The sequence below is a fragment of the Streptomyces sp. RLB3-17 genome (genome assembly GCF_007113425.2).
Lineage (GTDB): Bacteria > Actinomycetota > Actinomycetes > Streptomycetales > Streptomycetaceae > Streptomyces > Streptomyces mirabilis_D.
This window is the reverse complement of sequence record NZ_CP041610.2, coordinates 8924596-8981505: the sequence shown is the minus strand read 5'-3', so window position 1 is coordinate 8981505 and position 56910 is coordinate 8924596. Positions and strand designations below refer to the sequence as shown.

The window sequence follows — 56910 nt, the reverse complement described above, 5'->3', positions numbered from 1 at the left end:
GTCCAGTCCCTTCCGTTACACCACCCCGTCTCCGCCCAAGTCCGCCACCGGCCGTGTCGCGGGCGTCTACGCCCAGCTCGCCGACGACTTCGGCATCGAGCGCGCGGTGACCTTCGTCGTGCTCTCGCCCGCTCCCGGTCTCATGGCCTCGGCCTGGGCGTTGATGCGCGAGTCGCTGATCGCGGGCGAGGGCAGCCGGACGGGGAAGGAACTCGCGGCGCTCGGGGTGTCCGTCGCCAACCGGTGCCCGTTCTGCGTGGACGCGCACACGATGTTGCTGCACGCGACCGGGGACCACCGGCTCGCGGAGACGGTGGCGCGCGGGGACACCCCCGCCGACGAGGAGCACGCGCGTGTGCTGGCATGGGGCGGGGCGACCCGGACCCCGGGGGCGCCCGAGTTGGCGCCGTACCCCTTCCCCGTCGCGCACGCCCCCGCCTACATCGGCACCGCCCTGTCCTTCCACTTCATCAACCGCGTGGTGTCGGCGCTGCTCACCGAGAGTCTGCTGCCCGGCAACGCGCAACGGTTCCGGGCGGTGCGGAGTCTGGCCGGGCGGTCCGTCGCCCGGACGGTGCGCCGGCGAGCCGTGCCGGGTGCGGGCCTGGAACTCCTCGACGACTCCGGGCCCGGTCCGGACTGGGCGCGCGGGACCACGGTCGGGCCGGCCTACGCCGCACTGCGGGCCGCCGCCACCGAGGGGGAGGGTCTTCTCGACGAGGCCGACCGGATCCTCGTACGGGAGACGCTCCGGGACTGGGACGGCTCGCACCCGCCGCTCGCGTGGGACGCGCTGCCCGACCGTTCGCGGCCCGGGGCGCGGCTCGCGCTGCTGGCCGCGCTGGCCCCGTACCGGATCACGGACGAGGACGTGACGGCCTGGCGTAAACCCATCCATACCGACCACTGTCTGGTGCATCTGGTGGCGTACGGCGCGTTCGCCGCCGTCGACCGGATCGAGAGCGCGCTTCCCGTCCGCACGGCCGAGGAGACCTCATGACACAGATCGCCAACTCCGCTCAGGCGCGGGCCTGGAACGGCAGCCTCGGCCATCACTGGGCGGGCCACCACGAGCGCTATGACACGCTCGTGTCGGGCCTGAACACCGCGCTCTTCGACGCGGCGGCGATCGCTTCGGGCGACCGCGTCCTGGACGTCGGGTGCGGGGCCGGTGCGACGACCCGGATCGCGGGCCGGCTGGCGGCGCACGGGCACGCCGTCGGGGTCGACATCTCGGCACCCCTGCTCGACCGGGCCCGGGCGACGACCGCCGCGGAGGGGGTCACCAACGTCGCGTACGAGCTCGCCGACGCCCAGATCCATCCCTTCCCGCCCGCCGGATACGACGTCCTGATCAGCCGGGGCGGGGTGATGTTCTTCGCGGACCACGCGGCGGCGTTCCGGAACCTGGCGCGCTCGCTGCGGCCGGGCGGGCGGCTCGCGTTCGTCTGTCCGCGGCCCGCCGGTCCCGAGGTGGAGGAGTCACGCGCCCTGAGCCTTTTCGGAGAACTCCTGGACGAACCGGACGCCGCGACGGTCGCCGTCCAGGCCGCCATGGCCTCCCTGTCCGACCCGGAGCACATCCGCGAGGTTCTGCGCGGGTGGGACGACGTGACGGTGACTCCGGTCGCGACGGAGACGATCTGGGGGCGCGACGCCGCGGACGCGGTCGGCTTCATCCTCTCCCGCACGCCCGGACGGGCGGTCGACGCCGACACGCGCGAGGCCCTGCGGGACACCTTGCGCCCTTATGAGACGGATCGCGGTGTTCGACTCCGGGCGGCGGTGTGGCTGGTGACGGCGAAGTGGCGGACGGACGATTCCCAGTGAGTCACTGTCACCGCACAGGCACGGAGTGAGTTGGCACTTCCGCCCCACAGGGAGTCATGTGACACTGGCGTTCCGTCCGCAGTGTGGACCACCTCCGCACCGTCCCCCACGAGAAGTGCGCCGTGCATTCTCTTCCTCTGCCACTCGCCCTCACCGCGCGCCTGCTGCCGGTCGCGGTCCTCGCCTGCACGGGCTGGGTCATGTCGTCCGGCACGTCGACGACGACTCCGGCCGCCACCGACCACAAGTCGCCCCAGACGGCGCAGTCCCCCTCGGGCCCCGCGGCGACGGCGGTCGCGAAGACGTACACCGCGGCCCCCGCGCCCTGCACCGGCGTGACGGAGAAGACGATCAAGGTTCTTGTCCCGGGCGCCAAGACGGCCGGCCAGGAGATTCCGTCGACCGACAAGTCGGTGCGCCGCACCTGTTCCTGGAACGCGCTCAAGGGCTTCGACTACCACTGGCTGGACGTCTCGTACGAGATCAAGGATTCGGACGAAGCGGCGCAGAAGTCCTATACGGGGCGCGTATCGGACAAGAGTGGCGGTGGGGCGGTTCCCGGCCTCGGCGACTCGGCCTACTCGGTCGTGAACCTCACCACCACGGACAAGCAGCAGACCCGTGAGGGAGTGGTGATCGTCCGCGCGTCCAACGCGCTGGTGGTCGTCACGTACAACGGCAGCAACTTCGAGACGAAGAAGGCGCCCAGCACGGACGAGATCAACAAGGGGGCCATCAAGGCCGCCAAGGACGTGGTGGCGACGCTGGAGAACGGCCAGAAGGGCTGACCGTTCTCCAACCGCCGCACTGATCCGACAGCTGTTGTCCCTCAGCCGTTCTCCGACGGCTGTTCTCTCTCAGCCGTTCTCCGACGGCTGTTCTCCCTCACGCGTCAGACGGCGGTCTTCTCCTTGCCCCGCAGCAGCATCAGCGCCAGGTACAGCACCATCGACGTACCGAGTCCGACCGCCCAGCCGTAGTCGGCCAGGGACTTCAGCGCCGGGATGGGCCGTCCGTCGATGAGCGGATGGAAGTCGGCGCCGCCGACGGCCAGGACGCCTCCGGTGAGGAAGGCGACGACGGCCCGCCAGTTCCAGCCGCCGTCGTACCAGTAGCGGCCGCCCGTGCGGTACAGGTCGGCGAGATCGAGCTTGGTGCGGCGCAGGATCCAGTAGTCGGCGATGAGGATGCCGGCGACGGTGCCGAGCAGACCGCCGACGAGGCCGAGCCAGGTGAAGATGTAGCCCTGCGGGTCGGAGTACAGCTTCCAGGGGAAGATCAGCACGCCGAGGACACAGGTGGCGAGTGCGCCGGTACGGAAGTTGATCTTCCGCGGTGCGAGGTTGGAGAAGTCGAAGGCCGGCGAGACCAGGTTGGCCGCGATGTTCACGGACAGGGTCGCGACCAGCACGGTGACCAGCGCGTAGAGGAGGCCGAAGACGTTGTCGGTCTTGGCTGCCAGCTGGACCGGGTCCCAGATGGCCTCGCCGTACACGGCCTGCGAGCCCGAGGTGACCATGACGGACAGGAAGGCGAAGAGCGTCATCGTGGTCGGCAGACCGAGCGCCTGACCCCAGGTCTGCGCCTTCTGGCTCTTGCCGTACCGGGTGAAGTCGGGAATGTTCAGCGACAGCGTGGACCAGAAGCCGATCATGCCCATGAGCGAGGGCCAGAAGAGCTTCCAGAAGTCGCCGCCCCAGCCGAGCTTGGAGGGCTGGTCGAGCAGCGGGCCGAAGCCGCCCGCCTTGCTGCTCATCCACCACAGCATCACACCGGCGCCCAGCAGCACGAAGGGCGCCGCCCAGTTCTCGAAGCGGCGGATCGTCTCCATGCCCCGGTAGATGATGGCGACCTGGAGCACCCAGAAGATCGCGAACGACAGCCACATGGTCCACGCGTAGCCGCCGACCTTCGAGGCGTTGGCCCAGCTGTCGCCGAAGAGCTTCCCGGCGAGGAAGTAGATCGCCTCGCCGCCGATCCAGGTCTGGATGCCGAACCAGCCGCAGGCCACCAACGCCCGTACGACAGCCGGCAGGTTGGCGCCGCGGACACCGAAGGAGGCGCGGGCGAAGACGGGGAAGGGTATGCCGTACTTGGGTCCCGCGTGCCCGGTGAGCAGCATCGGAACCAGCACGATCAGGTTGGCCAGCGCGATGGTGAACACGGCCTGCTTCCAGTCCATGCCGACGGCTATCAGGCCGGAAGCAAGGGTCCAGGAAGCGGTGTTGTGGGCCATGCCGACCCACAGTGCCGAGAAGTTGTACGTGGTCCAGGTGCGCTTCTCGACCGGGACCGGCAGCAGGTCCTCGTTGGCGTAGGGGCCGCTGGGCGCGGGCGCGTCGGGCGCGATCTCCACCCGGCCGTCGGGGAGCGTGACTTGAGCGACGGGCGGGCCCTCGCTGGGGACGGTCTCGGTCATGGGCAGGCCAATCAAATGAGGAGTGACGGGAGAGGCCGTGCGGGTGACGCCGTGGGGGGTTGTGCGGGTGTGGTGGTGCGGTGATCCCCTTCCCGGACGGAGGGAAGGGGACGTATGGGGAGGGGGAGCGGTGACCGGAGTACGGCCGGTGGTGCGGTGGGCGGCCGGAGGCCGGCCGCCCGGAGCGGAGTTGTCAGCCGTTGACGGCCGGGATGACCTTCGACCCGTACGCGTCGATCACGGCCTCCTGCGCGTCGTGCATGTCGTACACCGCGAACTGGTCCACGCCCAGCGCGCGCAGCGCCTTCAGCTTCTCGATGTGCTGCTCGGCCGTGCCGATCAGACAGAACCGGTCGACGATCTCGTCCGGCACGAACTTGGTGTCGGGGTTGTCGCTGCGCCCGTGGTGGGAGTAGTCGTAGCCCTCGCGGGCCTTGATGTAGTCGGTGAGTTCCTCGGGTACGGCGGCGGAGTGCTCGCCGTACTTGGAGACCAGGTCGGCCACGTGGTTGCCGACCATGCCGCCGAACCAGCGGCACTGCTCACGCGCGTGGGCGAGGGCCTCCGGCGAGTCGTCCTCGGTGATGTACGCGGGCGCGGCCACGCAGATCTTCACCTCGGAGGGGTCGCGCCCGGCCTCGACGGCCGCGTCCTTCACGGCCTTGACCATGTACTCGGTGAGATAGAGGTCGGCGAGCTGGAGGATGAACCCGTCGGCCTCCTCGCCGGTCATCTTCAGGGCCTTGGGACCGTACGCGGCCATCCAGACCGGGAGTTCGGCACCCGGCTTGACCCAGGGGAACTTGACGACGGTGCCGCCGAGGTCGGCCTCCTCGCCGCGGCCGAGGGCACGGATGACCTTCATCGCGCCGCTGATGCGGGCGAGTGTGTTGGGCTTGCGCCCGGCGACGCGCATCGCCGAGTCACCGCGCCCGATGCCGCACACCGTGCGGTTGCCGTACATGTCGTTGAGCGTCGCGAAGGTGGAGGCGGTGACCTCCCAGGTGCGGGTGCCCGGGTTGGTGACCATCGGGCCGACCGTCAACTTCTCGGTGTTCGCGAGGATCTGACTGTAGATCACGAAGGGTTCCTGCCACAGCACGGCCGAGTCGAAGGTCCAGCCGTACGTGAAGCCGTTGCCCTCGGCGCGCTTCATCAGGTCGATGACGCGGGAGGCCGGGGGGTCGGTCTGCAGGACGAGTCCGAAGTCCATGGCGCCACTCCTAGTCGCTCAGAGAAGGTACTGACAGGTGGAGCGGGGGGTGTAGACGCCGTGACCCGCGCGTCCGGTGAACTCCCGCTCGGTGATGACCGGTTCGCCGCGCGAGAGCACGGTCTCGACCTGCCCGGTGACGCGCTTGCCCTCGTACGCCGAGTAGTCGACGTTCATGTGGTGGGTCTCGACCGACATGACCTGCTCGGCGTGCGGGTCGTAGATGACGATGTCGGCGTCGGCACCCGGTGCGATGGTGCCCTTCTTCGGGTACAGGCCGAACATCCGGGCCGGCGTGGCGCAGGCGATCTCGATCCAGCGGCGGCGCGAGATGTGCCCGTCGACGACGGCCTGGTGGAGCAGGTCCATGCGGTTCTCGACGCCCGGGAGGCCGTTGGGGATCTTCGAGAAGTCGCCCCGGCCCAGCTCCTTCTGGCCCACGAAGCAGAAGGGGCAGTGGTCGGTCGACACGACCTGGAGGTCGTTGGTGCGCAGGCCCCGCCACAGGGCGGCCTGGTGCTCCTTGGGCCGAAGGGGCGTGCTGCACACGTACTTCGAGCCCTCGAAGTCCGGTTCCGCGAGGTTGTCGGTCGACAGGAACAGGTACTGCGGGCAGGTCTCGCCGAAGACGTTCAGCCCCTCGTCGCGCGCCCGCGCGATCTCGGCGACCGCCTCCTGCGCCGAGACGTGCACGACGTACAGCGGAGCGCCCGCGACCTGGGCGAGCTTGATGGCCCGGTGGGTGGCCTCGGCCTCCAGGAGCGCCTTGCGCACCTCGCCGTGGAAGCGCGGGTCGGTCTCGCCGCGCGCCAGCGCCTGTTCCACGAGGACGTCGATCGCGATGCCGTTCTCCGCGTGCATCATGATCAGGCCGCCGTTCTCGGCGGAGCGCTGCATGGCGCGCAGGATCTGACCGTCGTCGCTGTAGAAGACGCCGGGGTAGGCCATGAACTGCTTGAAGGAGGTGACGCCCTCCTGGACCAGCAGGTCCATCTCCTTGAGCGTCTCCTGGTTGACGTCGGAGACGATCATGTGGAAGGCGTAGTCGATGGCGCAGTTGCCGTCGGCCTTGGCGTTCCAGGCGTCGAGGCCCTCGCGCAGTGAGCGGCCGACGCTCTGCACCGCGAAGTCGACGATGGTGGTGGTGCCGCCCCAGGCCGCGGCCCGGGTGCCCGTCTCGAAGGTGTCCGAGGCGAAGGTGCCGCCGAAGGGCAGCTCCATGTGGGTGTGGGCGTCGACGCCGCCCGGGATGACGTACTTGCCGGTGGCGTCGATGGTCTTCTCGGCCGTCCACGACTCGGCCGCCGGGGTGCCGGTCGCGGCGAGGGCGACGACCCGGCCGTCCTCGATCAGGACGTCGGCGTGGATCTCGTCGGACGCGGTGATGACGAGGCCATTACGGATGACGGTACGGCTGCTCATGCTCCCTCTCTCCTGCCGTTCGCTGAATGCGGTGCGCTGAAAACTGCGGGTCACTCGTGGCTGGTCGCGCCCACGCGGCCAAGCCGCGCAATGCCACAGCCCCGCGCCCCGTCGGGGGCGCGGGAAGCCCGGCGGACTCCAGGGCCCCGCCGGGCTACGGCGCGGTCAGCGGCTCGTACGCGTCGGGCCGGCGGTCCCGGTAGAACTGCCAGCGGTCGCGCACCTCGCGCAGCTTGGCCATGTCGAGGTCGCGGACGACGAGTTCGGTCTCCTTGTCGCTGGCCACCTCCCCGACGAACTGGGCCTCCGGGTCGACGAAGTACGACGTTCCGTAGAAGTCGTTGTCGCCCAACTCCTCCACGCCCACGCGGTTGATGGCGCCCACGAAGTACTCGTTGGCGACGGCCGCCGCCGGCTGCTCCAGCTGCCAGATGTAGGAGGACAGTCCGCGCGAGGTGGCCGACGGGTTGAACACGATCTCGGCGCCCGCGAGGCCCAGCGCACGCCAGCCCTCCGGGAAGTGCCGGTCGTAGCAGATGTAGACGCCGATCCTGCCCACCGCGGTGTCGAAGACCGGCCAGCCGGCGTTGCCGGGACGGAAGTAGAACTTCTCCCAGAAGCCCTCGACCTGCGGGATGTGGTGCTTGCGGTACTTGCCGAGGTACGAGCCGTCCGCGTCGATCACGGCGGCCGTGTTGTACAGGACGCCGGGCTGCTCCTCCTCGTACATCGGCAGCACGAGCACGATGCCCAGTTCCTTGGCCAGCGCCTGGAAGCGCCGGACGATCGGGCCTTCGGGGATCTGCTCGGCGTACTCGTAGAACGCCTTGTCCTGGACCTGGCAGAAGTAGGGCCCGTAGAAGAGCTCCTGGAAGCACAGCACCTGTGCGCCCTGTGCGGCGGCGTCGCGGGCCGCCTGCTCGTGGACCTGGATCATCGACTCCTTGTCGCCGGTCCAGGCAGTCTGGAAGACGGCGGCGCGGATCACTCTGCTCATCGGGACCTCCGGTCGCTCGGTGTGCGAGGAGCCTAGGAAGCCCTGAGGGATGGTTTGAGTTGCACCGTGTCACGTCTGAGGCGCTGTGCCGTTCCACGGTGTCACCCCCGCGTTGTCCCATGTTTCACCTGAGCCGTCCGGTGTTTCACCGTTGTTGCGCGTCGTGTGCGAGCAGTGCGATGTGTACGGAGGCGGCCTGCTCGAAGTCGTCGAGGTCGACGCCGAGCCGGGCCTCGATGGCCTCCAGCCGGCGGTAGAGCGCGGGCCTGCTGACGTGGTGGAGCTGTGCGGTCCGGGACTTGTTGCGGCCGGTCGCGAGGTAGGTCCGCAGCACGGGCAGCAGCTCCGACTCGGCATCGGCCCCGCACAGCAGCCCGTCCAACTCCCGTTCGGCGAAGGACTGGACGTTCGGATCGTCGCGCAACAGCCGTATCAGCCCCCGCAGATGGACGTCACGCAGCCGGACGAGCACCGGCTGGTCCTGGTCGGCGGGTGCGTCGGCGGCGGCCTCGGCGACGTGCAGGGCCTCACGCAGGCCGCCGGGGACGTCGTCCCAGGCGGTACGGGGCGAGGCCGCCGCCACGGTCGTACGGGCGCCGGTCTCATGGCGCAGCCGCAGCGCGAAGTGGGCGGCCAGCGCCTCCGCGTCCTGGTCGCGGGCGAGGCTGAGCAGCACGGCGGTGGCCCCGTCGGCGAGCTCGGCGACCAGTCCGGGGAGCCCCAACAGACGCAGCACTCGGTCGATCTGGCCCGGGTCGCCGTCCCGTACCACCAGCGGCACGAAGGCCCGCCGGTTGACGGGCAGCCCGGCCGCCCTGGCCCGCGGGAGCAGCTGCCGCGCCGGTACGACCCCGCTCACCAGGTCGGTCAGCAGGCCCTGCGCGGACTCCTCCTCCCAGGTGTGCACGGAGCCACCCAGCATCCGGTGCAGGACCAGGGCCTCGGCGGCACGGTCGGCGAGCAGCCGCCCGGTGGCGGCGTCGCCCCGGTAGCCGCACAGCACGATGCGGCCCCATCTCTCGCCGCGCCCGCCCAGCTCGGCGCGGATCCAGCCGTCGCCCTCGCTGCCGCCCGCCTGCCGGGCGATGCGCTCCCAGTCGCGCAGCACGTCGTCCACCGCGGACCGCTCCCCCGCCGTGGCGAGGACGCGGTGGGCGAGGTTGGTGACGACGACCGGGCACGCGGCGTGCACGGCGATCTCGTCGAGCATCCGCTGCAGGGGCGCGCCCGTGGTGATGAGCCCGGTGAGCGCGGTCCGTACGGCCTCCGAGAGACTCACCGCCGCGAACTTGCTGCGCACGAGCCGGGACTGGACCTCCTCCGTCAGCTCGGCGAACGGGAAGGGCCGGTGGAGGACCACCATGGGCAGCCCGCAGCGCTCGGCGGCCCGGCGCATCACGTCCGGCGGGGTCGGGAAGGCCCGGCCGAGCCCGAGGACCACGGCCGCGGCCTCCGCACGGTGCAGCGAACGGATGTACTCGGCCTGCGCGTCCGGGTCGCCGGCGAGCAGGACCCCGGTGGTGAGCACCATCTCCCCGCCGCTGAGCATCACACCCACGTCGGCGGCCTCGGCGACGTGCACCCAGCGCACGGACCGGTCGAGGTGGCCCGCACCGGCCACCACCTCGGGCTCTCCGGCGAGCACCCGGTCCAGGGCGAGGACCTGGCGTACCGACAGGGCGGGTTCCAAGGCGGTGGCGGTGGTCATGGCACGTTCCCTTGCTCAGAACTTCTTACTGGATACACCTCAGCGCGTGCTCGAGAATCGCCGCGCCCTCCTCCGCCTCAGCGACGGTGAGGGAGAGCGGCGGTGCGATGCGCAGCACGCTGGTGTTGTGACCGCCGCCCTTGCCGATCAACAGGCCGTCCTGGCGGGCCGCTTCGAGCACGGCCGCGGCACCTTCGGGGTACGCCTCGTCGGTGCCGGGCTTGACCAGCTCGACGCCGATCATCAACCCGCGCCCGCGCACCTCCCGTACGTAGTCGAGCGGCACGGAGATCGCCCGCAGCCGCTCGCCGAGGAGACCGCCGACGCGCCGGGCGTTGCCCTGGAGGTCGTGTTCGAGGAGGTACGTGAGGTTCGCCAGGCCCGCCGCCATCGTGATCGGCGAGCCGCCGAAGGTCGAGATGGAGTTGGAGTCGAGGCAGTTCATGATCTCGGCGCGCGCGACGACGCCGCCGATGGACATGCCGTTGCCGATGCCCTTGGCGAAGGTGAGCATGTCCGGCGGGCCTGCGGCGGCGTGCGCCTGCCAGCCCCAGAAGTGCTCGCCGGTGCGGCCCCAGCCGGTCTGCACCTCGTCGGCGATCCAGAGGATGCCGTGCTGGTCCAGGACCTCGCGGAAGGCCGCGTACAGGCCGTCGGGCGGCGCGGTGAAGCCGCCGACGCCCTGGATGGGTTCGGCGATGAGGGCGGCGGGCGGGCGGACGTGACCGAGCAGGTCCTTCAGGTCGTCGACGCAGGCCGCGATGAACTCCGCGTCGCCGAGATCGGCGTACGGGCCGCGGGTGCGGACGCCGCCGTGGACGTACAGCGTCTGGAGGGGCGAGAGGGAGGTCGGTGACCAGCCCTTGTTGCCGGTGATGCCGACCGCGCTGAAGGAGCGGCCGTGGTAGCTGTTGCGCATCGCCAGGATCTGGTTGCTCTGCCGGTGGGCGGTGGCGAGCAGCAGGGCCGTGTCGTTGGCCTCGGTGCCGGAGGTGGTGAAGAAGACGCGGGCGTCGGGGATGCCGGACAGCTGGGCGATCCGCTCGGCGAGGTCGACCATCGGCCGGTTGAGGTAGAGCGTGGAGGTGTGGATGATCCGTCCGGCCTGCTCGCTGACGGCCTTCGTCACCTCGGGCAGGGCGTGCGCGGTCATCGTCGTCAGGATGCCGCCGAAGAAGTCGAGGTACTTGTTGCCCTGGGCGTCCCAGACGTGGCGGCCCTCGCCGTGGGTGATCTCGATCGGGTCCTCGTAGTAGAGGGCCAGCCAGTCGGGCAGGACGGCCTTGTGGCGCGCGTACAGGTCGCTCACGGCTGCACCAGCCCCTCGTAGGCGTCGGGCCGCCGGTCGCGGTAGAACGCCCACTGCTGCCGGACCTCCTCGATCAGGTCGAAGTCGAGGTCGCGGACGATCAGCTCCTCGGTCTTGTCGCTGGCCGTCTCCCCCACGAACTGTCCACGCGGGTCGACGAAGTACGAGGTCCCGTAGAAGTCGTTGTCGCCGTACTCCTCCTGCCCGACCCGGTTGATCGCGGCGATGAAGTACTCGTTGGCGACGGCCGCGGCGGGCTGCTCCAGCTGCCAGAGGTAGGCGGAGAGGCCGCGGGAGGTGGCGGAGGGGTTGTAGACGAGCTGGGCGCCGTTCAGGCCGAGCTGCCGCCAGCCCTCGGGGAAGTGCCGGTCGTAGCAGATGTAGACGCCGATCCTGCCCACCGCGGTGTCGAAGACCGGCCAGCCCAGGTTGCCCGGTTTGAAGTAGTACTTCTCCCAGAAGCCCTTCACCTGCGGGATGTGGTGCTTGCGGTACTTGCCGAGGTAGGTGCCGTCGGCGTCGATCACGGCCGCGGTGTTGAAGTAGAAGCCCGACTGCTCGACCTCGAACACGGGCACGACGATGACCATGCCGGTCTCGCGTGCGAGCTCCCGCATACGAGTGACGGTGGGCCCGTCGGGCACCGGCTCCGCCCAGCGGTAGTGCTCGGGCTCCTGGACCTGGCAGAAGTAGGGGGCGTTGAAGACTTCCTGGAACCCGATCACCTTCGCGCCCTGCCGGGCCGCCTCGCGGGCGTGCTCCTCGTGCTTGGCGACCATGGATGCGGTGTCGCCGGTCCAGGTGGCCTGGACCAGAGCGGCGCGTACGACGTTGGCCATGAGCTGCTCCTTCGACGAGACGTCAGAGAGCCTCTACGCCCGTAGACAAAGGCGGTGGAGGCTCGAAAGTAAGCCCAGCGGACAGCCTTGCCAAGACCATCGCCGTTAACCCGCTGAGTCGATCACGTTTCGCACCCCTGTGGGTGAGCGGTCGATCCGGTGGGCGACGGCCCGACGGACCCTCGACGGGCTCAGGAATGCCTTCCCTGATGGCTCAGGCGGTGAAACCGGCCACCCGCAGCGCGTGCACCAGGTCCCAGTGGCGCTCCTCCGAGACACCCTTGGCGGCCGCCAGCAGCAGCGGCACGAGGCGTCCCGGGTCCGCCTCCGCGCTGCGGGCCGCCTCCTCCGGGGTGCGGACGCGGACGTACGCGTCGAGCAGCGCCCGGATCTCGCGCTGGCGCCCCTCGTCGGCCAGGCTCAGCACGGCGGTCCCGATCTCGGGAGCGGGGCGGGCGACGCCCTGGCGGAGCATCTGCCGGCCGTCGGCGCTGCGGCCCGCCGCGACGAGCGCGTCCGCGGCACCGACCAGCCGGTCCGCGGGAAGCGAGGCGGCCTCCCACAGCAGGGTGGCCCAGTCCGCGTCGAGGCCCGCCCGGTGCAGTTCGGCGGCGAGCAGCGGGAAGCGGGCGGCGGGCCAGTAGGCGGCCTCCACGAGCACGGCGTGTGCCTCGCCGCTGCGGCCCTCGCGGCGCAGCCGCGTCAGGGTCTGGACGGTCTCGGCGGTGGCGCGCCGCGCGTCCTCGTCCAACGCCTCGGTGCGCGGCTGCGCGGGCGCCTCGGCGGCACCCGCGAAACGGGCTCCACGGGGGCTACGGCCACTCGGCGCGGCCGGGGCGGACCCGGGCGGCGCCGCCGTCTCCGGGACGGCCACAGGGGCCGCCTCGGCCTCCATCATCCCGGCGAAGCGGGCGCTGCCGCGGGGGCGCCGCTTGGAGCGCTGCTTGGGGACGGGGGCGGCGCTCGGAGTGGGGGCGGGACCCGGGCTGGGGGCGGGACCCGGGCTGGGGGCGGGACCCGGGCTGGGGGTGATGCCGGCACTGGCACTGGCACTGGCACTGGCACTGGCACTGGGAGTAATACCGGTACCGGTGCTCCTACCGACCTGGTCGTACGGGCCGATACGGGCGGCCGCCGAGTCGCTTCGGGCGGAACGGGCGGCCGCCGGGTCGTACGGCCCGGAACCGGGGGCCGCCGGGTCGCTCGACGCCATGGGACCGGGGGCGGGGAGGGGGCCGGGCCCGGAGTGGTCGGTCGCCTCCGGGTCCGCGAAGCGCGGGCGCGGGCCGGACCGCTCCGGGATGTCGAAGCGGTGCGGGGCCGCCGTCCCCGGCGCGGTGGGCCGGGTCTCGAGCGCGCGCCGGTCGTCCGGCTCGGCGACCCGGACGACGCCCCCGCCCGCGTCCCCCGAAAAGTCGAACGCGCCCGATACGTGGGTACGCAGGGCGCGGCGGTCCAGGTTCTCCATCCGGTGGCGGAGTTCGACACATCGGGCGGTGGCCCGTTCGTGGTCGTCGTGGGCCCAGGCGAGGTCGAGCCGGACGGTGTCGACCTCCTCCCGGGTGGTGGCCGCGTGCAGCTGCCGGTTCAGTTCGGTCTGGCGCTCCGCGGCGTAGCGCTGTTCGCGGAGCATGACGTCGAGACGGTCGCCGAGGGCGTCCCGGCCGCCGGGCCGGCCGTCGTAGGCGGTGAGCGAGGCGCTGTGCAGGGCACGGGCGCGCTGGGCCTCCTGGGCCGCGATCTGGGGGCCCTGCTCCGCGGCGAGGTCCTGGAGGAGCGCCTCCACGACGTCCCACGGAGGCACTTCCCAGCCGTCCAGGCAGGCCCGCATGCCGTCGGGGTCGCGCTGCCAGAACACTGCGCACCAGCCGCCGTCCTGATCGAGCCGTTTCATCAGCCCGCTCAGGTAACTCGCGAACTCCCGTACTTGCCCCGGGAGTTGTTCCACAGCCATCACACAACTCCCCGCCCGACTGGAGTACTCCGGTCCGGTAGAAAACACCCTTCGTGTTACGGAACGGCTACAGGGAGTTTTCGGACTGGACGCAGAGTCCTGTGATCAATGTCGTCCATGGACAGTCCGAGCACCCGCGCCAGCGCCGCCACGGTGAAGAAGGCGGGGGTGGGGGCCCGTCCCGTCTCGATCTTGCGCAGGGTCTCGGCCGAGATCCCGGCGGTCGCGGCGACCTCCACCATGCTGCGACCACCGCGGGCCTCGCGCAGCAACTGCCCGAGACGCTCACCGCGTTCGCGCTCTTCGGGGGTCAGGGGGGGTACGCACCATGACCCCATTCTAATACCGGTATAGTAATTGGCATGGTGGAACTCAAGACGGACACGTCGATCGACGAGATGTACGAAGCGGGGCAGGTCGTGGGCCGGGCGCTCACGGCGGTGCGCAAGGTGGCGGACGTGGGCGTCTCGTTGCTGGAGCTGGACGAGGTCGCCCACCAGGTGCTGCGCGACGCGGGAGCCGGCTCCCCCTTCCTCGGCTACCGGCCCTCGTTCGCGCCCACCCCCTTCCCCGCGGTCATCTGCGCCTCGGTGAACGACGCGATCGTGCACGGCATCCCGACCGGTTACCGGTTGCGGGACGGCGATCTGGTCTCCATCGACTTCGGGGCCGAACTGGGCGGCTGGGTCGGCGACTCGGCGATCAGCTTCATCGTGGGCGAGCCGCGCGTGGCCGACGTGCGGCTCGTGGAGACCGCCGAGCGGGCCCTCGCGGCGGGCATCGAGGCGGCGGTCGTCGGCAATCGGATCGGGGACATCGCGCACGCCGTGGGCACGGTGTGCCGCGCGGCGGGGTACGGCATCCCGGACGGCTTCGGAGGTCACGGCGTCGGCCGCCGCATGCACGAGGACCCGTCCGTCCCGAACGAGGGCCGCCCCGGCCGCGGCCTCCCCCTCCGCCACGGCATGGTGCTCGCGATCGAGCCCATGCTCATCGGCGGCGGCACCGACGGCTTCCACGCGGCCCCCGACGGCTGGACGCTGCGCACCGACGACGGCTCCCGCGCGGCCCACACGGAACACACGGTGGCCATCACCCGGACGGGCCCACGCATCCTCACTGCACGCTGATCGCCACAGGCGCACCGACGTCGACGAGCGCGAGGCCGCCGCTCGCTACGACGCCGGTCGCACCACCATCGCCGAGCCGCCACCGCGCCGTACCTTCTCGGCGGCCGCCAGCCACCGGCCGTCGGGGAGGCGTTGGACGCCCGTCGCGGCGCCGATCTCGGGGTTGAGCTTGAAGGAGTGGCCGAGGGCTTCGAGCCGGGTCCGCAGGTCACTGTCGTACAGGCCGGGTTCGAGTTCGGTCTGGGCCGCGTTGCGCTGACTGGCGCGCGGGGCGGCGATGGCGTCCACCAGCGGCAGCCCCCGGTCCAGGAACTCCGTCAGGGTCTGCAGGACGGTGGTGATGATGGTCGCGCCGCCGGGCGAACCGAGCGCCACCACGGGCTGGTTGTGCCGGTCCAGGACGATCGTCGGGGAGATCGACGAGCGCGGGCGCTTGCCGGGGCCGGGCAGGTTCGGGTCGTGGACGGCCGGGTTGGCCGGGGTGAAGGAGAAGTCCGTCAGCTCGTTGTTGAGGAGGAATCCGCGCCCCGGGACCGTGATCCCGCTGCCGCCGGTCTGCTCGATGGTGAGGGTGTAGGAGACGACGTTGCCCCACTTGTCGGCCACCGTGAGGTGGGTGGTGTTCTCGCCCTCATACGTCGTCGGGGCGGCCGTGCCGCCGGTGGAGCAGGCCGCCGGACGGCGCGGGTCGCCCGGTGCGAGCGGGCTCGTCAGGACCGCGTCGTCCTTGATCAGGCAGGCGCGCGAGTCGGCGTACTTCTGCGAGAGGAGTTCCTTCGTGGGGACGTCCTCGAAGGCGGGGTCGCCCACCCAGCGCCCCCGGTCCGCGAACGCGATCCGGCTGGCCTCGATGTAGTGGTGCAGGTACTGGACGTCGCTCGCCTTCGAAAGGTCCGTCTTCTCAAGGATGTTGAGGGCCTCGCCGACCGTGGTGCCGCCGGAGGAGGACGGGGCGATCGAGTAGACCTTCCGGCCGCGGTACGACGTCTCCGTCGGCGCCTGCCGCTTCGCCCGGTAGGCCGCCAGGTCCTTCGACGACAGCTTGCCCGGGCGGGCGTCGTAGCCCGAAGCCGGGTCCACCGGGGGCTTGTTCACGGTGGCGACGATGTCCTCGCCGAGGTCGCCGTGGTAGATCGCGCCGACGCCCTTCTTGCCCAACTCCTCATAGGTCTTGGCGAGATCGGGGTTGGTGAAGATCGATCCGACCACGGGGAGCGAGCCGCCGGGCAGGAACAGCTTCGCGGTGTCGGGGAAGTTCTTGAAGCGCGCCTGGTTGGACTCGGTCTGCGAGCGGAAGGTCGCGTCGACCGTGAACCCGTCGCGTGCGATCCGCTCCGCGGGCTTCAGCACGCTCCCGAGCCGCTTGCTGCCCCAGCTGTCCAATGCCGTCTGCCAGGTCGCCGGCGTGCCCGGCGTGCCCACGCTCAGCCCGCTGGTGACGGCGTCCGCGAAGGCGAGCGGCCGGCCGTTCTCCAGGAAGAGCCCCGAGTCGGCGGTCAGCGGCGCGGTCTCACGGCCGTCGATCGTATGCACCGTACGGGACTTGGCGTCGTAGTAGACGAAGTAGCCGCCCCCGCCGACGCCGGAGGAGTACGGCTCGGTGACGCCCAGGGCCGCCGCGGTGGCGACCGCCGCGTCCACCGCGTTGCCGCCCTTCTTCAGGACCTCGATGCCGGCGGCGGAGGCGTCGGCATCGACGCTGGCCACGGCACCGCCGTAGCCGACGGCGACCGGCACCTTCGCCGGGGTGGCACGGGAGGAAGCCGTCCCGGCGCTGGGTGGCGCCGCCGCGCCGACCGACACCACCGCGGCCGAAACCGCCAAGACCGCCAGATTCCGCGCAACAGGGCGACGCATCCGTACCTCCAGTCAACAGCCGTCCGCGCAGCGTAACTTCAGCGCACCCCTCCCGTCAGGACCCCCTCGAACACCGGTCCGCACTGCCGATACCATGCGCGCCCATGAATGACGACGTGCGCAACATCGTTCTCGGCGTGGTCGCCGCCGCCATCAGCGCCGCGCTCGGCTGGCTCGCCCGCACCTACCTCTGGAAGCGCAGACTCCGGCGCAAGCAGGCGTTCTTCGGGCTGCCCGACAACTCCGAGTCGCTCCTGGTGGTGAACCGCGAGGCGGGCGGCCCGGAGCTCACCGTGATGCGCTTCGACGTGTTCGCGCTGCTCGAACTCGCCGCGCTGATCAAGGACTGCGGCGCGCACGCCCAGGTCGTCGCGCACGACGCCGCGCAGCAGGGGTTCGGTGAGCGGACCGAGTTCTGCGTGGGCGGGCCGTCGTCCAACCGGCGGATGGCCGCGCACCTGCACTCCCTGCTGCCGGGCATCGAGGTGAACACCGACGCCGAACCGGGCCCGGACCGCGGCGCCTTCCAGATCGGCAGCGAGCGCTACCGCCTGGAGTCGGGGAAGGGCGAGTACGTGATCCTCGCCCGGCTGATCGCCGGACAGGAGCGCGGGACGCGGCCCGTCTTCCTCTTCTGCGGGCAGCGCGCGATCACCAACCAGGCGGCGACGCGCTATCTCGCCCGCAACCACGAACGGCTGGCACGCAAACACGGCGGCAACTCCTTCGTCCTGCTGCTGAAGGTGGTGAACTCGCACGCGTACGGGCCCGATGTCGTCGAGCTCGTCGCGGATGTGACCCGGGCCGCCCAGACCCCGCTGCCCACACCTGCGCCGGCTCGCAACTCCCACCGCGCCTCGTAGATTTCACCTCGCCTCATAGATTTCACGGCCCTCGAACAATCTTTACCCGTGCGTAACTTACCGACGGGTTACTTCCGGTAAGGCAGCGAGGTTACCGTCGGGTCACATTCTACTGACACGAGTGAGGAGTGGCCCGTGGGACACCATTGTCATGCCCTGCGCACGTCCGCCGTCGGTGCCGTATCCGCAGCCCTGATCGCCGGTACCGCCCTCGGGCTCGCCCCCACCGCCCAGGCGGCCTCAGCCGCCGTCCGCTTCGTCGACATCGCCGGAGACGGCGGCACGGTCCTCAAGGCCAACGTCGTCACCCCCGCGGGCGCCGACGGCAGCCGCAGGTACCCGCTCCTCGTCATGCCGACGAGCTGGGGCCTGCCCCAGGTCGAGTACCTCGCACAGGCCCAGAAGCTCGCCGACTCCGGCTACGTGGTGCTCACGTACAACGTGCGCGGCTTCTGGCAGTCCGGCGGCGAGATAGAAGTGGCGGGACCGCCCGACGTGGCCGACGCCTCCAAGGTGATCGACTGGGCGCTGGCGAACACCCCGGCCGACGCCCAGAAGGTCGGCATGGCGGGCGTCTCCTACGGCGCCGGGATCAGCCTGCTCGCCGCCGCGCACGACAAGAGGATCAAGGCGGTCTCCGCCATGAGCGGCTGGGCCGACCTCATCGACTCGATCTACTCGGGCCGCACCCAGCACTCGCAGGCCACCGCCCTGCTCGGCGTCGCGGGGACCATCACCGGGCGCCCGAGCGCCGAACTCCAGCAGACGCTCAAGGACTTCTTCGCCTCGAACCTGTCGAAGGAGCAGGAGATGATCGCCTGGGGGAAGAAACGTTCCCCCGAGACCTATGTCGACCAGCTCAACAAGAACGGCGCGGCCGTCTTCATGGCCAACGGCTGGGGCGACACGATCTTCCCGCCCAACCAGTACGCCAGGTTCTACGAGGAGTTGACCGGCCCCAAGCGCCTGGAGTTCCGCCCCGGCGACCACGCCACCGCCGAGGTGACCGGTCTGTTCGGGCTCCCCAACGACGTGTGGACGGACACCGGCCGCTGGTTCGACCACTACCTCAGGGGCGTCGACAACGGCATCGACCGTGAGCAGCCCGTCCAGCTCAAGCCCCGCACCACCGGCGCCTACGAGGGCTACCCGGACTGGAAGTCGGTCGGCGCGACCAGCGAGAAGATCGCCCTCGCGGGCACCACCACGATCCACACCAACGTCGACTCGGGCGCGGACGGCGGGATCATCTTCCTCTCCAGCATCCTCGACCAGATCGCCCAGGTGCCCCCTATGGCGTCGATCCCGCTGCTGCCGCGCCGCTGGGCGGCCGTCTGGCAGTCGGAGAGGTACGCGAGCGTCCAGCGCGTGCGCGGGACCACCACGCTGCACACCACGCTCACTCCGACCGACGAGAGCGGCACCCTCGTCGCCTACCTCTACGACGTGGGCCCGCTCGGCCTCGGCAAGCTGGTCAGCAACGCGCCGTACACCTTCCACGGGCAGACGCCCGGAAAGCCGTTCGGCGTCGACCTGGAGCTGTACTCCACGGCCTACGACGTCCCGGCAGGGCATCGGCTCGCCCTGGTCGTCGACACGGTCGACCCGCTCTACATCGAGCACAACCCGTCCGGCGCGCAGCTGACCTTCTCCTCACCGGCGAACGACCCGTCCTACGTGTCCGTTCCCCTGCGCGAGCAGTGATCTCCGGCTGCTGGCGCCGGCCGGGTCTGGCCCTGTCAGCTGCTGCTCCCCCTACAGTCGCGGGGCTGTGGGGGGACCCCCACCCGGCAGCAGCGTCCCTGGTTCGGCCGGTGCCACGTGCACGGCCTCGGTCTTGGGACTGCGCTGCTCCCGCCGGGACACCCACTGGGCGAACCAGGAGAGCAGCATGCACATCCCGATGTAGATCGGCGAGATCACCATCACCACGGGGATGAACGGCAAATCGTAGTCGAGGTTCGAGGCGATCAGTTTCCCGGCGTGCAGAAACTCCTCGTAGGTGATGAGATAGCCGAGCGAGGTGTCCTTCAGGGCCACCACGAGTTGGCTGATGATGGCGGGCAGCATGGCCCGCACGGCCTGCGGGACGAGGACGTACGTCATGACCTGGGTCTTGCGCATGCCGAGCGCGAACGCGGCCTCCCGCTGGCCGCGTTCGACGGAGTTGACGCCGGAGCGGAAGACCTCGGCGAGCACCGAGCCGTTGTAGAGGGTCAGCCCCGCGACCAGCGCGGGCAGCGGCTGCACCTTCAGTGCCACGAAGATGAAGAAGATCATCACCAGTACGGGCATGGCGCGGAAGAACTCGACGACCAGCGTGGAGACCCAGCGCACCGGACGGTGGTCGGACAGGCGCCCCGTCGCGAGCACGGTGCCCAGCGCCAGCGAGAGCACCGCGGCCATCGCGAAGGCCTTCAGCGTGTTGCCCAGTCCCCGCAGCAGCAGTTCCTGGATGCCCTTGTACTCGAACGGCATCCACTTCGTGTAGGTGAACTGGTCGGTGTCGAAGAGGAGATAGAGGATCCAGCCGACCAGGGCGAGGATCAGGGCGGTGGACACGGCCGCGTAGAGCCGGTGTCGTTGGCGGGTCCTGGGTCCGGGAACGTCGTACAGGGCGGTGGATTCGGGGGCGGTGGTGGTCATCGGGCGACTCCCCAGCGCTGTTCGAGGTAGTTGAAGATCGCGCTGATGGTGAGGGTGATGATCAGATAGCCGACGGCGATCCAGACGAAGGTCCAGACGATGTTGTAGCCGAGCTCGCTCAGTGTCTTGTAGGTCCCGAGCAGTTCGTTGACGCTGAACGCCCCGGCGATCGCCGAGTTCTTGGCGAGGGCGATGAGTGTGGAGCCGATGGGCGGGATCACGGACCGGAACGCCTGTGGCAGGACGACCACGGACAGCGTCTGGCTGAAGGTCATGCCGAGGCTGCGGGCCGCCTCTCCCTGTCCCTTGGGCACGGTGTTGATGCCCGAGCGCAGCGCCTCGCAGATGAACGCGGAGGTGTAGCAGCCGAGCGCCAGGACCGCGAACACCTTGAAGGGCAGCACGAGTCCGAACCGGGGCAGCCCGAGCAGCACGGCGAAGAACAGCAGGGTGAGCGGGGTGTTGCGCAGTACGGTCACCCACACCGTGCCGAAGGCCCGCAGGGAGCCGACCGGCGCGACCCGGAACGACGCCATCAGGAAGCCGAGCACGAGGGCCAGCACGCTCGCGTAGACGGTGAGTTCGACCGTGCCGAGGAATCCCTGGGCGAAGGTGTGGAAGTTGTCGATCAGTACGTTCACATCGGCCTCGCTCAGCTCGCCGGGTAGCGGTCGATGGCGGGCGGGGTGGGTGCCGGCACTCCGGAGAGCCCGAGCGTCGCCTCGTACGCCCTCTTCCAGTCGCCGTTCTTCTCACGGGCCTCCAGAGCGTCGTCGAGCGCGAACCGCAGCGCGTTGTCGTCGCGCGGCACGCCGATGCCGTACGGCTCCTTCGAGAACGGCTTGCCGACGACCTTGAGTTCGTCGGGCACTTTCGCCGCGTAGCCGATCAGGATCGCGTCGTCGGTGGTGACGGCGTCGACCTGGTAGGTGAGCAGGTTGTCGACGCAGACCGAGTAGGTGTCGTAGGCGACGAGCGTCGCCCTCGGGTAGTCGGTCTGGATGCGCTGGTACGGCGTCGAGCCGGCCGCCGAGCAGACGCGTTTGCCGGCGAGGTCCTGGGGGCCGTGGATGTCGTTCTCGTTCTTGCGTACGAGCAGCGACTGACCGGCCATGTAGTAGGGGCCCGCGAAGCCGACGAGTTTCTTGCGTTTGTCGTTGATGGTGTAGGTGCCGACGTAGAAGTCGATCTGCCCGTTCTGCAGGGCGGTTTCGCGGTTGGCCGAGGCGATCGTCTTGAAGCGGACGGTGCTCGGGTCGAAGCCGAGCGAGGCCGACATCATCCTGGCGATCTCGATGTCGAAGCCGGAGTAGGTGCCGCTCGCCGGGTCCTTCTCGCCCAGGTACGGCTGGTCCTCCTTGACGCCGATGTTGAGGTACCCGCGCTTTCTGGCCCTCTCCCAGGTGGGCGAGGAAGGGAGCTCGAATCCCTCCGCCACCTGGTAGTGGGGCAGTTTGCCGGCGGCCGGTCCCTTGGTGGGCGGACTGCCCTCCTTGCCGCAGGCGGCGGTCAGCAGCGCGATGCACACGAGGGCGGCCACGGCGAGGCGCGTACGTGTCGTACGGATCATGGTCGTACTCCCCCGCCTAGTGCTTGAGGATCTTGGAGAGGAAGTCCTTGGCGCGGTCGCTGCGCGGGTTGGTGAAGAACTCCTCGGGGGTGCGGTCCTCGACGACGCGGCCGTCGGCCATGAACACGACGCGGTTGGCGGCGGAGCGCGCGAAGCCCATCTCGTGGGTGACGACGACCATGGTCATGCCGTCGCGCGCGAGCTGCCGCATGACTTCGAGGACCTCGTTGATCATCTCGGGGTCGAGTGCCGAGGTCGGCTCGTCGAACAGCAGGGCCTTGGGGTCCATGGCGAGGGCGCGGGCGATGGCCACGCGCTGCTGCTGGCCGCCGGAGAGCTGCGCCGGGTACTTCGGGGCCTGGGAGGCGAGGCCCACGCGGTCCAGGAGCTCGAGGGAGCGCCGGTCGGCCTCCTCCTTCTTGCGGCCACGGACCTTGATCTGGGCCAGGGAGACGTTCTGCAGGATCGTCTTGTGGGCGAAGAGGTTGAAGGACTGGAAGACCATCCCGACCTCGGCGCGGAGCCTGGCGAGCGCCTTGCCCTCGTCCGGCAGCGGCCGGCCTTCGAGCCTGATGGCGCCGGACTCGATGGTCTCCAGCCGGTTGATCGCCCTGCACAGGGTTGACTTGCCCGACCCCGAGGGGCCGATGACCACGACCACCTCCCCCTTGCCGACGGTGAGGTTGATGTCCTGGAGGACATGCAACTCGCCGAAGTGTTTGTTCACGCCCTGCAGTTCGATCAGAGGATCGACAGCCATGCCCGGCCCTACCCACTCTCAGCTGTGTCGCAGAAGCCGCAAACTATCCGGGCAGGGTGACCCCCCATACGCGACACGCACTTTTCGGGCATTAGCCGTATTTATGAAATTTCTGGTTTACGCCGTCACGGCGGGACGGGCTACCCCTCCGCCACCTCGGCGTACAGCTGGGAGAGTTCGGGGGCGCCGCTGGACGCCCAGGTGTGGCCGGAGGCGACGACATCGATCTCCCGGCCGGAGGCCAGCCGCACCGCCGGGTGGCCGTTGGGCCAGACCTCCCAGCGGGCGCCGGGCACCGTGCGCACGATGACCGAGCCGAGATAGAGCCCCGCGTCGTTGCCGAGCCATGGCAGGCTCTCCTCGTCGTCGCGCCAGCGCGGCAGCAGCTGGTCCAGCGCTTCCAACGAGGCGACGGAGTCGTCGAGTTCGACGCCCGCCTGATGGGCCTGCGAACGCAGCAGCTCGCACTCGGAGAGGAGTTCGGCGACGCCCTCGGAGTCGTGATCACCGTCGGAGAACACCGCGACGCCGAAGGCGGGACCGTGCTTCTTGCGCCAGGTGCCCAGGAAAGGGATGTTCATACGCCCAGCGTGACATTCGCACTCCGGGTCGCACCACAGGCGCGCCCCGGGGGCACTCACACGTCGAGGTCCACCACCACGGGCGCGTGGTCCGACGCGCCCTTGCCCTTGCGCTCCTCGCGGTCCACATAGGAGTCGGTGACCGCCTTGGCGAACGGCTCGTTGCCGTAGACCAGGTCGATGCGCATGCCGCGGTTCTTGGGGAAGCCGAGCTGGCGGTAGTCCCAGTACGTGAACGGGTGGTCGTACTTCAGGGGCCGCGGGACCACGTCCGACAGGCCCGACTCGCGCAGCGCGGCGAGGGCGGCCCGCTCGGCCGGGGTGACGTGGGTGGCCCCCTCGAAGAGGGAGATGTCCCAGACGTCGTCGTCCGTCGGCGCCACGTTGTAGTCACCCAGCACGGCGAAGGGGCGGCTGCCCGCCGCGTCGCCCGCGACCGCGGCCTTGAGGGCCTCGAACCACTGGATCTTGTAGGCGTAGTGGGGGTGGTCCACCTCGCGTCCGTTCGGCACATACACCGACCAGACGCGGAGCGGGCCGCAGGTCGCGGAGACGGCCCGGGGCTCCTCCACGCCCTCGTAACCGGGGTCGCCGGGCAGCCCCTTGACCACGTCCTCCAGGCCGACGCGGGAGAGCACCGCCACGCCGTTCCACCGCCCGGTCGCGTGGACCGCCGCCTCGTATCCCAGCTCGCGCAGCTCGTCAACGGGGAACTGCTCGGCGGCAACCTTGGCCTCCTGGAGGCACAGCACGTCCGTGCCGCTGCTCTCCAGCCAGGCCAGCAGCCTCGGGAGGCGAGCGGTGATCGAGTTCACGTTCCAGGTCGCGATGCGCATGCCTCACAACCTACCGGGCGGGTACGACAACGGGTCGCCGTGCCCGCCCGACGCCCCCGCCCTCGGGGGCTCAGACCTCCGCCGACGCCCCCGGCGCGAGCCGCAGGTGCTCGGAGCCGCCCAAGGAGCCGATCTGGTGGTCGTAGATCGGGCGCGCGAGGTCCGTCAGGAGCGCGTCATGGATGTCGTACGCGCGCTGCGGCTTCACCTCGCGGACGTAGTCGATGACCTCGGCGATCTTGTTCCACGGGGCCATGACCGGGAGCATCAGCGTCTCGACCGGCTGCTCGGGCACGGTGAGGGCGTCGCCCGGGTGGAAGACGCGACCACCGTCGATGAGATAGCCGACGTTCGTGATGCGCGGGATGTCCGGGTGGATCACGGCGTGCAGTTCACCGTGCACCTGGACGTCGAAGCCCGCGGCGGTGAACGTGTCGCCGTGACCGACGGTGTGCACACGGCCCGGGAAGGCCGCGGAGATCTTCTCCGCGACCGACTTCAGGGTCCAGATCTCGGCCGCCGGGTTGGACTCCAGGCCGGCCCGCAGCCGGTCCTCGTTGAAGTGGTCGAGGTGCTCGTGCGTGACCAGGATCGCTTCCGCGCCGACGGCCGCGTCCTCCTCGGTGAAGGTCCCCGGGTCGATGACGAGCACACGCCCGTCCTTCTCGAGACGGATGCAGGCATGCGACTTCTTCGTGAGCTTCATGGATCCATCCTCCCCCTCCCGGTGCCAGGGAGGGCTGCCGAGACAGGTGCTCCCACTACCAGGCTCAAGATCACTCCTGGGGGGTGGTCTCCTCCCGGATGACCTGCTGCGCCACCTTGAAGGCGCTGTTGGCGGCCGGGACACCGCAGTAGACGGCCGCCTGGAGGAGCACCTCCTTGATCTCGTCCGGGGTGAGGCCGTTACGGAGGGCGGCGCGGGTGTGGAAGGCCAGCTCGTCGAGGTGACCGCCCGCCACCAGCGCGGTGAGCGTGACACAGCTGCGCGAACGCCGGTCGAGGCCCGGCCGGTCCCAGATCTCGCCCCACGCGTAGCGCGTGATGAACTCCTGGAAGTCCCCGGAGAACTCGTCCGCCGAGGCCAGCGCCCGGTCCACATGCGCGTCGCCCAGCACCTCGCGGCGCACCTTGATCCCGGCGTCGTAAGGGTCAGGCCTGCCCAGGACCGCGGGCTGGACGACGGCCGGGGCGATCTCGGCGACGGGGCCGACCGGCGGGGGTGCCGCGAGCACCGGCTTGACCGGGGCCGCCGGGATGGCCATCTGGCCCGTGGCCGAGTCGTAGGCGGGCTGCCAGGCGGTGGAGAAGTGCCGTACCAACAGGTCGGTGACCGCTGCCGGCTGCTCCACGGGGACCAGGTGCGAGGCACCGGGTACGACGGCGAGGCGGGCGTCCGGTATCCCGGCGACCAGCGTGCGGGCCTCGGCGGGTCCGGTGACCTGGTCGTCGGAGCCGACGAGGACGAGGGTGGGGACGCCGATGCGGCCCAGTTCGGCGCGTACGTCGAACGCGGCGAGCGCCTCGCAGGCGGCGATGTAGCAGCCGGGGTCGGTGGTGCGCACCATCTGCACGGCCCACTCGGTGATCGCGGGCTGCGCGGCGGCGAAGCCGGTCGTGAACCAGCGCTCGGGCGAGGATCGCGCGATCGGGTCGAGCCCGTTGCTGCGCACGATCACCCCGCGCTGCCGGAACTCGTCGGCCGAACCGAAGCGGGGCGAGGCGGCGATCACGGCGAGCGAGGCGATCCGCTCCGGGTGACGCAGGGCCAGCTCGATGCCGATGGCCCCGCCGAACGCGCAGCCCGCGTAACCGAAGCGCTGCACGCCGAGCCCGTCGAGGGTGGCGAGCAGCCGCCCCGCGAGTTCGGTGACGGAACCCGCCGGGTAGGCGGGGGCGCCGCCGTGGCCCGGCAGGTCGAACCGGAAGATCCGCCAGTTCTTGGACAGCTCCGGTATCTGCCGGTCCCACATGTGCCATGTGGTACCCAGTGAGGGACCGAGGATCAGGACAGGGGCGTCTTCTGGCCCGTCAAAGCGGTATTGCAGGGTGTTCATCGGTGTCTCACTCACCCGCCTGACCCTTTCATCTGTCACGAGATGTCACATCGCCGGGGTGGACCTAGCGGGCCTTGCCCCGCCCCGGCAGTGCCGGACCTGCCGACGAGAGCCCAGGTATACGTTCTCCGGCATGTACTCGTGGCCGTGTCGACAGTGGGCCCTCCGGGCGCGTGCCCCCCCTTCAATCGCTACGAACAACGCTTTCCTCTTTGATCACGGCCTCCAAGCGGTTCGGGTTGCAGCATCGAGTGTGGCGGCACCGACGAGGATCGGTATGACGCACCTGGAAACCTTCCCGAATCTCGCCCACCAGCAGCTTGAACGCCACACGGTGAACAAGATCTGTCTTCCCCTGGTAGGAGACTTGGCCGTAGCCGGACGCCCGGTTACAGCTGCCGGTCCACAACCAGCAGCCGGACTCCGCATCCACCTCAATCTTCCTGGCCATACGGCTCGGCAAGTCGCTCGGCCGGTAGACCGCATGGCTCACTCTTGCCCCTCCGCCGCACCCCCGTGCAGGCCATCCCAAGTGGTGGCGGCTCCGCGAAGATCCTCCACGTCCGGCTTCACGTACCACTTCTTGGTGGTCTTCACATTCGTATGTCCGGCCCATCGCGCGAGGATGTGGTCCGGGACACCGTTGTTGGCCAGGAAGGTGAAGCACGACGAGCGTGCGTCGTAGAGCCTGACGCGACGGAGCCCGAGAAGCTCCATAAGCCGGTACGCGCGTCGTCGAAGTTGCTTGATCGTGAAGGCGTCGCCCGCCTCGTGCGCCAGCACGTAGCCCGACACCGTGTACGCCTCCCCCAGAGCGAGCCTCTCCTCGGCTTGGAGAGCCCGGAATGCCTTGAGGGCTCCCAGCACCAGCGCCGGCAGCGGCAGATCCCGCTCACCCGCAAGAGACTTGGTGTCCTTCTCCACCACGTACCGGTTGCCCATCATTGTGCGCGTGTTGGCAATGACGATCGTGGCCTTCTCCAAGTCAACGTCTTCCCACCGGAGGCCGCAGACTTCAGCTGGACGAAGCCCCATCAGCGAAAGAAGAAGCGCACCATAGAGACGGTCACCCCTAATTCCATTTATGAATTTCTGAACCTCCTGGACGTTCCAGGGCGGCACCTCCTCTTTAGTCTTCCGCTCTTCCTTTCGCGCTCTCCGGGGAATGGTCACGTACGCAGCGACGTTGACGTACACCAATCGCCGGGTAACGGCTCTCCCTAGCGCCTCCTTCAGCCGAGCGAGGCTCATATCCACACTCGTGACGCTGAGTGGCGTCCCGGCCCTTTTACCACGCACGCGGCCATGCGCCAGCGCCCAGTCCCTCCACTCTTCCACGTGCTCTTCAGTAAGGTCCTGGAGACGGATACTACCGAGCCTCCCCCGAACTTGGTCCAGGGTAATCCCGTAGTTGTAGATGGTGGTTTCTTCGAGGTCCTCCGCTTTCATGGCCATCCATCGGTCAAGCCACTCATTCACGGTGATCTTGCTGGGCGGAACAAGCGACCCATCATGCCGCCGATTAGTTATGTTCGCGTACTCAGCCCTAGCTTCCTTCAACGAGTCGAAGGTGCGCCTCAACTGCTTACACTTCCCAGTTTCGGGGTCGATTCCTGCGTCGACAACAAACCGGTATCGAACCTTCCCTTTCGAGTTCGGCGGAAGCTTTTTTATTGGTTCGGACAGGAAACTCACTCTCCTTGAGGGTGTGGAAACTGCACAGGAGCAGAGGAGCCGCTGCGCTTCAGCGAAGGGCGTCGTGGGCATCAGGGCTGCAGCAGGTGGTGCCCCTTCTCTTCCTCCCCGGTGGGTTTGGGGAGCGCTGCCCTCTGTGTCCGCTACGGCTCCACCGCCAAGTACAGCCAAATGCGGACCTGCTCAATGGTCGCGACGATCGCCGGTTTGGCCAACCGGCAATCTTGGTCTATGTTGCGTGCGCTCCGAAAAGAGGCTCTCCCCGACTGCCAGCCTCGACGCCGATCGATCCGCCCCCGTATGTGGATTCGGTATGAGCGGTCCACCGGTATATCGCACGAAGAGTAAGCGGACAGGGACGGTCGGCCGGACTGGTCGGAGGGCGCGCATCGGCGGAAAGACTCCTCATCGGATCACCCGGCGGGTCGCTTACCGACCTCGCACTTCCGGGGTGTTGTACGTTGACATACGCCCGGAGAGGGTTCCAGTCTTTCGAGGGCCTTTCTCGTCTGCCATGGGCGAAATGCCGAGTCGGCCTGACGACACCGAAAGAATTCGCCCTATCGGCCAACATCGTCCGGGCCGCCGCTCGCTCTCCGCTAGGCACCCGCCGACGCGCCGTCGCCCCCGGAAGTCAGGGGCTCGCCGGCCTGCCTGGCGGTCAGCACGAAGCCCAATGGACCGCACAACACCCCGGTGAGGTCATGCTCCTATGCGGTCCACGCGTTCAGGCCGCCAAGCGCCAAGGAGAAGACAGCGGATCGGAGAGCGGCATTCGGCAGGTGGGACTCCTTGGGGCGGATCGGCTGGCCTCGATCGTTCGGGCCTCAGCGGGAGGCAGGTTCTCCGCGTGGTCGTCCACGAACACGCACTCCGGGCCCGTCAGCCCCAAGGCATCGAGGGCTCGCTGGTAGATGAGCGGTGAGGGCTTCCGAACGCCTTCCAGCTCGGAGAGGATCACCGCGTCGAAGAAGTCGGTCCACATGCCCTTGGGTCGTTCTGGGCTTCAGTAGCCAGCTCTGGCCGCCAGGTCCGAAGCGATCCGAGCACAACGCCCGGCGTACGCCTGAAGGTGGCGCTCCTGGAACCCGGCCGCGTCCCAGTCCTCCACCTGCACTTCTCCGCCCGGCCAGACGTAGGCCCAAGCGGCAGATCTGCAAGTCAAATCGATGCGCTGCAGGTCGTACCGATCATCTTCGAAGGCATCGAGGACTCGCCACTCCCGTTCGTTCATCCCCGTCAACAACAGGCCGCGCGCTTCGGAGCCGGGAGCGGAGACGAGACCGGGATATACGCGGCCTTCGAGAGCCGCTGCGCGCCAACCCAGCGTAGTGGTGGGCTGGCGCTCGGGGACGCGTCCGATGAGGCCACCTAGCACCGCCTCGAACTGGAGAGTTCCGTATACGAACGGTGCCGTCGGCCGGTCAGCAAGTCGGTTCGGCAGAGGAGCTTGTAAGCCCGTCGAGCGGTCCGCCGGGTTCGGGTCCCGCATGTGCGCCTCCGTTGATTCAGGCCGGGGTTGGGTCGAGCAGCTCAGGCCGGGGTTGGGTCGAGCAGCAGAGACTCCAGGATGGCGGCAGTAGCGACGGGGTCCGTGGTGTGGTGAACCGTTCGGATGCCCAAAGTTTCGGCCGGCGGCAGGTTCTCTGCATGGTCGTCCACGAATGCGCATCCCGGGCCGATCAGCCCCAAGGCATCGAGAGCTCGCTCGTAGATGGCTGGGGACGGCTTCCGCACGCCCTCCAGCTCCGAGAGGATCACCGCGACGAAGAAGTCGGTCCACATGCCCTTGTCGGCGTACGGGTTGTAGGGCTCGATCCCGAAGCTGTTGCTGAGCATGGCGACCTTGATTCCCGCTGCCCGGGCGCGCTTCGCCACGGCGACGATCTGCGGCTCGGGGTGAAGGTTGGCGAGCGCGCGCTGCATCAAGTTGGTGGGGTCGATGCCGAGGATGCCGCCGATGACACGGTTCCAGTCCTCCTGCGTCGCCTTCCCCACCTCCAGCGCTGCGTAGATCGCGACGCCTTCGGGGTTCTCGTTGAGGGCAGCGAAGTATTCTCCGGGCTTCAGGCCCTCTGACCTCTCGAACGCCTGCCCATTCAGCCTCATGCGGGTGGTGAGTACGCCGCCGAAGTCGAGAATCAGGCCACGGCGTCTGGTTGGCAAGACAGCCTCCCCGTATACGTACAAGCGTGAGCATCTGGTAGTTGGCCTGGTCCGTGGGCTACATGATCCCCTTCCAGCGCCACGGTGGCGCCCCGGACCGGTCGCGCAAGCAGTCAATGCGATACTGCGCCTCACGCCGCCACTCCGGACTGGAGGCAGCGTGCTGCGCGGCGTAGGTCGCCATCCGCAACTCACGTGCTCCAGATAGGAGTCCATACCCTTCCCACTCGGTGACGTCAGTGCCGTAGGTCTCGCAGAACTCGGCGTACTCCTGGGCAGACACCGCGCCGGTCGTGGTGAGCTTCACCGCGGTCGACACGAGATCCCACTCCGGCGGGCCGAACGAAGCGCGCTCGAAGTCCATCAACAACGGGCCAGCCGCCGTGCGCGCCACATTGCCGACCCACGCATCCCCGTGGACTACGCACTCCGGCAGGCCCTTCGGTCTCGTAGCCCACTGGTTCTTGAGGTCTTTGAGCCGGCCGTGCAGCCACTGCCGGTCATCGTCGGAGATTGTGCTTGCTGCTTCGATGCGCTCGACCACCCGGACGAAGGGGTCCAGCTCGCCGAGCGGCAGGTCCGGCTTCGGCAGGGCGTGCAGTTGCTTGAGGAGCGTGACGACGTCGGCGACGGTCCCGATTTCGTGAGGTGGCAGTTCTTGCCAGAATGTCACCGGGTGTCCGTTGACAGTTACCGGCTGCCGCAGGTCAAGGGCGCGGACGGCGGGCACGCCCTGGGTCGCCAGCCAGCGGGCGACCTGAACCTCACGCGTTGCAGCGGCAGATTGGCCGGGCTGAGTGATGCGCACCACAATCCCCCCAGGCAGACGCCATATGGCGTTCTCGGCAAGCCGTATCGGTTCGGCGTCCGTCGCGTCGAGGCCGGCGGCGAGGCACGCCGCCTGTAGTACTGCTGGGGTGGGCGTTGGTGAAGTGGTCACGCTCGCACCGTAGCCGCGATGCGCTCACGCAGGTCACTGGCCTCGGAGAGCTTCCGGTACCGGCCAGCGAACCGGGCGAGTTCCCGCAGGTCGTCGGCGGCCCGGCACGAGGTCAGCTTGCCGGCGTCGTCCAGCGCTCGATGGCCCAGCACGACCGCGTGCCGCGGATCGTCGCCCTTGGCCATGACCAGGGAAGCGAGCTTCGTCTCAGAGATGGCACGTGAGCGGGCGAAGGCGCTGCCGTGGCCTTTCACTGCGATCTCGAAGCGGCGGCCCGCTTGCCCCGGGTCCTCGTCCGCGTGGACCGCGAGATCGAACAGCGCGTGTGCGGTGTCGCCGTGGTGCTGGGCATAGTCGTAGTACGCCATCCACGGTGGATCCTGTGCCGGGTCGGACTGTTCGAAGGCGGCGTCGGCTTCTCCGACCGCGCGCAGAGTGTTGCCCACGTCGCGCATCTTGGCGAAGGCGCGGGCACGTGCGGTGTGCAGCATGGCGCGCTCGGTCGCAGTGAGGCGGTCGGAGCGCACCAGGCCCTTCTCCGCGTGGGTGAGGCCGGTGTCCGGGTCTCCGACCCAGATCTCCTGCCGGGCCATGAACGAGTACGTCTTGGCGCGCAGGTGCCACTCCCCGGCTTCTTCCGCGCACTCGGCGGCTAGCCGAAAGCTGACCCGGGCGTCGTCGTGGGCGTATGCGTCGAACTGAGAGGCGCCGACAACGATCCCTAACCGGGCTACAGATGCTAGGAGTTCAGGCCGGAGCGGCTCGGGGCAATGGACCGACAGCAGGGAGGCTCCCCACATGATGGCGCCGCGGGCGAGTTCTCGTACCGCGCCGCCGCCTCCGTGCTCGTTGTCCTGGCGGTGGATGACATCAGCAAGCGACTTCAGCTGCCCGATCTCGCGCGGGCGGATCTGTGTCGGGGTCTCCCGAGGGGCTGCTGGGGCGACGAGGTGGACAAGGTCTATGGGGGCGATGGCGGCAAGGCCACTCGTGGCGAGGAAGGCGCGACGGTCCACAGAGGCAGGGCTCCCGCTTGGAGGTGTTGTACTACCTCTGCCCAGGATGCGGCCTTCATGGACCTGAACCGACGCCTCCGCCCTACCGCGGGGTGCACTTTCCGTTTCGGGGCGGGGTTTTTCCGTTTGGCCAAACACCATTCCCCACGCCCTGGTGAAGACGCCGCCGGTCTGCAAGACCTCGTCCAGGCGCTCGGCCAAGTCCTTCGAGCAGGTAGCAGTCCCCTTCTCGATCTTCTCAATGAGTGAGCCGCTGACCTGCACTCTCGCGGCCAAGTCGGCATGCGTGAGAGGGCCGCGCTTCTTGCGCCAGGTCCGCAGTTCATAGCCAAACCAGTCGCGCGGAGACGCATCCGGAGTCAACTGCTTCTCGGGTCTTGGCATGGGCTGTTCCTCGCTCGCGAAACGGAAGATCGAGGTTTCCGAATCAAGATCTGCACGCGGTCCTATCGGCCTGGCTCAATGGTTGCTCACGGCCGCCACCCCAGTACACACCGCATCCGGCGCCGGTTGGAGAGATTTCGTCGAACGAGGGACTCCCCATGAAGGCAGACTTGATGGAGGCTCAACAGCCCATCACGGAGGGCACAAGCTCAACGGTCCGGACGCGCTCCGGCGCATGCGAAATCGACATCGCTCTGACAGCCGCAGCCGTCTCGGGCGTGCGTGACCTCGTCAGGGCGTGCCTACGTCTGTGGGGCCTGACCGAACTCGACTGGCGGGTCACTCTCACCGTGTCCGAACTACTGACGAACGCCTTCCAGCACGCCCGCAAGGAGCACGAGTCCTCGGTTCCAGTGAAGGTCGTTCTCACCCGAACCCCTGACGGTGTCTTCCTGTGCGTCAGTGACCCGCACCCCCGGCTCCCGGCCCCCGTCTCGGCTGGCGACAACGACGAAGGCGGTCGCGGCCTGGTGCTGATCAAAAAGCTCAGCGACAGATACGGCTGCTCGTCCACTGCGCACGGCAAGGACGTTTGGGCCACGATCCTGCACTCCGCGTAGCCACACCTGCCCGTCTCACACGAGCCGCGAAAGGACCACCACCATGTGCCGGCACTCGCCGCCGTTCTCCAGGGCCGACGCAACCGACCCGAAGGCCGACGGGATTTCATCGACGGCGACGATGCGTTCGGAGAGCCCGGATGAGGCTTCGGTCCGGGGCCCAGCCCCCGTGCGGAACCTCTCCGGGGAGGGGAACGTTAGCGAGGACGCCCGTGACTCCGGATCTACCCTCCTCCGTATCTCCGCGGGCAGGCCGTGATGAATGCCCGCGGGAACGCCACCGTCGAGGAGTTACGACAAGCCTGTCTACGAGCGCTCCGACGCGTCACGCCAGTAGGTCGCAAGCATCTCGCTCGGCCAGGCCGGCTGACGGACGGTGCCTCGGGGCCCCATCTCCTGAAAGTAGGGGGCCAGGTCCACAACCGGTGTCCCGTCGACCGCGTCGAGATCCGTCACCAGGAGGTCGCGGCCTTCCACGCCCAGCAGCCTTGGGTAGCTGATGGCCAGTTGGTTGGGGCGCCGGTGGTTCCGGTGGACGAATGTTCCGGTCGCTGGCCACTGCGGGTTCCCCCGGGGGCGGCGGGCGTGGAGCTGGACATCCTCGGGCTGCGCCAAGTGAAAGCGCCACGTCACCGTCAAGTGGGAGAACTCTTCGATCCCCTGAAGGGTCTCGAGGGGGTACCCCTGGTTGAGTCGGATCACCGACTGGACCCCGCCCTGGTAGTCGTCCTGAACGCGGGTGTGGCCGCCGACGACCGATGCGATCGATTCGACCTCGTACGTCGTCACCGGTACTGGTTCCTCTCCCTTGGAGATGCGGATCCACGAGCTGCTGTGGGGCACCACGAGCCCGTGTCGCGATCAGCCTATGGCCCGCAGCATGCTCCGTGCCCGGTGGTCCAGTTCGGTGACATGGCGGCCCCCACGTTGCCGGACGGGCGAGAGGTCGCTCTGGAGGCGGACGATGACGTCGCGGGCGCGGCCAGACTGGACGCCAGTCATGGCGTCGAGTGCTTGGTTCCAGGTGGCGCATGCCTCGTCGAGGCGGCCTTGCTGGACCTGGACGGCGCCGAGGTAGCCGAGTGTGACGCTGTGGGTTCGGGCGTACTGCTGGCGTCGGCGGGTGGCAACGCTGCGCTTGAAGTGGATCTCCGCGTCGAGCGGCTGGCCCATGTCGCGCAGAGCACAGGCAGTTTCGTGGGCGAGGGACGCTTCCTGGAAGAAGCCGACGCGGGCCGGCGCCTCGACTGTGTCGGCGCGGGCAAGGTCCCGCTCTGCGCGGCTGATGGCCGCGAGAGTGCCGGCCCGGTCGCCGTCGGCCGCGAGTGCGCGTGCATGGACGATCGCCAGCAGTGCCTTCTCACGATTGCTGGCCTGGCCGTAGCGGTCGCGGGACATCGAGGCGTCGGCCAGGGCGAGCGCCCTACGCGGATGCCCGAGGTCCACGGCCTGGTGGGCGAGGGCGCGCAGGACATGGCCGCCGAGCGGTCCGTCTCCGGCTTCCGCCGCGATCCGGGCGGCGATGGTGAGGTAGCGCTGGGCGGTGCGGTGCTCACTGGCATCGAAGGCCATCCAGCCGGCGAGATAGGTCATCTCTGCCACGACCGAGTACGTGTCGCGACGGAGCTGATCCGTGCGGAATCGACCGCCGAGCAGCGGCACCGCTTCGTCGAGCAGGTGGCTGGCAAGGGCCTTGCGGCCGGAGGCGCCGCCTCGCTGCTGGTCACGCGCGGAGTAGTAGACCGTGAGGTCGCGGACGTCGTCGATGTCCACCTGGGTCACCGAGCGCGGGGATACCGGTCGACGGTTCGCCGCTGCGGCAGGGGCGGCTGCCCACCACGAGGCGGTAGGCAGGGCGAGGCCAGCCGCGGAGTAGGCGGCGGTGGCCAGCAGCTTGCGTCGGTGCATGTCGAGATCGTCGCTTCCCAGCTCGGCCAATGCGGTCAGAGGGTCGACGCTCCAGTCGGAACCGCTGTCGGTCGTGCCTGTCGGCTCTTCTTCCAGCCCGAGGTCGGCCAAGGTGAGGCGGCGGCCGAGTCTGCGGGACAGCGTCTCGCGCAGGATATGCGGCGCTCTGCCACTCGGCTTCGTGCCCAGGACCCACATGGAAATGTGCGAGCGGGAGATCGCCTCCAGCTCACGCACGCCGCTCTCCGCGGCCACCCGGGCAACGGCAGCGGCTGCTTGCGGCTGGGACCAGCCTGCTTCGCGCAGGAGTGCGGCGAGGGCGACGTTTCGTTCACGGGCCATGGACTGCCCCTCGGTTCCGAAATGATCTTTGGCGCCTTTGGCGGCCTTCCGGTCCGCACAGGCATACCCCTCAGACGGGATTCACGGTTCGCTCAACGTAGCGGACAGATCACTCACTTCGCACGCCAGCCGTCGGTGCCAACGGGCGATCTCGGCTCACTTTGGCTTGATCCGAACAGGAGTTGTGTCATGCGTCTTTCGCTGGTCCCTCGCGGAGGAGACATCCAGGGCGGGAGCGGAGGGCGAGGGTCCGTCACCGTGGAGCGGGCGCCGCAGCGTGATCACGTGGTGGCCGCGTCGGAGACGGTGACGCTCGTGCTGGGCGATGATTCGCCGCTGCCCGAGAGCGCTTCTGATGTGGAGGACCTCGTTCGCCGTCTGCGCGGTCACGTTGCCAGTTGGGAGCACGGACCGCTTCGGGCACCCCTGTGTTGCTGCGCGCGCAGAGGCTCTGCTCGGACAGCGTCCCGGAGGGCTACATGCCCAGCCGGGTGTACCTGGTCCAGCTCGCCGAAGCGACCCAGGAACTCGTCGCGTATGTGGAGCGCGTCGGCCCCGGGGCGATGCTCCCGAGGCGCAGGCGGCGTTGGCGGAAGCCGAGGATCAACGTGCTGCGTGGGGCAGTCTTCGCTGTTGCCCTCGCCTGCTTGGTCTGGGCCGCTTCGGTGCCGCGGACATGACGGCGACCGGAGCCGTCGTCATCGGGCTGATCCTCGTGCCAATGGCCTGGCTTGTTCTGCGCGGCGAGCGCGCAACCGGCCCTGCTGCGCCCGGCGAGGAGTCCCCGCCGCCTCAGATCGCAGCTTCCCCGCCCCGGTGACACCGGTGCCACTCGTTCCTACTTTCCCGGCCGCTGCGGCGGTCCCGAAGCCATCCCCGGATCCGCGGGGCCTACGGAGATCCACACGATGAAGCGCCTTCCGCGTATCGAGCAGTACGGCCTGATCGGCGACATGCAGACCAGTGCCCACGTCTGCGACGACGGTTCGATCGACTGGCTGTGCCTGCCCCGATTCGACTCGCCGGCCGTCTTCGCCAGCCTGCTCGGCACGCAGAAACACGGCACCTGGCGGATCGCTCCGGCCGCTCCCGCTGGCCGTTCCAGCTCCGAAGCAGTCGCCGAGCGCCGGTACCGCGGTGACTCGCTCGTCCTTGAATCGGTATGGCGCACCCAGGCCGGGTCGGTCCGCGTCCTGGACTTCATGCCACCGCGCGACGGGGCACCTCAGGTGATCCGGATCGTCGAGGGCCTGACCGGTGAGGTCTCCATGGTCTCGGCCATGCGTCCGCGGCCGGGGTACGGCGGCGTCAGCCCGTGGATTCACGAGGTCGGTGGGCGCATGGTCGCGGAGGCCGGCGCGGACGCTCTGTGGCTCGACACCTGCGTCCAGCAGGTGGAGAAGGACGGCGTCATCGTCAGTGCCTTCTCCGTCGCCGCCCGGCAGAGCGTGGCGTTCGTCCTCAGTTGGTGCCCGTCCCACGCGACGGCGCCCGACGTTCCCGACCCGGAGGCCGCGCTCAGCGAGACGCTCACCTTCTGGCAGGACTGGACACGGGAGTGCACCTACGAGGGGCCCTATCGCGAACCCGTGGTCCGTTCATCGATCGCGCTGAAGGCGATGACCTACGGGCCGAGCGGTGGGATCGTCGCGGCGCCGACCACGTCGCTGCCCGAGGAGATCGGCGGAAACCGGAACTGGGACTATCGCTTCACCTGGTTACGGGACGCCTCCACGACGCTGGCCACACTGCTGGGAACCGGATACCGGCAAGAGGCGCAGGCATGGCGGCGATGGCTCCTGCGAGCCGTGGCCGGCGACCCGGAGAACCTGCAGATCATGTACGGGATCACCGGGGAGCGTGACCTGCGGGAGCGGGTGTTGCCCTGGCTGCCCGGGTACGAGGGATCAGCGCCGGTGCGGGTCGGCAATGGGGCAGAGGACCAGCTGCAGCTCGACGTGTACGGCGAGGTGATCGAGACCCTGTACCTCGCGCACGAGAGCGGTGTGGCCCACTGTGCCGACACCGCCGTGCTGCACCAGCGACTCGTCGAGCACCTGGCACAGCGCTGGCAGGATCCCGACGAGGGGATCTGGGAGATTCGCGGGGCACGCCGGCACTTCGTGCACTCGAAGGTGATGGCCTGGGTGGCGATCGACCGCACCATCCGCTTGGTGGAGGCCGGCTCCCTCCACATGGACCTGGACTACTTGGTCGAACTGCGGGCGAAGATCCACCACGAGGTCTGCACCAAGGGCTTTGACCCGGTGCGCAACACCTTCACCCAGTCCTACGGCTCGCAGGAGCTGGATGCCGCCACGCTGCTGATCCCCCGCGTCGGCTTCCTGCCGCCGGACGATCCGAGCGTCGTCGGCACCGTGGACGCGGTACCTCGTGAACTCTCCACCCCGGACGGGCTCGTACGCCGGTACCCGACCATCGGCGACCACGCCGGGGTGGACGGCCTGACCGGAGACGAGGGCACATTCGTCCTCTGCTCCTTCTGGCTCGTCGACGCCCTGGCCCTGACCGGCCGACTGGACGAGGCCCACGCCCTATTCGAACGCCTCCTCGCGCTGCGCAACGACCTCGGGCTCCTGGCCGAGGAGTACGACCCCGTCCAGCAGCGCCAGCTCGGCAACTTCCCGCGGGCGTTCAGCCACATGGGCCTGATCCAGAGCGCCCGGCTCCTTCAGCTCCTGGCGACGCAGTCCTCCCACCACCGCGGCGCAGTCGCGGTTCCGACGCCCCGCTCGACCTCACGCAGCACACGCCAGACCTGCGCAGACCTGACGCCGCAGCACGCTTAGCCACCCCCACCCTGACGAGGATTCCCATGCCTGACAGCGCCTTCCCGGCACGGCCGGCCGCTACCGGCCACCGCAGACGGCGGCCTCCGATCGACGCGTTCACGCTGCACCGTGTCCGCCGCGCCGTGGCACTGCCCCTGGTGCTCCTTGCCGCGCTCCTCGGTGCCGCCTTCCCCCTCTGGTCGGTGTCCGCGGTAGGCCCCGGCTGGCTCCTGGTCGGCCTGGTCTGCGGACTGGCTGGGGTCGCCACGGTGGCGGCTCGCGGAGCGCGAACGGCCGCAGGGGCCATGCAGACAGCCGCGGAGGAGGCCCGGGCAGCGGCACTGACCGCGGTCGCGGGGGCAGCGGCAGCCGTCGAGAAGTCGGTGCAGTGGTCGGCGGACGAGCTGTGCCGCGGGGGACGCCCGCCGCTGCCGGACATGCAGGCGCCACCATCGGCCAGTCCGAACGCCGAGATCAACAAGGCGTTGAGTGCAGTCCAGGCGCAGGCCATCGCGTCGCTGATACGTGTGCACGACGAGTCCCAGTCCGTCGTCCTCCTAGAAGTGCTGCGCCGTCTGGCCATGCGCGAGCACGCCCTGGTCGGCAAGGCGCTTCAGGCACTGAGCCAGCTGGAGATGCTGACCGACGACCCGGAGCTGCTGGCCAAGATCTTCGAGATCGATCACCTCGTGACGCGGATGCGTCGCCAGGTCGAGAGCACGGCGGTGCTGGGCGGGCAGTCCCTGCGCAGCGTGCGCCGGCCTGTTCCCGTCGCGACGGCGCTGCGCGGCGCGGTCTCCGAGGTCGTGCAGTATCCGCGTGTGGCCGTCGCGGCCGGGTCTGTGGGCGCCGAGCTGGGTCTTCCCGGACATGTGGGTCCGGACCTGACGCACCTGCTGGCCGAGCTGATTGAGAACGCCTGCGAGTGCTCCGATCCGGCGACGAAGGTGATGGTGCGTGCGCAGCGGGTGGCGAACGGGCTGGCGGTCGAGGTCGAGGACCGGGCCATCCCCATGCATCCGCAGACGCGGGCACAGATGAACCACCTACTCAAAGCCCCCGACGAGGTCGATGTCAGCGGCCAAGTCCGAGCCGGCCAGCTCGGCTTGCTGGTCGCCGCGAAGATCGCCCAGTCCCACGGGCTGTCCGTTCTCCTACAGGAGAACGTGACAGGAGGCACCACCGCCCTGGTGGTTATTCCGGCACGGCTCCTCGTAGCGATTCCCTCCGTCGACGATGCGAGCGCGCTGCCAAAGGAAGCCCGCCCCTCCGCGCCGCAGCCGCGGCAGGTTGCCGCGACTCCAGCCATCCCGACGGCAGGCCAGGTCACACGCCCCGGCACCGCAGGGGCACCGGGAGCCGCAGAGGCAGGTCACTCTGCTGATGCGCCCGCTCTTCCCACGCGTAGACGTCAGGTCGGCTCGTTCCATCCACCACGCCAGCGGGAGCAAGCCCCCGTGACCGCGGCGACGCCAGGGCTCGCAGCCGCCTTCCGCAACGGCATCCAGGCCGGCGGGGCCGCCGGTTCTCCCACCGCTTCGACAGAGCAGCCCAGGCCCTGAACCTCGCCCGTCCTTCCACGTTCCCGGCGGCCCGTTACATCCGCTGGCCCTTCCCCCTTCTGGAGCGATCCCTATGAGCACCCACCCCGCGATGAACAACGTGACCGGCGACGCGCCCGCATCCGAAACAACGGCAAGCGGACAGCGGGACAACATGGCCTGGCTGCTGCGTCAGTTCGCCTCCGATGTCCCGGGCGTCACCCACGCCGTGCTGCTGTCGCGGGACGGGCTGCGGCTGCTGGACAGCGACGTCGACAAGGACTGGGCGGACGAACTGTCGGCCGCGCTCAGCGGAGTTGCCTCCCTCGCGGCGAACATCACCGGCCCCAGCCACAAGAAGAGGCCGGCCAGGCAGGTCGTCATCGAGCGAGACGACTGCCTGTTCTTCGTCCAGAGCGCCGGTCACAGCACGGCCTTCGAAAACCACCCCGGCAACGAACGCGGTGTGGTGGACACGGTCCTCGCCGTCATCGCCACCACGGACGCCGACGCGGGCACCGTCGGGTACGAGACGGGGCGCCTCGTGCAGAAGTTCGCCCCCTACATGCAGATCCCCGTCCGCGTCGGCACGGGTGCTGAGGTCCGGTGACCACACACGGCCGCGCTGCCGAGGATTCGACGTTCGTGCGGACCTACACCCTGACGCGCGGACGCACCAAGCCGCGGCACCTGCTCGGCCTGGAAACCGTGCTGGACGCCGGGCCTGGGCGCCCCGGCCCGGGCCAGGCCGAGGAATGCGAAGACATCCTCACCCTGTGCCGAGAGCGCCGACGTTCGGTGACCGAGCTGGCGGGCCGACTCGGCCGCCCTGTCACTGCCGTCAAGATCCTCGTCTCGGACCTCCTAGACGCCGACGCCCTGGTCGTCCCCGTCACCTCCCCCTATGCCGCAGCCGACACGGACGCGGATGCAGGTCCCTCCCCACAACTGCTGGCGGCCCTCTCAGCGGGCCTGAAAAGGAAGTGGCCCGATGCCCTCGCCTACCCCCAGGCCGGATGACCCGGCCGTGGTGCTGCGGACTCCAGCGCACCCACATGCCGGTGCACCTACCGTGCTGAAGATCGTGATCGCCGGGGGCTTCGGCGCGGGCAAGACCACCGCCGTGGGCGCCGTCAGCGAGATCACGCCGCTGAGCACGGAGGAGTACCTGACCGAAGCGAGCGCGGACGTGGACAGCCTGGAAGGCGTCGAGGCCAAGCAGACCACCACGGTCGCCTTCGACTTCGGTCGCCTCAGCCTGCCCGACGCGCCCGTACCCCTGGAACTGTTCCTGTTCGGCACGCCCGGCCAGGACCGGTTCGTCGACCTCTGGTACGACCTCTCCCGCGGAGCCGTCGGCGCGGTCGTCCTGGTCGACACCCGCCGCCTGGAAAGCAGCTTCACCCCCGTCAGCTTCTTCGAAGACATCGGCCTGCCCTTCGTCGTCGCCGTGAACCAGTTCGACGGAGCACACCGCTACCACCCCGAACAGATCCGTACCGCCCTCGAACTACCCGCCTCTGTACCGGTGGTCACCTGCGACGCCCGCGACCCGAACCACATCGCCGGCGTCCTGCTGACCCTCGTCGGCCACGCCGTGAGAAACGCAGCGGCAGGCCCCGTCCGCCCCACACCTACTACCACCCTCCAGGACGCCTGATGACATACCAGCCCACCAACCCCTACCTCGGACCGCAGACCCCGCCCACGCAGGCACTACCGCGCCGCAACATGCGGGACCTCGCCCTTGGGCCGTCCGTCCCGGCCGCCGCCGTCACCGGCCCGCAGGCCCAGCAAACGACCGAACTGGCGCGGCGGTACGAGCTGATCGAGCGCCTGGGCATGCCTACCGCTGCCAGCGACGACTTCGACGAGATGGCCCGCGACATGGCCACGCAGGCCGGGTTCCTGTACGGGTTCGTCAATCTGTTCCTGGAGGAGCAGACCTTCGTCGGACTGCACCAGCCGTCGGCGGACAGCGGGTACGTCATCGTCGGCCGCACCATGAGCCGCGACCACGGCTGGTGCCCGGAGGTCATGGCCCGAAAGAAGGCCCTCCCACTGCACGACGTGCACGCCAGCCCTCGCTTCAGCAGCAACCACGTGGTCGACGCGGTCGGGATCCGCTCCTACTTCGGCGCCCCGCTCATCCACGAGAGCGGCACCGTGCTGGGCACGGTGTGCGTCATCGACCCCGAGAAGCGCCCCCTGAGCGAGGCGCGACGCCTCAGAGACATCGTCATCAACGCTGGCACCCAGGTGATGGACCACATCGCCCGCGCCCCCATCCGCTAGGCCGTTCCACACCCCCCACCCGGGAGCCGTAGGCGATCCCCGGCCGCTCCACGTCGCGACCTTCACCCAGGGAGAGGGAGACCATGTCCGCCACACCCACCACACCGCCACCGGCGCTGCGCCCCTACCTCACCGCCCGCCACGAACTGCTGTGGGACGAGGCCGACGCCTTCGCGGCCGAGCACGTCGCGCCGCGCGCCGCGCGTATGGAGGCCGCTCCGGGCAGGGTAGAGCGCAAGGTCGCCGACCTGATGGCCGCACGGGGCTGGTTCGCCGTCACCGTCCCGTCCGCCTTCGGCGGGCTGAGTGCCGGACACGTGGCCAAGACCATCCTGGTCCACCGCATCGCCTGCGTCTCGGCAGCTGCCGCGGCCATCCTGCAGGCCACCTTGATCCCCGTCGGCGCCCTGCTGCACTTCGCCACCTACGAACAGAAGGGCCGCTGGCTGCCCCGAGTCGCGGACGGTTCCCTGCTGTTGTCGATCGCCGTGACCGAACCGCAGGCCGGCGGACACATCGGCGGCATCGAAACCACCGCCGAACGCGCCGGCAGCGAGTGGGTGATCACCGGCAGCAAGATCCATATCGGCAACAGCCACCTCGCGGGAGCCCACCTCGTCGTAGCCCGAACCGCCGAGGCAGGCGTGAGCGCCTCCCAGGCACTGACCGCGTTCATGGTCGAAGCCAACCGCCCCGGGCTCGCCGTCTCCGACCACCGCCCGGGTCTCGGTCTGCACGGCTTCTCCGCCGGCCGCCTCGATCTCGACCACGTCCGCGTCCCCGAAGACCACGTGGTCGGAGAGATCGGCCGAGGGCTGAGCGTGGCCCAGAGCAGCAGCATCCTGTACGGCCGTCCCAATCTGGCCGCCGTCAGCCTCGGCATTCACGAAGCGATCGTGGCCACCACCGCTGCTCGTCTCAAGACCCGTCCCCGCTACCGGGGCACCCTGTCCGACCTGCCCGTACTGCGGGACCGCATCGGCGGCATGGAGGCCCGCCTGTGCGCCAGCCGGATACTCGCCTACCAGTCCGTGCACCTCCTCGACCAGGGCCTGCCCTGCGACGCCGACCTGATCAACGCCAAGTACCTCGGCCACCAGTGGGCCGTGCAGTCCGCCCAGGACGCCATGGAACTGCACGGCGCCCACGCCCTCGACCGCGACTACGTCCTCCAACGCCTGTGGCGCGACATCCAGCACACCTACCCGCCCGCCGGAACCGGCGAGGTCCAGCGCATACGCCTGGCCGACGCCGCCTTCGACGAGGACCACATCCAGTGGTCCGAGCGCCTCGCCGCCGAAGCTGCCTGGGCACGCCCCGGCCCGACCGCCGCATGAGCCCCCGTGCGCGGCACCCCGTGAATCCAGACCGCCGCGCACGGGCCCGTGCCGCCGGGCCCCGTCCCCCGCGGGGACCGGTGGCACCCATCCCGGTGACCGTCCATTCCAGCCGAGAAAGAGACATCGTGACCCCGCCCGTGACGACCAGCGCACCGATCACCCCCCTGACACCGACCCTGCAGCGCGTCGCCCAACACCTCGCGAACGGCCTTACACCCCAAGAGATCGCCACAAAGACAGGACTGTCGGCGGTCACCGTCCGCCAGTACATCCGCGACATCCGCGAGAGCCTCCACTGCCCGCCCCGCTGCAAGCCCCCGGTGATCGTGCACCGACTGTTCACCACCCAGCGGGTGGCCCCTCCCACGACCGACAGGCCGACGCCGGAGATCAGCTCGAAGCAGCTGCTGCTGCTTCGAGCCGTCGCTGAGCACAGCGATACCCGCGACATCGCCGTCGCCGCCAAGATCGCCCCGGCCGACCTGCGCGCCGCGCTCGACCAGCTCCTCGCCGACACGGGCGCACAGGACACCACCGAACTGGTGGTCCTGGCGCACAGCTGGCAGCTACTGCCGGCCGAGCAAGCCGCCCACGCGACGCGAAGCGGGGCAACCCAGTGACCCGCCCCACGACCCCCACGGCCAGCGAGGACCACTCCGCCCCCGTCCCGTTCACGCAGGCGCCGCCGGCCGCCATCTACGAGATGCGCATGCTGAGCACCGCGGCCGAGCGCGAGGAAGCCGCCGCCCTCGTCCAGGACCGCCAGCGCTGGCTCACCCTGCACGGCCTGCCCGTACCCGCCCGAGCCGACATCCCCGCGCAGTTCCGCGAGGCGCAGACCATGCCCGCCGGGCTGTTCGAGGACGGGAGGCTGCTGGCCTGCATGATCCCCGAGCACGACCCCGACCTCGGATGGGCCAGGGTCCGTCCCTCTTCCTCCAAAGCGTCCACACCCTGCCCGGCCAGTCCGACGACATCACCCGCCTGATCACCCTGTGGCGTCCGACTTCGCCGCCCGAGTCGACCTCCACGTCGTACGGGCCGAGACCCTGGCCCGCCACGCCCTCGAAGCCGAACCCCTCGCTGCCCTTCTGCGTCGGCTCACGGACACCGGCTGGGACGTGTGCGGATCCGGCCCCGGACGCGACGGCGATCGAGTCGCCCGCCTCAAACTCCCCGCCGAGCACCGCCCCGGGCTCCGCGCGCTGATCAGCTGCCAGGTCCACGCGCCTCAGCCGGCCCCGGATGATCGGAGCAACGCGTGACAACCGACGAACCGCAGCGGCCCGACCTCGCCCGCGAGCTGATCGCCCGCGCCACGGAATCGGCCGCGCACCGGGCCAAACGCGTGCGCGACCAGCTCGACGCCGTCCAACTCGGACAGGGCCGGCACACCGACCACGCCAACACCAAGGTGCTGCGCCGCATCCTGGCCGACCACGACTGGCCCGGGCACCGCCTCGTCGGCCCCGACGCGGCCCGTGCCGCGTGGAGCATCGCCCTGCACAGCGACGACGAACCCGACTTCCAGCGCGCCGCCACCACCCTGCTGGGACGTGCGGTCCAGGCCGGCGACGCGCTGGTCCAGCACTGGGCGCACCTTCACGACCGCGCCCTCATCACCAGCGGGCGCGACCAGGAGTACGGCACCCAGCTCCTGCTGCGCGCCGACGGCATCGAACTGTGCCCGCTGCGCGCGCCGGAGTCAGTCGACGCACGCAGGGCCACCGTGGGTCTGCCGCCGATCGCTGTCGCTCTGAAGGCGGTGCGCCGCCGGTACACCGCGCATAACTCTGCCGATGAAGCCCCGACCGTCGTCCTCGCGGGGGCCGCGTGAAGCAGCGGAACCCCAGGTTCTCCACCAGTCGGCCTCCCGGCCGCAACTCCGCTCCACGAAAGGATCGTTGACAGATGAAGCTCACCACCGCCGTCCTCGCTGCCGGTGCTGCCGTCTCCCTCACCACCGCAGTGGTCGGAGCCGTCCGGCTCAGGCAGGACGCGCGGCACCAGACCGAGCGCAACGAGGCGGTCGTCGCCCGCAACCAGCTCGACTGGCTGGCGCAGATGTCCACCAACGCCGACCTCGCCAAGCTCTGGGCGCCCGAGGACATGGACGTCGAGGAGTACATGCAGCTGCTCCATGCCAACCAGCAGATCTGCACCCTCAGCCTGCGCGACCGCCTGGGCTTCGTCCGCGACGGACAACTGCCCTTCTACGCCTCGACGCTCATGAACAGCGACGTCTGCCAGCGCTACTGGGCCCGTTTCGGAGACCTCCGCACCCAGGAGGCCGAGGGCGACGAACGCGCCGAGCACTTCACCAAGGTCCTGAACCAGGCCGCGAAGGCCCACCAGGAAGCGCAGCCCGTAGCAGCCTGACGGCACGGGTCCCATCGACTCCCAGACCGCCTGGACCAGGCGACGCCTTCGCCCGCCACCGTCTGGCACCAAGCTCCGGGCCCCGACCGGGTCCCGGGATCCCGCACCACCCATCGCCACAAGGAGGCAAGCATGACCGCCGTGCAGACGGAGAGGCCGACCGCCCCCGTGCAGTCGGACCTGGCAACCACCGACGAGACCGACCCGTTCGGGCTCGACATCACCTTCATCGAGGGCACGCCGGCGACCGAGACGGTCCTGATGTGCAGCACGGGCGACACCTGCGGCAGCTCCTGCCCCAGCGCCTGCACCACCTCGTAAGCCGGACCACCCCGGCAACGCGGGCCGGACGGGGCTCTCCCCGTCCGGCCCGCCCCGCCCGCCACGCAGAAGATGAGGAGAGCCCTGATGACACGGCACCGGCCCAGCCTGTACGAGGCCGCAGGGCAGGCCATGCTGCGCGCCGCGGTACACACGACCGAGCCCGCCATGCCGCCCTGGCCGACGACCACGGCGCCCGTGGAAGAGTGGCGCGCGTGGCTGAGCACAGTGTGGTCCGACACCGGCTTCCGCCGGACCGTGTCGCAGGCGAGCCCTCACCTGGCGGACCAGGTGCAGGCCATCATCGACGGCCGCACACCGAAGGTGCGCCGGATGCGCCGGGCGGCGCTGGCCACCGCCCGCTACGCGATCCGCTACGCCCGCCGCTCCACCCCCTACGGCCTGTTCGCCGGCGTCGCCCCGCTCGGCTTCGCCCAGGTGACGTCCGTCCGCATCGGCGACGAGCACCAGGCCGTGGCCCGCCCCGAGCCGGTCGGACTCGAGGAGATGCTCAGCGCCTGGGAAAGCGACGCTGCGCGCATGGCCGACGCCGAGGTCTGCGTCAACACCCTGATCTGTCAGCGCGACCAGCACATCCACGTGCCCTCCGAGGGCGACGCCGAGTTCCGCCTCGCCCTCAGCCCCGCGCTGCGTCTCGTACTCGACGTGGCCCGATCGCCGATCGGGTACCGCCAGTTGTCCGACAAGCTGGCCGCGGAGTTCCCCGCCGTGAGCGGCACCGCGCGCGACCGGCTGCTCGATGAACTGCTGCGGGTGCGGCTGCTGCGCTCCTCGCTGCGCGCGCCCGCCACCGTCGCCGACCCCACCGACGTCTTACCTCCCGCGGCGCGCGCTCAGGCAGCCGGCCTGCGGACCGCGTGCGACCTGCGGCTGGACGCCGACGTGCGGCTGCCCGAGCAGGTGCTGACCGAAGTGGAGACCGCGGCGACCGTCCTGGCCCGCCTGGTCACCCATCCGACCGGGACACCGACCTGGCGGCGGTGGATCGAGCAGTTCTCCGAGCGCTACGGCGAGAACACCGCGGTGCCGGTGGACGTGGCTACCGATCCCGACCGGGGCGTGGGCTTCCCTGCAGGGTTCGTCACGGCGAGCGAACCGCCCCGGCCGATGTCCCGGCGTGACCGCCTGCTGCTGGAGCTGGCCGGAACCGCCGCCGCCGAAGGCAGCCGCACCGTCGCGGTGACTGGGGCGATGATCGAGGAACTGGAAGCAGCAGCCGGCGACAAGCCCCACGGCCTGGCGCCTCACCTCGAACTGGCAGCACAGGTCCACGCCACCTCTGTTCCGGCCCTGGACCGGGGCGACTTCCGGCTGCGCGTGCTCACTGTCTCCCGCTCGGCCGGCTCGATGACCGGACGGTTCTGGCACCTCTTCCCCGGCACCAAGGAGGCGTACGCGAACCTGCCCACCGTCGATCCGGAGGCGGAACTCGCGCAGCTCTCCTTCCATGCCGGACGCGTGCCGGCCGACCTGCTCACCCGCGCGCCCCAGGCCCTGCCCCGGATCGTCAGCGTCGGCGAATTCCGCCGCCCCGAACCGCACGTCCTCTTCCCCCGCGACCTGTCGGTCACCGTCGCCGACGGCCGCCCCCAGCTGGTGGAGTCCGCGACGGGCAAGCCGCTGGAGCTGCTGGCCCCCACCGCCATCAACTTCCTGTGGAACAACTACACCCCGCCGATGGCCCGCTTCCTCGGCGAGATCAGCCGGGCCGCGTCCCCGCAGGTGACCTGGTTCGACTGGGGCGCCGCCTGGACCCTGCCCTTCACCCCGGCCCTCACCTACCGGCGCACCATCCTCACCGCCGCCCGGTGGAAGATCCGCAGCCGCACGCTGCCCGCCCGCACCGCCCCATTCCAGCAGTGGGCGGACCAACTCCACGCCTGGCGTGCCCGGTTCCGGGTGCCGGAGCGGGTCCTGCTCGCCGAGGACGACCAGCAGCTGCCCCTCGACCTCACCCGCGACGTCGACCTGGACCTCCTGCGAGCGCACCTGGACGCCAGCCCCTTCGGCATCGCCACCCTGCACGACGCGCCCCCGCCGGACGCCGACGGGTGGATCGGCGGCCGGGCCCACAGCATCGTCGTTCCCCTGGCCAGACGCTCATGACCACGACGACCGTGCCCCGTACGCAGGACCTGTCCGAGGGCGCCCTGGGGATGGCCCTGCTCGACATCGAGCGCCGGGACCTGTCCACCGCCCGCCGCCACCTCGCCCAGGCCACCGTCCGAGGGGTGAGCACCGGCAGTAACGCCAGCCTCTTCCACGGCGCACCCGCCCTGGAGTTCGTCCTGGCCCGCGCCCACGGGGCCGGCGACGACGTCCGCGCGGCCGTCGACCGCGTCGTGGACGCCCGGCTCGCCGCCGCCCACCGCCGTCAGGCGGCCGGCGCACTGCCCCACCTCGCCGAATGGGACCTCATCCGCGGCCTGACCGGACTCGCCGCCCTGCTGCTGTCCCGCCGCCCGATCGCGCCCCGGCTGCCCGACGTGCTCGCCTGCCTCGTCGCGCTCGCCCACCCCGCCCGTGGTGAAGGCCGGATGCTGCCCGGGTGGTGGTCGGCGGTTGGCCCGGACGGGAAGGAGATGGCCGGCGGGCACGGCAACAACGGCATGGCCCACGGCATCGCGGGGCCCCTGGCCGTGCTCTCCCTCGCCCTGCGCGCCGGAGTCAGCGTCCCCGGCCAGGAGGAAGCCGTCGGCACATTCGCGACCTGGCTCGACCGGCACGGCGCCCACTACTGGTCCACTGCAGCACACCTGGACGCCGACCAGCCACCCGAGGCGGAACCGGCCCGCCAGTCCTGGTGCTACGGCCAGCCCGGCATCGCCCGCGCCCAGCAGCTCGCCGCGCTAGCCCTCGGCGACCCCGCACGGCGCCGAGCGGCCGAGGACACCGTCGAGACCATCCTGACCGACCCGCTGCGGCTCGCCCGCATCACCGACTCGACTCTCTGCCACGGCTGGGCCGGGCTGTTGACCCTCACCCGCGCGGTCGCCGCCGACAGTCCCGCACCCGCACGCTTCACCCCGATCATCCAGGACCTGTACCGACGGCTGGCCGCCGACTGGGAGCACCTGCCCAAACCCGGATTCATGGAAGGCCGCGCCGGAGCCCAACTCGCCCTGAACGCCACCGACACCACCGGCTGGACCCGCGTTCTCCTGCTCGCCTGACCTTCTTCTCCCCGCCGCCTCGCAAGGAGTTTTCTGCCCATGACCTTCGACGATGAGAACCTGCCGATCCCTCCGGACATGTCCTGGTGGCACGCCTCCGTGGCCTTCCCCGACCCGCACACGGACGCCGCCCGGGCCCTGGCGACCGCGCTGGCCGGGCGCCGCTTCCACTTCCTGCGCAAGGACGCCGGCGTGCGCCTGCGCACCGAACAGCCCGCCACCGGCCTGCTGGACCAGCTCGTCGCCGACCGCGTGATCACCGGCTGGACGGGCGGGATCTACGAGCCGGAGACCCATGCCTTCGGCGGCCCCGAGGGCATGGAGGTCGCGCACGACGTGTTCTGCGCCGACAGCCCGGCCGCGCTCGCCGAGACCGGCATCCCCGGCGCCCGCGAGCGCAGCGTGATGCTGCTGTCCGCCATGATCCGCGAGGCCGGGCTGGACCCGTTCGAAGCCGGAGACGTGTACGCCCGGTGGGCCGCCCTGCGGCCCACCGTCACCCCGCCCCAGGGGACTGCGCTGGAGCAAGCCGTCTCTGCGATGCGGCGGCTGATGAACACGGACGCCGCCCGGCGCCCCGACGCGGAGGCGGGCTGGGGCGAGCGCGTCGCCGCGTTCGAGGACGCCGGCCGCCGCCTGCGCCGGCTCGTCGCCGACGGCCGACTGATACGCGGAATCCGGGGCGTCATCGCCCATCACGCGATCTTCGCGTTCAACCGCGCGGGCGTGCCTGCCGACGCGCAGGCCGCCACCGCGTGGCTCGGCCGTCACGTCGCCTTCTCCGCCGGAGAAGGAGCTGACGTGTGTACCCGCAAGTCCGTACCCGCGGACCCTAGCCTCCCTCGAATGGAGACCACCGTGACACCCGTGACCGACCCCAACCAGCTGCGCGAAGCCCTCGCCCAGCGGCTCGTCGACAGCGGCCACCTGCGCAGCCAGGCGGCCATCGACGCCTTCCGCACCACCGACCGGCACGCCTTCCTGCCCGGCGTCGACTTGGAGAGCGCGTACAAGGAGGACGCGGTCCCGATCAAGCACGACGAGCACGGGGAGATGATCTCCTGCATCTCCGCGCCGTCCATCGTCGCCACCCAGCTCGAACAGCTCGGCGCCCAGCCCGGCCACAAGGTCCTGGAAGCCGGCGCCGCAACCGGCTACAACGCCGCCCTCCTCGGCAAGATCGTCTCCCCCGGCGGGCAGGTGTGGACCCTCGACGTCGACCAGGACCTCGTCGCCGGCGCGAGCCAGCACCTCGCCGAGGCCGGCGTCGACAACGCCACCGCGGTGATGGCCGACGGCGCGGCCGGGCTGCCCGAGCACGCCCCCTACGACCGGATCATCTTCACCGTCGGCGCCGGCGACGTCCCCGTGAAGATCCTCGACCAGCTCGCCCCCGGCGGACGCCTGGTCCTGCCGATGCGCATCCGCGGCAGCATCTCCCGGAGCTTCGCCTTCGAACGCGACGGCGACACGTGGAAGACCGTCTCCTGCGAGATGGCCACCTTCATCCCGCTGCGCAAGGGCGTCTGCGACGACGTGTACACCCTCGTGCCGATGGCCGGCGAGGGCAACGTGCGCCTGGAGACGTTCAGCGAGCAGGACGTCGACCGCGACGCGCTGCGTACCGTCCTCGACCAGCAGCAGACCAAGCTCTACACCGGGGTGAAGTTCCGGCAGGGCTCGGCGTGGGAGTGGCTGTACCTGTACCTGGCCTGCGTGCTGCCCAACGGCCTGTCCCGGCTGCCGGGCCAGCGCCCCGGGTTCACTCCGCACTTCGGGTGGGGGTCCATGGCCGCCCCCGACGGCGGGTCGCTCTCGTACCTGACCATCCGCGAAGGCGAGGACGAGAAGGGCCGGTACTGGGAGGTCGGCGTGATCGGCCACGGCGAGGGCGGCGCCGACCTCGCCGAGCGCGTCGTGAGCGAGATCCGCGCCTGGGACGCGACCGGCGGCAACGACGCCCCCGAACCGGGCTTCCGGATGGCCGTCGCGGACTCGCGTGACCGGCTGACGGCAGACGACCCGCGCTTCGTCGTCGACAAGCCCTACAGCCGTCTCGTCGTCGACTGGGCGCGCAAGGGCTGAGCCGATGATCCCCGCGATAGCCAGCCGCATCCCCCTGGTCCGCCGCACCAAAGCGCCCGCGCTCCCCTTGGAGGAGCGCATCAACCATCTCACCGGGCTGACCGTCGCGCCCGCAGGTGCGGGCCACCATGACCTGGTGGCCCGCACCTGCGGGGTCCTCAACTACGCCGCGCTCATCGCCTCCGACGTCGGCCTGCCCGACCTGGCCGAGGATCTGTGCTGGCGGCAGCACCAGGTCTTCGCCAACGCCGGACGCCTCAGCGGACGGGTCGCCGTCATGTCGCTGATGCCGCTCGTCAACCTCTCCCGGTTGCAGACTCGCGCCGGCCACGGCGAACTCGCCTACGGCTTGTTGTACTGCCTCAACGACGCTGCCCGACACCGGAACAAGACTGACATCGACGGCCGCACCGTCGACCTGTCTGCTCTGACCGGCACGGACGAGGACCACCGCACGGTGTGCCAGGAGCTGTACGTCACCCTGCTCGTGGACGGCGCCCGCGCCCTCGCCCAGATCGGGCGGTGGACCGAGGCCGCCGACGCCATGGCCCAGCACCGCGGCATCGGCAACCGGCTCCTCGACGGCCGCCAGATCAAGATCATGGCCATGATGGAGCAGGGCCTGGACCAGCAGGCCCGCGACCTGATCGGCACCACCCAGCCCGCCGAGCCTTGGGAGAGAGGCATCGCCCTCCTCCTGCACGCCCACTGCCGACCCGCAGACGCCCCCGTCCTTGAACCCGACCTTGACCGCACCCTTGATGCAGCCGTCCAGCTCCTTGCCCACCCCGATCCGCCGACCGCCGCCTTCCAGACCCGGACGGGCCTGTCAGCCCTGGAACTGGACCGCACCGGACGCCATGCCGCCCGCGTACTCGACTCCCTCGTCAGCGTCGCCCGACTCGACGCCTACGCCGCACGAGACGCACTGCACCACCCCGTCGCCGCGTCCGCCCTGGACGACCGGGCGACAGACGCGCTTAACGCGGTGATCGCCACGGCCGGACTGGGATCCGGCGTCCTGTCCGCCCACCACTAGGAGGCTCTGACGGGCGCGGTCGGCCACGCCGAGACAGAACTGGAAAGGCTGCTGCAGGCCGAACCAGATCCCAGCTAAGAGGGGACGACCCGGGATGCCCCGCCGTACTGCCCACGCTGTTTGGCGGTGTCGGCGTTTCGGCCATTTCCTGCCCGCAGCCGCTCCAAGCCAGACCAGGGATCCCGCGCCCGCGGGGTTCCCTGACGCAGGAAATAGCGGGCTCCCCAGCACGACCGAATGACGTGTGTTCGATATCGCAGCCGTGTCGTTAGACCTCACGACTCTGCCGCAGCGACCGTCCTAGGGGGAACGATGACCTCGGCCATTACACAGGACCAGCCGCCACAACCGCCCAAGGGGACCGCGCCGGACAACGAACCGCAGGAGGCCGGTGTTCGAGAAGAGGAATACCTCTACCGCGACGAGTCACGGCTCCAGGCCGGCTCCCTGCTGACCTCCCGCACCATGGCGCGGCGCCTTCCCTCACTCGTGCGGCGCTCGGTGCAGATGGCCTGGCGCGTGGACCGCGGCGCGACCATCGGCCTGCTGGTGTGCCAGATCGGGACCGGCGTCCTCGCGGCCCTCGGCCTCCTGGCCGTCACGGGCACGATCACCGCGCTGATCTCCTCGGGCGACATCACCGAGCGGCTGTGGGACGCCGCCCCGCAGCTGGCCGTGATCGCCGCCGCCGCCGGCCTGCGCGCCCTGCTGGGCATCATCGTCGTCTGGCTGACCGGCCGTCTGCGCCCGGTGCTCGGCCGGGCAGCGGAGCTGACGATGATCGAGGCCGCGCTCGGCGCGGAATTGGCCGCCAACAACAAGCCCGGCTACAACGACGCCTACGACATCGCCGACCGCGGCGCCCAGGTCACCCCCGACCTCGTCGAAGAAGCGCAGGACGTCCTCGCGGCCACCGCCACGCTCGCGGCCGGCGCCACCGTCCTGACCGTCCTGCACCCCCTGCTCCTTCCCCTGCTCTTCCTCGCCTGCCTGCCGCAGGCCGCCGCCTACGTCCGCTCCGCCCGCGTGCTCTACCTCGCCGGGCTGGAGACCTCCGGGCGCCGCCGGATGCTGGGCAAGCTGCGCTGGCACATGGCCTATCAGGAGTCCAGTGAGGAGATGCGCGCCTGCCTGGCCGGCCCCTTCCTGATCGGCCGGTACCGGCGGCTGGCCGCCTCGGTCAACGCGGCCGAACGAAAAGCCGTGAACACCGGTGCCTGGATGGGACTGGCCGGAGCCGTGGCCGGCGGGATCGCCTCGACCGCGGTGTGGGCGGCGCTGCTGTGGCTCCTGGCCTCCGGGCGGATGAGCCTGGCGGCCGGCGGCGGCGCCGTCTTCGCTCTCCAGACCGCCACCGGCTCGGTGCGCGGCATCATCAACGGCGGGGCCCACCTGGTGCGCACCGGCTGGTACGTGCAGGACTGGCAGAACTTCCTCGACAACGCCCACGGCCAGGCCATGACCGACTCCCGCGGCACCGCGCCCGTGGCCGTGCCCCTGGAGCGTTTCGAGGTCCGCGACGTCACCTACCGCTACGACGGCGCCCCGAAGGACAGCCTGAGCAACGTCTCCCTGCACGTGCGGCGCGGGGAGATCGTGGCGCTGGTCGGGGAGAACGGCTCCGGCAAGACAACCCTCTCGCGCCTGCTGTGCGGGCTGCTGCTGCCCACCGAGGGCGACGTGGCCTGGGACCACGCCTCCACCGCGGACCTGGACCCGTGGGGGTCGTGGGAGCACGTCGCGCTGGTGCCGCAGAAGTTCACGTACCTGCCGCTGACGATGCGTGACAACATCACGTTCGGGCAGGGCGACACCAGTGACGCGGCTCTGCTCGCCGCATGCGAGGCGTCCGGCGCCGCGGAGATGCTGCCGGGCCTCCGCTCCGGCCTGAATACCCTCCTGACCAGTGAGTGGTTCGGCGGGCAGCAGCTCTCCGGCGGGCAGTGGCAGCGCCTGGTCCTCACTCGCGCGTTCCACCGGCAGGCGGCGCTGCTGGTGATGGATGAACCCACGGCCGCCCTCGACGCCCGTGCGGAGCACCGGATCTTCGCCGGCCTGCGGGAACTGGCCAAGGACCGCGCCATCCTGCTGATCACGCACCGGCTCACCAACGTGGCTGTCGCCGACCGGATCGTGGTCCTGGATGAAGGGCGGATCGTTCAGGAGGGCACCTACGCCCAACTCACCCAGGAGCCCGGTCTGTTCCGGACCCTGTGGGAGCTGCAGCGCCGGATGAGCGGCGTTGCCTCCTGATCACCGCTCGCCGGTCCGCGCTGCGCACTCGCCCGTCCACCGTCGCGAAAGGCAGAGATACGTGACCTCTCCCGTCTCCCCTTCGGATCACGTCACACCGCGTACGGCTCTGCCCGCAGCGCAGTACGCCGCATCCCGGCATGCGGCGTGGCTCGGCGCCGCCGCGATCATCACCGACGAGGTCGGCCGGGTCCTGCTGGTGCACCCCACCTACCGCAAGGACGACTCGTGGCTGCTGCCCGGAGGCGTCGTCGAACCCGGCGAACACCCGCACATCACCTGCCGGCGCGAGATCACCGAGGAACTGGGCCTGGATCTGCCCCTGTCGGCCGTGCTCGCCGTCCACTCCTTCTCCCCGCACCACCCCGACCTCCAACCCGGCACGCCCTGCCCCGGAGAGGTCCGGTTCGTCTTCGACGGGGGAACCCTCACCCCCGACCAGGCGGAGGCGATCCGCCTGCCGCACGAGGAGCTGTCCGAGTACGCCTTCCTGGAGAGCCGGGACGCGGTGCAGCGGCTGCGCCCCGTGGACGGGCAGATCATGCTCGCCGCCTACCGTGCCCGGCTCGGGAACACCGCCACCGCTCACCTCGCCGACGGCCGGCACATCCTCGACGTCCCGGCGCTGGACCGCCACGACGTGCACGTCCGCTACCGGCCCTTGTGGGACAGCCCTCTCAACCGCGGCCCCGTCCCCGGGCAGCTGCCCGTGCAGCAAGCCTGGGCGTGGTGCTTCGTCCCCGACGGCCGGGTCGTCCTCGTGGCCGACCCCGGCCCGCGGGGCGCGCTGCCGATGCTGCCCGGCGGCACCGTGGAGAGCACCGACGCGACGCCCGAGGACACCCTGCACCGCGAAGCCGCCGAGGAAGCCCAGCTCACCCTGGCCGATCCGGTGCGACTGGGCTGGGTGCTGGACGAGACCGGCGAGGTCTACGGCGGCGTGGGGCCCAACGCCCGGCTGCGCCTGGCCGCCCGGGTCACCGCCATCGGGCCGGCGGCCGTCGACCCCGCCACCGGCCACCCCTTCGCCCGCCTGCTCACCACCCCCACCCAGGCAGCCGCCCTGCTGGGCTGGGGCCCGCCCGGCGCGCGGCAAGCCCAGCTCGCAGGGGAAACAGCACAGGATCGGTGGGGCCTGCCCCCTCGCGCAGTGATGACCACCGGCTCCGTCCTGGGCGTCCTCGCCGTGCTGGCCATCGCCTACGCACCCAACCTCGCGGCCTTCATCGCCGCCTGGCTGCTGGCCGGCGTGGCCATGGCCGCCACCTTCTACCAGCCCGCCTTCGCCGCCCTCACCCGCTGGTGGGGCGGTGACCGCGTCCGCGCCCTCACCATCGTCACGCTCGCCGGCGGCCTGGCCTCCACCGTCTTCGCCCCGCTGACCGCCACACTCGCCGAGCACCTGAGCTGGCGCAGCACCTACGCCGTACTCGCGCTGCTCCTGGCCCTCGTGACCATCCCCGCCCACGCCTTCGCGCTCCGGGCACCCTGGCCGCCCGCACCGGCGCCACCCTCCCAACAGGACACCTCCAGCGGGTCGGTGACCCGCAGCCGACCATTCCTGATGCTCGCCACCGCGCTCACGCTGAACAGCTTCGCCATGTACGCGGTCGTCATCGCTCTCGTGCCCTTGCTGATCGCACGTGGCGCGAGTCCCACGGCCGCCGCCTGGGCCCTCGGCCTGGGCGGCGCAGGACAGACCCTCGGCCGCACCCTGTACGCGACGCTCGCCAGCCGCACCGGCGTCACCACCCGCACCGCCGCCCTGATCACACTCGGCGGGACCACGACCGCCGCGTTCGCGATGGTCTCCGGCCCCTTCCCCTTGCTCGTGGGGATCGCGATCGCAGCCGGCATGGTGCGCGGCAACCTCACCCTGCTCCAGGCCACCGCTGTCTCCGACCGTTGGGGAACGACCCACTACGGGCGCCTCTCCGGGCTGCTGGCCGCGCCTGCCACCATCGCGTCTGCCCTGGCGCCGTTCGCGGGAGCCGCGCTGGCAGGGCCACTCGGCGGCTATCCCGGTCTGTTCATCGCGCTTGCGTTGGCCTCCGCCGCAGCAGCCCTCTTCGCGGTTGGAGGGACCCCGAGCCGTCGACAGCACCACACCGACGGGACGTCTCCGAGCCCGTAACGGACGGTGGGCTGCACCGTTCCTGGTACAGCCCACCCACCTCATCTACGGCTACCGTTCCTCGCCGTCGCCGAACTTTCCCGGATCCTTCGCGCGATCCACAGCCTGTGCACAAGCCGCCGCGAAGGCCGCCGTCACGGCTCCTTCGACCGTGCCCTCGCCCGAACGTCGATCACTCCCCCCACCCGGCGAAGGGTGCCCCAGCGGACCACCTGGTCGGGGTAGAGGTCCGTCTCGAACTCCCAGACATCCACCGACCAGGGATCGAGTCGAGTAGCGGGCTCACGTGCCCCACTGGGGAGGAAGGCGGCGTGGGCATGGTGGACGACGCGGCGGTTGGGAAGGCGGTCGCGGACGGCGCCCGGGCCACCATGCCCTTCCCGCTCCCACTTCCACCGCTCCCACTCCTCCACCTCGGCCAACTGCCCGGGCCGTTCGGAGCGCCAGCGCTCCATGAGGAAGTCGGCGTGCCCAC

General features: G+C 70.1%; 54 protein-coding genes and 1 pseudogene (2 of these 55 cut by a window edge). 27 read left to right on the top strand and 28 right to left on the bottom strand.

The annotated features are described in order from the left end of the window. The 3 genes from FNV62_RS40355 to FNV62_RS40345 all read left to right on the top strand — a co-directional run. Window positions 1-1000, top strand: the 3' portion of a protein-coding gene (locus FNV62_RS40355; RefSeq protein ID WP_054230366.1) for a carboxymuconolactone decarboxylase family protein. The gene continues 2 nt to the left of window position 1, outside the view; the window shows 1000 of its 1002 coding nt (coding positions 3-1002); its start codon straddles the left edge of the window (only 1 of its three bases is visible, at window position 1); its stop codon occupies window positions 998-1000. Then, a complete protein-coding gene (locus tag FNV62_RS40350) occupies window positions 997-1830 on the top strand; it encodes a class I SAM-dependent methyltransferase (RefSeq protein WP_144315937.1) in 834 nt (277 codons plus the stop codon). Before FNV62_RS40355 ends, FNV62_RS40350 begins: the two co-directional genes overlap by 4 nt. A 122-nt stretch (window positions 1831-1952) precedes the next feature. Beyond that, window positions 1953-2618 carry a hypothetical protein gene (locus FNV62_RS40345; RefSeq protein WP_143628793.1) on the top strand — a complete coding sequence of 222 codons (666 nt, stop codon included), beginning with the start codon at window positions 1953-1955 and terminating at the stop codon, window positions 2616-2618. A gap of 104 nt (window positions 2619-2722) precedes the next feature. Here the strand turns inward: FNV62_RS40345 and FNV62_RS40340 are convergent, their stop codons facing one another. From FNV62_RS40340 to FNV62_RS40300, 9 genes and pseudogenes are all read right to left on the bottom strand, one after another. After that, complete coding sequence (locus tag FNV62_RS40340; RefSeq protein ID WP_060895145.1) at window positions 2723-4249, bottom strand: NCS1 family nucleobase:cation symporter-1; 1527 nt, start codon at window positions 4247-4249, stop codon at window positions 2723-2725. A 193-nt stretch (window positions 4250-4442) separates the two neighbouring features. Then, the gene (locus FNV62_RS40335; protein ID WP_054230369.1) at window positions 4443-5462 is read right to left on the bottom strand and encodes a TIGR03842 family LLM class F420-dependent oxidoreductase; all 1020 of its coding nucleotides are present in this window, start codon (window positions 5460-5462) and stop codon (window positions 4443-4445) included. An 18-nt stretch (window positions 5463-5480) separates the two neighbouring features. Beyond that, window positions 5481-6884, bottom strand: coding sequence for a dihydropyrimidinase (gene hydA / locus FNV62_RS40330; RefSeq protein WP_054230370.1), 1404 nt, complete (start codon window positions 6882-6884; stop codon window positions 5481-5483). A gap of 154 nt (window positions 6885-7038) precedes the next feature. After that, a complete protein-coding gene (locus tag FNV62_RS40325) occupies window positions 7039-7881 on the bottom strand; it encodes a nitrilase-related carbon-nitrogen hydrolase (RefSeq protein ID WP_054230371.1) in 843 nt (280 codons plus the stop codon). Between the two features lie 145 nt (window positions 7882-8026). Next, window positions 8027-9589 carry a PucR family transcriptional regulator gene (locus tag FNV62_RS40320; protein ID WP_054230372.1) on the bottom strand — a complete coding sequence of 521 codons (1563 nt, stop codon included), beginning with the start codon at window positions 9587-9589 and terminating at the stop codon, window positions 8027-8029. A gap of 25 nt (window positions 9590-9614) precedes the next feature. Then, complete coding sequence (locus FNV62_RS40315) at window positions 9615-10898, bottom strand: aspartate aminotransferase family protein (protein WP_060895148.1); 1284 nt, start codon at window positions 10896-10898, stop codon at window positions 9615-9617. Further along, entirely contained in the window at window positions 10895-11737 is an 843-nt protein-coding gene (locus FNV62_RS40310) for a nitrilase-related carbon-nitrogen hydrolase (protein WP_054230374.1), read from the bottom strand. Before FNV62_RS40310 ends, FNV62_RS40315 begins: the two co-directional genes overlap by 4 nt. A gap of 214 nt (window positions 11738-11951) precedes the next feature. Further along, window positions 11952-13691 (bottom strand): hypothetical protein, encoded by a 1740-nt coding sequence (locus FNV62_RS40305; protein WP_144315936.1) that lies wholly within the window; start codon window positions 13689-13691, stop codon window positions 11952-11954. Window positions 13692-13747: 56 nt separating this feature from the next. Then, a pseudogene (locus FNV62_RS40300) lies at window positions 13748-14021 on the bottom strand (helix-turn-helix domain-containing protein). Between the two features lie 32 nt (window positions 14022-14053). On the opposite strand from FNV62_RS40300, the gene map reads away from it, so the two are divergent. Further along, on the top strand, window positions 14054-14821 hold the full coding sequence (gene map / locus FNV62_RS40295; RefSeq protein WP_097286817.1) for a type I methionyl aminopeptidase: 768 nt from the start codon (window positions 14054-14056) through the stop codon (window positions 14819-14821). A gap of 45 nt (window positions 14822-14866) precedes the next feature. Here the strand turns inward: map and ggt are convergent, their stop codons facing one another. Further along, window positions 14867-16678: a gamma-glutamyltransferase gene (gene ggt, locus FNV62_RS40290; RefSeq protein ID WP_143628787.1), complete on the bottom strand. Its 1812-nt coding sequence runs from the start codon at window positions 16676-16678 to the stop codon at window positions 14867-14869. 104 nt (window positions 16679-16782) lie between these two features. Between ggt and FNV62_RS40285 the strand changes: the two genes are divergently transcribed. Both FNV62_RS40285 and FNV62_RS40280 read left to right on the top strand, forming a co-directional pair. After that, window positions 16783-17541: a hypothetical protein gene (locus tag FNV62_RS40285; RefSeq protein ID WP_179858321.1), complete on the top strand. Its 759-nt coding sequence runs from the start codon at window positions 16783-16785 to the stop codon at window positions 17539-17541. Window positions 17542-17676: 135 nt separating this feature from the next. Beyond that, window positions 17677-19245, top strand: coding sequence for an alpha/beta fold hydrolase (locus FNV62_RS40280; RefSeq protein ID WP_054230379.1), 1569 nt, complete (start codon window positions 17677-17679; stop codon window positions 19243-19245). Between the two features lie 51 nt (window positions 19246-19296). On the opposite strand, the gene FNV62_RS40275 is transcribed toward FNV62_RS40280, so the two are convergent. The 15 genes from FNV62_RS40275 to FNV62_RS40205 form a co-directional block, all read right to left on the bottom strand. Continuing rightward, complete coding sequence (locus tag FNV62_RS40275) at window positions 19297-20187, bottom strand: amino acid ABC transporter permease (protein WP_143628785.1); 891 nt, start codon at window positions 20185-20187, stop codon at window positions 19297-19299. Beyond that, the gene (locus tag FNV62_RS40270; protein WP_054230381.1) at window positions 20184-20828 is read right to left on the bottom strand and encodes an amino acid ABC transporter permease; all 645 of its coding nucleotides are present in this window, start codon (window positions 20826-20828) and stop codon (window positions 20184-20186) included. The genes FNV62_RS40275 and FNV62_RS40270 overlap by 4 nt, the downstream gene beginning before the upstream one ends. Window positions 20829-20839: 11 nt before the next feature. Then, window positions 20840-21757, bottom strand: a complete 918-nt coding sequence (locus FNV62_RS40265) for a glutamate ABC transporter substrate-binding protein (protein ID WP_143628784.1) — start codon at window positions 21755-21757, stop codon at window positions 20840-20842. 16 nt (window positions 21758-21773) lie between these two features. Further along, the gene (locus tag FNV62_RS40260; protein WP_054230383.1) at window positions 21774-22517 is read right to left on the bottom strand and encodes an amino acid ABC transporter ATP-binding protein; all 744 of its coding nucleotides are present in this window, start codon (window positions 22515-22517) and stop codon (window positions 21774-21776) included. 140 nt (window positions 22518-22657) lie between these two features. Beyond that, the gene (locus FNV62_RS40255) at window positions 22658-23098 is read right to left on the bottom strand and encodes a DUF6278 family protein (protein ID WP_054230384.1); all 441 of its coding nucleotides are present in this window, start codon (window positions 23096-23098) and stop codon (window positions 22658-22660) included. A 56-nt stretch (window positions 23099-23154) separates the two neighbouring features. Then, entirely contained in the window at window positions 23155-23934 is a 780-nt protein-coding gene (locus FNV62_RS40250) for an exodeoxyribonuclease III (RefSeq protein ID WP_143628782.1), read from the bottom strand. A 70-nt stretch (window positions 23935-24004) separates the two neighbouring features. Next, a complete protein-coding gene (locus FNV62_RS40245) occupies window positions 24005-24640 on the bottom strand; it encodes an MBL fold metallo-hydrolase (protein WP_075029634.1) in 636 nt (211 codons plus the stop codon). Between the two features lie 70 nt (window positions 24641-24710). Beyond that, window positions 24711-26006, bottom strand: coding sequence for a 4-carboxymuconolactone decarboxylase (pcaC, locus tag FNV62_RS40240; protein WP_143628780.1), 1296 nt, complete (start codon window positions 26004-26006; stop codon window positions 24711-24713). Between the two features lie 169 nt (window positions 26007-26175). Then, window positions 26176-26484 (bottom strand): hypothetical protein, encoded by a 309-nt coding sequence (locus FNV62_RS40235; RefSeq protein ID WP_143609774.1) that lies wholly within the window; start codon window positions 26482-26484, stop codon window positions 26176-26178. Further along, window positions 26481-27686: a tyrosine-type recombinase/integrase gene (locus tag FNV62_RS40230; protein WP_225900546.1), complete on the bottom strand. Its 1206-nt coding sequence runs from the start codon at window positions 27684-27686 to the stop codon at window positions 26481-26483. Before FNV62_RS40230 ends, FNV62_RS40235 begins: the two co-directional genes overlap by 4 nt. A gap of 727 nt (window positions 27687-28413) precedes the next feature. After that, entirely contained in the window at window positions 28414-28671 is a 258-nt protein-coding gene (locus FNV62_RS40225) for an HAD-IA family hydrolase (protein ID WP_225900545.1), read from the bottom strand. Between the two features lie 21 nt (window positions 28672-28692). Continuing rightward, window positions 28693-29178: a gamma-glutamylcyclotransferase family protein gene (locus FNV62_RS40220; RefSeq protein WP_144315935.1), complete on the bottom strand. Its 486-nt coding sequence runs from the start codon at window positions 29176-29178 to the stop codon at window positions 28693-28695. A gap of 41 nt (window positions 29179-29219) precedes the next feature. Beyond that, complete coding sequence (locus FNV62_RS40215; RefSeq protein WP_225900544.1) at window positions 29220-29852, bottom strand: HAD-IA family hydrolase; 633 nt, start codon at window positions 29850-29852, stop codon at window positions 29220-29222. 58 nt (window positions 29853-29910) lie between these two features. After that, entirely contained in the window at window positions 29911-30792 is an 882-nt protein-coding gene (locus tag FNV62_RS40210) for an aminoglycoside phosphotransferase family protein (RefSeq protein ID WP_144315934.1), read from the bottom strand. Continuing rightward, window positions 30789-32192, bottom strand: a complete 1404-nt coding sequence (locus tag FNV62_RS40205) for a helix-turn-helix domain-containing protein (protein WP_144315933.1) — start codon at window positions 32190-32192, stop codon at window positions 30789-30791. Before FNV62_RS40205 ends, FNV62_RS40210 begins: the two co-directional genes overlap by 4 nt. 278 nt (window positions 32193-32470) lie before the next feature. Between FNV62_RS40205 and FNV62_RS40200 the strand changes: the two genes are divergently transcribed. Then, entirely contained in the window at window positions 32471-32812 is a 342-nt protein-coding gene (locus tag FNV62_RS40200; protein WP_240362990.1) for an ATP-binding protein, read from the top strand. A 306-nt stretch (window positions 32813-33118) separates the two neighbouring features. On the opposite strand, the gene FNV62_RS40195 is transcribed toward FNV62_RS40200, so the two are convergent. Together FNV62_RS40195 and FNV62_RS40190 are read right to left on the bottom strand one after the other, a co-directional pair. Further along, a complete protein-coding gene (locus FNV62_RS40195) occupies window positions 33119-33601 on the bottom strand; it encodes an SAM-dependent methyltransferase (RefSeq protein ID WP_144315932.1) in 483 nt (160 codons plus the stop codon). A gap of 72 nt (window positions 33602-33673) precedes the next feature. Next, window positions 33674-35062, bottom strand: a complete 1389-nt coding sequence (locus FNV62_RS40190) for a Tat pathway signal protein (RefSeq protein ID WP_205521800.1) — start codon at window positions 35060-35062, stop codon at window positions 33674-33676. A gap of 479 nt (window positions 35063-35541) precedes the next feature. On the opposite strand from FNV62_RS40190, the gene FNV62_RS56140 reads away from it, so the two are divergent. From FNV62_RS56140 to FNV62_RS58100, 20 genes are all read left to right on the top strand, one after another. Further along, the gene (locus FNV62_RS56140; protein ID WP_225900543.1) at window positions 35542-35742 is read left to right on the top strand and encodes a hypothetical protein; all 201 of its coding nucleotides are present in this window, start codon (window positions 35542-35544) and stop codon (window positions 35740-35742) included. A gap of 228 nt (window positions 35743-35970) precedes the next feature. Further along, window positions 35971-37872, top strand: coding sequence for a glycoside hydrolase family 15 protein (locus tag FNV62_RS40180; RefSeq protein ID WP_144315931.1), 1902 nt, complete (start codon window positions 35971-35973; stop codon window positions 37870-37872). A gap of 26 nt (window positions 37873-37898) precedes the next feature. Further along, complete coding sequence (locus FNV62_RS40175) at window positions 37899-39416, top strand: sensor histidine kinase (RefSeq protein ID WP_144315930.1); 1518 nt, start codon at window positions 37899-37901, stop codon at window positions 39414-39416. Window positions 39417-39489: 73 nt separating this feature from the next. Further along, entirely contained in the window at window positions 39490-40005 is a 516-nt protein-coding gene (locus tag FNV62_RS40170; protein ID WP_144315929.1) for a roadblock/LC7 domain-containing protein, read from the top strand. Then, on the top strand, window positions 40002-40415 hold the full coding sequence (locus FNV62_RS40165; RefSeq protein WP_143609765.1) for a DUF742 domain-containing protein: 414 nt from the start codon (window positions 40002-40004) through the stop codon (window positions 40413-40415). The genes FNV62_RS40170 and FNV62_RS40165 overlap by 4 nt, the downstream gene beginning before the upstream one ends. A 52-nt stretch (window positions 40416-40467) precedes the next feature. Continuing rightward, the gene (locus FNV62_RS40160) at window positions 40468-41055 is read left to right on the top strand and encodes a GTP-binding protein (RefSeq protein ID WP_164406032.1); all 588 of its coding nucleotides are present in this window, start codon (window positions 40468-40470) and stop codon (window positions 41053-41055) included. Then, window positions 41055-41690: a GAF domain-containing protein gene (locus FNV62_RS40155; RefSeq protein ID WP_144315928.1), complete on the top strand. Its 636-nt coding sequence runs from the start codon at window positions 41055-41057 to the stop codon at window positions 41688-41690. The genes FNV62_RS40160 and FNV62_RS40155 overlap by 1 nt, the downstream gene beginning before the upstream one ends. Before the next feature lie 83 nt (window positions 41691-41773). Further along, entirely contained in the window at window positions 41774-43027 is a 1254-nt protein-coding gene (locus FNV62_RS40150) for an acyl-CoA dehydrogenase family protein (protein ID WP_144315927.1), read from the top strand. A gap of 128 nt (window positions 43028-43155) precedes the next feature. Further along, complete coding sequence (locus FNV62_RS40145; protein WP_164406031.1) at window positions 43156-43650, top strand: LuxR C-terminal-related transcriptional regulator; 495 nt, start codon at window positions 43156-43158, stop codon at window positions 43648-43650. Continuing rightward, window positions 43647-44018, top strand: a complete 372-nt coding sequence (locus FNV62_RS56135) for a hypothetical protein (protein ID WP_225900542.1) — start codon at window positions 43647-43649, stop codon at window positions 44016-44018. Before FNV62_RS40145 ends, FNV62_RS56135 begins: the two co-directional genes overlap by 4 nt. Before the next feature lie 7 nt (window positions 44019-44025). After that, the gene (locus FNV62_RS56130) at window positions 44026-44295 is read left to right on the top strand and encodes a hypothetical protein (RefSeq protein ID WP_225900541.1); all 270 of its coding nucleotides are present in this window, start codon (window positions 44026-44028) and stop codon (window positions 44293-44295) included. Beyond that, window positions 44292-44867 (top strand): DUF6624 domain-containing protein, encoded by a 576-nt coding sequence (locus FNV62_RS40135; protein WP_143609762.1) that lies wholly within the window; start codon window positions 44292-44294, stop codon window positions 44865-44867. Before FNV62_RS56130 ends, FNV62_RS40135 begins: the two co-directional genes overlap by 4 nt. Before the next feature lie 74 nt (window positions 44868-44941). After that, window positions 44942-45409 (top strand): DUF6082 family protein, encoded by a 468-nt coding sequence (locus FNV62_RS40130; RefSeq protein WP_143609761.1) that lies wholly within the window; start codon window positions 44942-44944, stop codon window positions 45407-45409. Window positions 45410-45541: 132 nt separating this feature from the next. Further along, window positions 45542-45730, top strand: a complete 189-nt coding sequence (locus tag FNV62_RS40125; RefSeq protein ID WP_057608338.1) for an FxLD family lanthipeptide — start codon at window positions 45542-45544, stop codon at window positions 45728-45730. Window positions 45731-45817: 87 nt separating this feature from the next. Then, window positions 45818-47857, top strand: coding sequence for a lantibiotic dehydratase family protein (locus FNV62_RS40120; RefSeq protein ID WP_225900540.1), 2040 nt, complete (start codon window positions 45818-45820; stop codon window positions 47855-47857). Then, window positions 47854-48924, top strand: coding sequence for a lanthionine synthetase C family protein (locus FNV62_RS40115; RefSeq protein ID WP_143609760.1), 1071 nt, complete (start codon window positions 47854-47856; stop codon window positions 48922-48924). Before FNV62_RS40120 ends, FNV62_RS40115 begins: the two co-directional genes overlap by 4 nt. 39 nt (window positions 48925-48963) lie before the next feature. After that, window positions 48964-51009 carry a methyltransferase, FxLD system gene (gene fxlM, locus FNV62_RS40110; RefSeq protein WP_144315926.1) on the top strand — a complete coding sequence of 682 codons (2046 nt, stop codon included), beginning with the start codon at window positions 48964-48966 and terminating at the stop codon, window positions 51007-51009. A gap of 4 nt (window positions 51010-51013) precedes the next feature. Next, complete coding sequence (locus FNV62_RS40105) at window positions 51014-52048, top strand: hypothetical protein (protein ID WP_144315925.1); 1035 nt, start codon at window positions 51014-51016, stop codon at window positions 52046-52048. A 312-nt stretch (window positions 52049-52360) separates the two neighbouring features. After that, entirely contained in the window at window positions 52361-54301 is a 1941-nt protein-coding gene (locus FNV62_RS40100) for an ATP-binding cassette domain-containing protein (protein ID WP_144315924.1), read from the top strand. Window positions 54302-54362: 61 nt separating this feature from the next. After that, complete coding sequence (locus FNV62_RS58100; RefSeq protein ID WP_144315923.1) at window positions 54363-56435, top strand: MFS transporter; 2073 nt, start codon at window positions 54363-54365, stop codon at window positions 56433-56435. Window positions 56436-56569: 134 nt separating this feature from the next. On the opposite strand, the gene FNV62_RS57670 is transcribed toward FNV62_RS58100, so the two are convergent. Then, window positions 56570-56910: the 3' portion of a hypothetical protein gene (locus FNV62_RS57670; RefSeq protein ID WP_205523184.1), read on the bottom strand. It continues 214 nt past the right edge of the window; only the last 341 of its 555 coding nucleotides appear in the window; its start codon lies beyond the right edge, outside the window; its stop codon occupies window positions 56570-56572.

What these genes read in the sequence shown, in the direction of transcription:
- FNV62_RS40350 (WP_144315937.1), top strand. Translation starts at nt 997, where the DNA reads ATGACACAGATCGCCAACTCCGCTCAGGCGCGGGCCTGGAACGGCAGC.
- FNV62_RS40340 (WP_060895145.1), bottom strand. Translation starts at nt 4,249, where the DNA reads ATGACCGAGACCGTCCCCAGCGAGGGCCCGCCCGTCGCTCAAGTCACG.
- FNV62_RS40335 (WP_054230369.1), bottom strand. Translation starts at nt 5,462, where the DNA reads ATGGACTTCGGACTCGTCCTGCAGACCGACCCCCCGGCCTCCCGCGTC.
- hydA (WP_054230370.1), bottom strand. Translation starts at nt 6,884, where the DNA reads ATGAGCAGCCGTACCGTCATCCGTAATGGCCTCGTCATCACCGCGTCC.
- FNV62_RS40325 (WP_054230371.1), bottom strand. Translation starts at nt 7,881, where the DNA reads ATGAGCAGAGTGATCCGCGCCGCCGTCTTCCAGACTGCCTGGACCGGC.
- FNV62_RS40320 (WP_054230372.1), bottom strand. Translation starts at nt 9,589, where the DNA reads ATGACCACCGCCACCGCCTTGGAACCCGCCCTGTCGGTACGCCAGGTC.
- FNV62_RS40310 (WP_054230374.1), bottom strand. Translation starts at nt 11,737, where the DNA reads ATGGCCAACGTCGTACGCGCCGCTCTGGTCCAGGCCACCTGGACCGGC.
- FNV62_RS40305 (WP_144315936.1), bottom strand. Translation starts at nt 13,691, where the DNA reads ATGGCTGTGGAACAACTCCCGGGGCAAGTACGGGAGTTCGCGAGTTAC.
- map (WP_097286817.1), top strand. Translation starts at nt 14,054, where the DNA reads ATGGTGGAACTCAAGACGGACACGTCGATCGACGAGATGTACGAAGCG.
- ggt (WP_143628787.1), bottom strand. Translation starts at nt 16,678, where the DNA reads ATGCGTCGCCCTGTTGCGCGGAATCTGGCGGTCTTGGCGGTTTCGGCC.
- FNV62_RS40285 (WP_179858321.1), top strand. Translation starts at nt 16,783, where the DNA reads ATGAATGACGACGTGCGCAACATCGTTCTCGGCGTGGTCGCCGCCGCC.
- FNV62_RS40275 (WP_143628785.1), bottom strand. Translation starts at nt 20,187, where the DNA reads ATGACCACCACCGCCCCCGAATCCACCGCCCTGTACGACGTTCCCGGA.
- FNV62_RS40265 (WP_143628784.1), bottom strand. Translation starts at nt 21,757, where the DNA reads ATGATCCGTACGACACGTACGCGCCTCGCCGTGGCCGCCCTCGTGTGC.
- FNV62_RS40260 (WP_054230383.1), bottom strand. Translation starts at nt 22,517, where the DNA reads ATGGCTGTCGATCCTCTGATCGAACTGCAGGGCGTGAACAAACACTTC.
- FNV62_RS40255 (WP_054230384.1), bottom strand. Translation starts at nt 23,098, where the DNA reads ATGAACATCCCTTTCCTGGGCACCTGGCGCAAGAAGCACGGTCCCGCC.
- FNV62_RS40250 (WP_143628782.1), bottom strand. Translation starts at nt 23,934, where the DNA reads ATGCGCATCGCGACCTGGAACGTGAACTCGATCACCGCTCGCCTCCCG.
- FNV62_RS40245 (WP_075029634.1), bottom strand. Translation starts at nt 24,640, where the DNA reads ATGAAGCTCACGAAGAAGTCGCATGCCTGCATCCGTCTCGAGAAGGAC.
- FNV62_RS40225 (WP_225900545.1), bottom strand. Translation starts at nt 28,671, where the DNA reads ATGTGGACCGACTTCTTCGACGCGGTGATCCTCTCCGAGCTGGAAGGC.
- FNV62_RS40220 (WP_144315935.1), bottom strand. Translation starts at nt 29,178, where the DNA reads ATGCGGGACCCGAACCCGGCGGACCGCTCGACGGGCTTACAAGCTCCT.
- FNV62_RS40205 (WP_144315933.1), bottom strand. Translation starts at nt 32,192, where the DNA reads ATGCCAAGACCCGAGAAGCAGTTGACTCCGGATGCGTCTCCGCGCGAC.
- FNV62_RS40190 (WP_205521800.1), bottom strand. Translation starts at nt 35,062, where the DNA reads ATGGCCCGTGAACGAAACGTCGCCCTCGCCGCACTCCTGCGCGAAGCA.
- FNV62_RS56140 (WP_225900543.1), top strand. Translation starts at nt 35,542, where the DNA reads ATGCCCAGCCGGGTGTACCTGGTCCAGCTCGCCGAAGCGACCCAGGAA.
- FNV62_RS40180 (WP_144315931.1), top strand. Translation starts at nt 35,971, where the DNA reads ATGAAGCGCCTTCCGCGTATCGAGCAGTACGGCCTGATCGGCGACATG.
- FNV62_RS40175 (WP_144315930.1), top strand. Translation starts at nt 37,899, where the DNA reads ATGCCTGACAGCGCCTTCCCGGCACGGCCGGCCGCTACCGGCCACCGC.
- FNV62_RS40170 (WP_144315929.1), top strand. Translation starts at nt 39,490, where the DNA reads ATGAGCACCCACCCCGCGATGAACAACGTGACCGGCGACGCGCCCGCA.
- FNV62_RS40155 (WP_144315928.1), top strand. Translation starts at nt 41,055, where the DNA reads ATGACATACCAGCCCACCAACCCCTACCTCGGACCGCAGACCCCGCCC.
- FNV62_RS40150 (WP_144315927.1), top strand. Translation starts at nt 41,774, where the DNA reads ATGTCCGCCACACCCACCACACCGCCACCGGCGCTGCGCCCCTACCTC.
- FNV62_RS40130 (WP_143609761.1), top strand. Translation starts at nt 44,942, where the DNA reads ATGAAGCTCACCACCGCCGTCCTCGCTGCCGGTGCTGCCGTCTCCCTC.
- FNV62_RS40125 (WP_057608338.1), top strand. Translation starts at nt 45,542, where the DNA reads ATGACCGCCGTGCAGACGGAGAGGCCGACCGCCCCCGTGCAGTCGGAC.
- FNV62_RS40120 (WP_225900540.1), top strand. Translation starts at nt 45,818, where the DNA reads ATGACACGGCACCGGCCCAGCCTGTACGAGGCCGCAGGGCAGGCCATG.
- FNV62_RS40115 (WP_143609760.1), top strand. Translation starts at nt 47,854, where the DNA reads ATGACCACGACGACCGTGCCCCGTACGCAGGACCTGTCCGAGGGCGCC.
- fxlM (WP_144315926.1), top strand. Translation starts at nt 48,964, where the DNA reads ATGACCTTCGACGATGAGAACCTGCCGATCCCTCCGGACATGTCCTGG.
- FNV62_RS40105 (WP_144315925.1), top strand. Translation starts at nt 51,014, where the DNA reads ATGATCCCCGCGATAGCCAGCCGCATCCCCCTGGTCCGCCGCACCAAA.
- FNV62_RS40100 (WP_144315924.1), top strand. Translation starts at nt 52,361, where the DNA reads ATGACCTCGGCCATTACACAGGACCAGCCGCCACAACCGCCCAAGGGG.